Here is a 57,671-nt window from a genome sequence, read left to right on the forward strand (position 1 = left end):
CTCTCCTTGGCAAGGAGAGGGGTTGGGGTGAGGTTACTGCAACCGAATGATAACCCCTTCGTCGCCACTTAGATTGAGGGTATCGCTGACACTAACGCCCTCTGACTCGGGATAGGTAGCAATCGCTACCGTACCGGTGAAAGGGAAATGCTGAGGCCGAAAGTAGCCCGGTCGGTGGCTCAGGTTGAGCACAATCAGGAAACTATCGTGCCCTTCAGCCTCTCGTTTAAAGGCAACCAGATTCATATCTGAATACACCGGCGTGTATGTACCTACCTGCAGGGCTGGTTCGTTCCGGCGCAGGTCGATCAGCCGCCGGTAGAGAGTCAGCATCGACAGGTCGTTGTCCCGCTGTACCGCTACGTTCTCCCGGCTGTAGTTGGCCGCCAGCCGAAGCCAGGGTTTCACGTCGGTGAAACCGGCGTTGGGGCTGCCGTCCCACTGCATGGGCGTCCGGGCAGGGTCACGGCTCAGGTTCTTGTCGGGCATGTTCAGCCCCTGCGGGTCCTGCACTTCCTCGAACGGTATTGGTACGTCGCGCATACAGATTTCGTCGCCGTAGTAGATCGTGGGGGTGCCCCGCAGGGTGAGCAGCAGCATGGCCGCTACCCGCGCCTGCTGCATACCGACGCGGCTCGTGATACGCGGCTGGTCGTGGTTGCCGAGCACCCAGTTTGGCCAGCCGTTCGGCGGTAAGGCGCCCTCGTACTGATCAATGGCCGACGCAATCTGCCGGGCATCCCACGGCAACGACAGCAACTGAAAATTAAACGGCAGATGCGCCCCCTTCCCGTCGATACCGTAGTACGTTACCAGCTTCTGGATGGGCAGGTAAATTTCGCCGATCATCATGCGCTCGTCGTATGAATCGAGTACGCTTCGCATCTGCCGGACAATTGTATGAACCTCGGGCTGGTCAGTCGAATACACTGGCAGTAGCTGTTCGTACGTAGCCATGTGCGCCTGGTAGTCGGGGTTGACCGGGTTATCGCGGAACTGCTCATCCTTGATCATGTGCCACATGACATCCACCCGGAAACCATCGACGCCCTTGTCGAGCCAGAACCGCATAACGTCGAGCATGGCCTGCTGCACCTCGGGGTTCCGCCAGTTCAGATCCGGCTGCTCTTTCAGGAATGCGTGGTAGTAGTACTGCTGCGTGGTTTCGTCCCACTCCCAGGCCGGTCCCCCAAATACGCTCAGCCAGTTGTTCGGCACGGAGCCATCCGGCAGCGGATCGCACCAGATGTACCAGTCACGTTTCGGGTTATCACGCGACGAACGGGATTCCAGAAACCAGGGGTGCTGATCGGACGTATGATTCGGCACCAGGTCCAGAATGAGTTTCATGCCCCGGCCGTGTACCGCCTGAAGCAACTCGTCGAAGTCCGTTTCAGACCCGAACAGCGGATGGACACCCCGGTAATCGGAAATGTCGTAGCCATAGTCTGCCATCGGCGACGGGTAAATCGGCGACAGCCAGACGGCATCGATTCCCAGCCACTGGAGGTAATCGAGCCGCTGGATAATACCGCGCAGGTCGCCCACACCGTCGCTGTTACTGTCCTGAAAGGATCGGGGATAAATCTGATAAACTACGCCTGTCTGCCACCAAAGGTATGTTTTCTGGCTTTCCTGCATGTTTTGGTGAAGTTTTAGGTGGTTCTGTATTTTTCAGAATAACCCAAAACCACTGCCGACAGCTACCCCGGAACGGTATATTTTATCAGCCGGGCGGTTATCAACCGTTCCGGCCATCACTTCGTGTGGAAAATGGAGACATTTTGCATCCTGATTATTAGTAGTATAACCGCACATCAGCCTTAAAACCCTTTTGTTAAAAAGTTGTAACAGAAGTTGGTTTTACAGCTACGTATCGTTAACTATACGAATAGTTTCCACTTAAATACTATCCTCATGTTTTTCCCGAACCACTCTACTCGAAGATGGCTGCTGGTTGCCGCTTTGCTGAGCGGCAGCGTTGCCGTATCCCCAGCGCAGGATAAGGCTACGGGTTCCCTTCCCAACGGCGTCACGAAGGTCACGTCGGTCGAAGGCATTACGGAGTATCAGCTCAAAAACGGTCTCCGGGTGCTGCTTTTCCCCGACCCATCGAAGCCGACCATCACCGTGAATGTTACGTATCTGGTTGGGTCGCGGCACGAAGGCCTCGGCGAAACCGGCATGGCGCACCTGCTGGAGCACATGGTTTTCAAAGGTTCGACCAAGCACAAGAATATCCCGCAGGAACTGACCGAACATGGCTGCCGCCCGAACGGTACGACCTGGTACGACCGGACCAACTATTTCGAAACGTTTTCGGCTACCGACGAGAACCTGAAATGGGCACTCGACCTGGAATCGGATCGGATGATCAATAGCTTCATCGACAAGAAAGACCTGGAAACTGAATTCACGGTCGTGCGCAACGAGTTTGAAATGGGCGAGAACTCGCCACAGTACGTGCTGATGGAGCGGATTCTGTCAACGGCTTATCTGTGGCACAACTACGGCAAATCGACCATCGGCTCAAAGGAGGACATTGAGCGCGTTCCCATCGATAACCTGAAGGCATTCTACAAGAAATATTACCAGCCCGACAACGCGATTCTGCTGGTGGCCGGTAAAATCGATGAACCGAAAACCCTGGCCTTGATCAACGAGTACTTTGGGCCTATTCCAAAGCCGGAGCGTGTGCTGCAAAAGCCCTACACAGTCGAGCCGACGCAGGACGGCGAACGTAACGTGACGCTGAAGCGTGTGGGCGATACCCAGGCCGTCGGGGTTGCCTACCATACGCCATCCGGCTCGCACCCCGACTATGCCGTGATGGACGTCGTTATCGACATCCTGACCAATGAGCCATCCGGCCGTCTTTACAAAGCGCTGGTTGAAGGCAAAAAAGCCGCTTTCCAATACGGCTGGGCCCCTTCGGTACACGATCCGGGCTTTGCTTATTTCTACGCCGAAGTGCGTAAAGAACAGTCGCTGGACTCGGCCCGGACGGTGATGATGAACACCCTGGATGAGATCACCCGCAAAGCGCCGACGAAAGAAGAAGTTGAACGGTCTAAAACGAAGCTGCTGGCCGATATCGATCTGCTCTTCAAAAACACCGACCGCGTCGGCCTGCAACTGAGCGAGTGGATGGGTGCCGGCGACTGGCGTCTGGTGTATCTTTATCGCGACAACATTCGCAAAGTTACCCCCGCCGACGTACAGCGCGTAGCTTCGGCTTACCTGAAGCCCTCGAACCGTACCGTGGGCGTGTTCATCCCCGACCAGAAGCCCGACCGCGCCGAAATTCCGGAAGCGCCGAACGTAGCGGAACTGGTAAAAGATTACAAAGGCGAGAAAGCCATTGCGGCCGGCGAAGCCTTCGACGTATCGCCCGCCAACATCGAATCGCGCACCAAACGCGGCCAGGAACCGAAGAGCGTCAAATACGCCCTGCTGCCGAAAAGCACCCGGGGTGGCAGCGTGAACGTACAGATGACGATCCGCTACGGCGACGAGAAAAGCCTGATGAACAAGTCGGTGGTGTCCAGCATGACGGCGTCCATGCTCGAACGCGGCACCAAAACCCGGACCTATCAGCAGATCAAAGATGAACTTGACAAGTTGAAGGCCCGCGCCTACGTAGGTGGTGGCGGTCAGACAGCCGGGGTATTTGTTGAAGCCTCGAAGGAGAACCTGCCCGCCGTGATGAAGATCGTGACCGACTACCTGAAGAACCCGACTTTCCCCGAAGCCGAATTCCAGAAGCTGAAGGAAGAACGGCTGGCGCAGATTGAGTCGCAGAAGCAGGAACCGCAGGCCATTGCGTTCAACGTAAGCCAGCGCCTGCTGAGTCCTTATCCGAAAGGCCATCCGCTCTATACCATGACCTTCGATGAAGAAATCGAAGCCATCAAAGCCCTGAAACTCGACGATGTCAAGCAGTTCTACAAAGACTTCTACGGAGCCGACAACGCGACGGTGGCTGTGGTAGGCGACTTCGATGAGGCTGCCCTCCGCACCATGATCAAGACCGATCTGGGCAAGTGGAAAGCCGCAAAGCCGTATACCCGTATTGCCCGGACGTATCAGGACATCAAGCCGGGTGGCGAGTCGATCCAGACGAACGACAAAGCCAACGCTATGTTTGTAGCTGGTTTCAACCTGCCGATGCGCGACGACGATCCGGATTTTCCGGCGCTGGTGCTGGGTAACTACATGCTGGGGGGCGGTTTCCTGAACTCACGCCTGGCCACTCGCGTCCGGCAGAAAGAAGGTATCAGCTACGGCATTGGCTCCTACATAAACGCTGATCCGCGCGACAAGGTAGCCTCGTTCGGTACGTACGCCATTTACAATCCTGAAAACGCCGAGAAACTGGAAAAGGCCATTAAAGAAGAGTTCGAGAAGATGGCCAAGGACGGTTTCGCCCCCGACGAAATCAAGGCGGCCAAGAGCGGCTGGCTACAGAGCCGGTCGGTAACGCGGTCGCAGGACGGTTCGCTGGCCGGTCGGCTGAACGGCTACCTTGACCTGAACCGCACGCTAGCCTGGGACGCCGACTTCGAGAAAAAGATTGAAGCCCTCACGCCCGATCAGGTAAACGCAGCCGTGAAGAAGTACCTCGACCATAGCAAGATGGTAGCCGTAAAAGCCGGTGACTTTGAGAAAGCAGCCAAGAAGATAGCCGAAAAACAACCAGCCGCTTCAGTCGGCAGCGGGAAAAAGGATTAATCGTTATCTGAACCGCACGAAAGATCACGGGATTTATCTGATTAAGCTCAACAGCTTGAATTTAACCAGATAAATCCCGTTTTAACATATTGTATTAACTATAATTTTCGTTATTTCACTAAAAAATACGTTACGCCGTGAAAAAGCTCTTTCTTTCCGCACTTTTTGGGTTGACCCTGGTATCGGGATGGGCACAGACCCGGGTTGTTTTACTGAACGATACGGCTCGGCTGGGCGTATCGCCTACGGCACTGGCGAAGACTTACCCACCAGCGCTGGCAACGAGAAGCGGTGAGAAAGGCGTTTTTGAGCGACACGGCAAACGATTTATGGATAGCACCCATGCGTCCATGCAGCGATTTTTCAGCTTCATGGAGGCTAACAAAAAACGCCTTCCGGTTAAAGGGGTGCTGCTACAGGTTCAGGAGTTTGTCCGGCCCGACGGCAGCTACGACTGGGTATTTTGCCAGTTCAGGAGCGACACCCTGACGGAAGCCCAAAACACGGCCCTCCTGGCTGTTCTGACCGACTGGTATACGCAACATCCGTTCCCCATTCGAACGACAACCGGCTTTCAGACGAGTCGTTTCACGCAGATTGGCAACGTACCACAACCCCGCAAGCCCCGACGCGGACCGGGCATCATCGCTACCCTGGAGGCTGCGCGTAAAACGGACCGCCCCGACACCGTAAGGATGCTGGCTTTTAACCAGCTTGACCTAACCGACATCCCCGACGTTGTTTACCGCTTCCCGAAGCTGGAAGAGCTGGATCTGTCGAAGAATGGCCTTCGCTACGTACCCGCCGAATTGACCGAGCGCATTCCCACGCTGAAACGACTGAGTTTTCTGTACAACAGCATCCCCGACGACAGTGTCTTCTTCCCAAAGAATAATCACCTGCTCGCGCTAAATCTCCAGGGTAATCGGCTCACCCGTATTCCGCAAGCGGTCGGCAACAACCGGCGGTTGGAAAGCCTGTGGATGGGAAACAACAAACTGCGGGAGGTTAACGCCAAACTGCTTCGTCGCCTGCGCCGGCTCAACGACCTGAACCTCTACAACGCCGGGCTGGCCCAACTACCCAAAAACTTCGGGGGCCTTCGTCGCCTGAAGGTACTGGACCTCTACTACAACAAGCTGACGACGCTGCCCCGCTCCATGCGCCGGATGAAGCGGCTGGAACAGTTGGCCATCGCCCACAATGACTTTACTACCCTACCTGCTACGCTCGGCCGACTGCCAAAACTACAGGTACTATACACGCATCATAACCGCATCAGCCAGTTACCAGCATCACTCCAGAAGCTTAAGACCCTGCGCGTGCTTGACATTAGCTACAACTGGTTTACGGTGCCACCCCCGATCCTCGCATCGTTGCCCTCGCTGGAGGAACTTGACATGAGCAACAACAACCTACAGGAACTCCCCATCACACTAAGCAGCCTTAAGAGCCTCAAAAAAGTGTATCTGCGCGCCAACCCCCTGTCGCAGGGCGATACCAAATCTGGCCCCTACGCCCAGCTCATCAAGCAGTTGGAAGCTAATCAGACGGAGGTGTTTTATTGAAATGGAGGAAGGGGAAGAGAGGGAGGAGAGCAGGAAGGGAGAAAAGGAAAAGCCTTTTTATTTCCTCCCCTTTCCTCCTCTCCTCCCCTTCCTCCTTTATTTCCCTTTCCTCCTTCCCCAAATATTCTTTTGCTTAGAATCTTCATAAATTATTAACGAACTGTGTAAAATACTTGAGTCTCAACGGAGAAAAAGTCAACTTGCTGGTGTTACAGAGGCAAATAAGCGGTACGAGTTATGCAAGCGGTTTCTACTCCGGTCATTACCCCGTCAAATCGAACGACACTTTGGTCAGCGCTGGTGTCGGTTTACATTCTGTGGGGATCAACCTATCTGTTTATCCACTTTATGACGGAGCGAATGCCACCCTTGTACATGGCATCGCTACGGTATATTATTGCCGGTACGCTTCTCTATAGCTACGCCCGCCTGACGGGTACGTCCCGCCCGACCACCCAACACTGGAAATCGGCCGGGCTAGTTGGTATCCTGCTGCTGACGATTGCCAACGGGGCGCTCACCATTGCTCTGCAATATATCCCGACCGGCATGGCCGCCCTGCTGGGAGGTATGTTGCCCGTATTTCTGCTGACGCTCAACTGGGTTTCATTCGGTAGAGTACGACCATCCAATATGGCCCTGGCCGGCCTGGGACTGGGTTTGCTGGGTATCTACTTCCTGATAAAACCCGACCGCCTGCACACGACCGGTGGTGTTGATGCCAACCTCATCGGTGCCGGACTCGTTACGGTCGGTAATTTTTCGTGGGCCATCGGTACGTTGCTGGCCCCGCGCGTGTCGCTGCCGTCGCAGATCATTTCGAGCGGTATTCAGATGCTGGTCGGTGGCTTTGTGCTGCTGGCGATCAGTCTGGCGGTGGAACCCGTCACGCTCTGGAGCATTGTCGATGCCCCCAGCAAGGCCATCGGCTCCATGTTATACCTCGTTGTTTTCGGCAGCATCATCGGTTTCTCATCCTACGCGTGGCTGGCCCGTAATGCCCGCCCGCAACTGCTTTCGACCTACGCTTTTGTAAACCCGGTTGTGGCTATGCTGTTGGGCGTATTCTTCGCGGGCGAAACATTCTCAGCCCAATCCCTTCTTGGTGCTCTGATTGCGCTCGGTGGAGTTGTGTTGATTACATTCGGCAAAAAATAATCAGTAAATAAATGAGTTAGTAAATGCCTGGTATATTCAATCATTCGCTAACTCATTTATTTACTGATTGAATCAATGCGCACTGTAGCTATTTTCATCTTCAACGAGGTTGAAGTTCTCGACTTTGCGGGTCCCTTCGAAGTCTTCGGCGTTGCTGGTCAGTATGCCGGCCAGCGACCGTTCCATGTCTTTACGGTCGCCGAACGTGGTCCTGTCTACGCCCGTAATGGCTTAGCGATTCAGCCCACGTACCTGCTGAACGACCACCCTCCCGCCGACATCATCATTGTGCCAGGTGGTGGTGGCCATCTTTCCGACGGAACACCCTACGGCTCCCGGCGCGAAATGGCCAATCCGGCCGTATTGAACTGGGTACGTCGCTCAGCCGAAACGGCCGAGTTGGTCCTATCAGTCTGCACAGGCGCGTTGATTCTGGCGAAAGCGGGTTTGCTGGAAGGTCTTTCGGCAACTACCCACTACAGAGCGCTTGAAAGCCTGCAACAGCTAGCTCCCAACACGACCATCTTACCCGACGAACGCTACGTTGACAACGGCAAAGTGTTGACTTCCGCTGGAGTTTCGGCTGGTATTGATTTGTCGCTATATGTTGTTGGAAGATTACTCGGTGAAGAGGTCGCTGCCGGCACGGCCAAGTATATGCAGTATGATTACTGGCCAACGTCCGGGCTAAGCTCCCGCTTGGCCGTATGAGATTTGGTACGTAATCAGGCCAGGCAGAAACTTAGCCCGGACGTTGGCGATACCGTTTGTACAACTCAGATTGACAACAAACCGAAAAGTTGTCAACTTACCAATCAGTACGGCAAACTCGCTACTCCCTATGCGCTTCTTCCTGCTTCTGGCGGTATGCCTGGCCTTACCCGTCGGCAGCCAGGCTACACCACGCCCACGCAAGCCTATTAACACACTGGCCGAACTGCGCGACTCAATCCAGAAGGTTATGAAGCGGGAACACATTCCCGGCCTTATGCTGGTGCTGGCTACTAAAGACTCTGTGCTGATTGCCGAAGGACTCGGCCTGGCGGACATTGATCGTAAAACACCCGTTACGGATCAGCATCTGTTTCGAATGGGGTCGATCACCAAGATGTTCACCACCATGGGCATTCTGAAGCTGGTCAGTCAGGGTAAATTGAAGCTTGACGATCCTGTCAGTAAAATCGCACCGGAAGTGCCGATCCAGAACGACTGGGCTAGCACAAACCCCGTTCGCGTGGTCAATTTACTGGAGCATACCGCCGGATTTGACGACATGCCGTTCAACAAAGTGTATAACCACGAGGCCACAGATCCGCAGGGCCTGGCGGCTGTGAAGGTTTTTGAACCAGCTTTACGGTGCCGTTGGCGGCCGGGTGAGCGGTTTTCGTATAGCAATCCGGGTTATGTCGTGGCTGGTTACCTCATCGAGAAACTAAGCGGTCAGCCGTGGCATCAGTTTGTAACGGAGCAGGTCATGCGCCCGGCCGGTATGACGCAGAGCAATCTGAATTTACGTCCCGACCAGACCGGTCGTTACGTGCAAGGCTACAAATGGGCCGACGGTTCGTTCAAGAAGGTGCCGTTTTTGCCTATTTATGGTGGGTCCGACGGCTCGTTGAATGCCAGTGCCACTGATATGGCACGATGGATACAGTTTTTTCTTAACGACTGGCAAACCCAGACGGGGCAGTGGCTACCGGATTCTGTGTTGACGGAGATGGAAACACCCCACAGCACATTAGCAGCCAACGCGGGGCTAAAGGCTGGTTACGGACTGGCTAACTACACCGGCAACCTGAATGGTAAGTACCCGTATCATGGTCACAATGGCGGTATTGATGGCTTTATCTCGGTATTTGGCTACAACCGCGAGCTGGGCGTTGGCTATGCCTTGTCAAACAATGGAAGCAACCCATTAGCCTCCATCAATAAAATGGTGGCGGATTTTCTGACCCGCCAGGCACCTTCGCCCACGTTGACTGCGCAGCCCCTCGACAAGCAAGCCGTTGAACCCTATTTAGGGCAGTATCGCGCCGGAAGTCCACGTAATGAAATCTTAGGTTTTCTTGAACGACAGCTTACCGGGGTATCGCTTCGCATGGACGGTGACTCACTGGTGCTCAGCCGGGCGTTCGGTAATGAAACCCGCTTGATTCAAACCGGCCCGCTCACCTTCCGCAAAGCGAATGATAACCTGCCCAGTATCGTCCTGACGGTCGACGCGGCCGGGAATCGGGTCATAAGCGACCAGGGCAACTACTTCAGGCACAGCTCATGGCTGGAAGCGTGGGGACTGCGCCTACTGCTCCTGATCAGTTTCGTCTTCGTTGGCTTTTCGATTCTTGCCGGAATAGTCTGGTTCATTTTTACCCTCCAGCGTAGTTACGCAGCGCCCGATGCCTGGCTAAGGTTGCTACCGGGCCTTGGCGCGTTATCCCTGATAGCCGCCGTTTTCGCCCTGGGCAATCTAGTGGGCAACTTAACCGCCGGTCCGGATGAAACATTGCCGGCTACCATCATATTTGCGGGTACGCTGGTTTTCGCCGGCTGTTGCGTCGCGGCTGTTTACTTACTGGTTCGCCGGTGGAAGTTTCTGCAAAACGGCTGGCTGAAGGCCTATCTGCTTGTGACCATTCTATCAAGTTGCTACGTTGCCGGACTTCTGTTTGCTAACGGCTGGATAGGCATTCGCTTCTGAGGCTTCCAGTTAAGAGACTGGCGGGGGGCTAATGCTCGTCCAGCCGCCGTCGACAACCAGGCTTTGCCCCGTGATGTGCCGCGAAGCTGGCGCCACCAGAAACAAAGCGGCATTGGCAATATCCTCGACCGTAGCCGGGCGGCCCATGGGCGTAATACGCGACCAGATCGGAATGTACGTCGGATCGTCCAGCGTCCGTTCTGTGAGCGTTGCCCCCGGTGCAATGGCATTGACCGTAATCTGAAGGGGCGAAAAATCAATCACCAGTTGTTTGGCCAGCATTTCCAGACCGGCTTTCGTCATGCTGTAGGCAGGCAGGCCGGGGTGCGCCTGATGCCCTACCACCGACGACATGAACAGGACACTGCCACCCTGCTCCGGCGTCACGTCCGACTGCTTTCGTATCTGGCTGGCAGCCGCCTGAGCCAGAAAAAAGCTTCCGCGCAGGTTCAGGTCCACGATCTTCTGAAAGGCTTCCGGCGTTGTGGTGAAAATATCGCCGAATACGGTAATGCCTGCATTAGCAATGGCAATGGTTAGCTTCCCGAATCGCTCCACGGCCGCGTTAACCATCTGCTGAATAAACGTTACGTCGGAAGCATCGCCGGGATACGCTTCGCAACGAGCCGTACCCTGGCTTTCCTGATTGATGGTTTCGGTGGCTTTTCGGGCCAGTGCTTCGTCGTAATCGTTCAGCAGGACGTGTGCCCCCTGCTGAACCAAAGCGCGGGCGATGGCAAATCCGATGCCCTGGCCCGCGCCCGTAATAACGGCAACCTGGTGTTGAAAACTTCCATCAGCGGGCGAATTAATTCGCCCGCTAGCAGAACGGTTAGTTGGCATATAAAGCAATTTTTTTCATCTCATCATCGAGCGCATGAACGGCGTGGTGCTGCTCCTGATTGAAAATATAACTGATGTGCTCAAACAGAGGATAACGAACGTCTTTATGCAGGACCGGCTCCCGGTACTTGGTTGTCCATACCAGGTGGACATAAAAGGCAATGTAATTGTTCATGGTTACGGTGGATGTGTAAATCGTTCGTTCTTCCAGTGGGCGAATTAATTCGCCCACTAATGGAAATCAGTGCGAATCGCGTTTCACCACCGAGCCCGATCCACCCCGCAGGAAATCGAAGTCAGCGCCTTCATGCGCCTGCGTGACGTGCCGGATGTACAGACCAACGTAGCCACGATCGTAGCCCAGTTCAGGCACCTTGAATTGAACCAGCCGACCAGCCAGTTCTTCGTCCGATACGTGCAGATGCAGCAGCCGCTGTTCAACATCGAGCGTAATGAGGTCACCATCCTGAACGAGCGCCAGGTTGCCGCCCACGGCCGCTTCGGGTGATACGTGCAACACGACTGTACCAAAGCCGGTACCGCTCATGCGTCCATCAGAGATACGTACCATGTCGTGAACACCCTGGGCCAGCACCTTGGCCGGAAGTTGCATATTGCCCACTTCGGGCATTCCCGGATAGCCTTTGGGACCTACGTTTTTCAGCACCAGCACGCAACTGGGGTCAACGTCCAGATTTGGGTCGTCGATACGTGCTTTGTAGTCGTCGATGTTTTCAAAAACCACGGCCCGGCCAGTATGTTTCATCAATTCCGGTGTAGCGGCCGACGGCTTCAGCACCGCCCCGTTGGGACACAGATTCCCTTTTAGTACGGCAATCCCTGATTCGGGTTTGAACGGCTTATCAACCGATGCAATAACGGCCGGATCGAAGCATTGAGCCCCGGTGCAGTTATCGCCGAGCGAGCGGCCGTTAACCGTCATTACGTTGTTATGCAGAAAGCCCCGCAGTTCGCGGATGATGGCCGGTAAGCCCCCGGCATAAAATAGATCCTCAACAAAATGCTCTCCCGACGGCTGGAGGTTCGCCAGCAGCGGAATCTTCGCCGACAGCCGGTCGAAGTCATCCAACGATAAGTCTACCCCGACCCGGCCGGCAATAGCCATCAGGTGGATGATGAAATTCGTTGAACCACCCAGCGCGGCATTGACCATAATGGCATTTTCAAAAGCCTGTCGCGTCAGGATATCCGACGGCTTCAGGTCCTCTTTCACCAGTTCGACGGCCCGCATACCAGCCATATGCGCCAGCACCTTCCGGCGTGAGTCGGCGGCCGGAATAGTAGCGTTGTCGGGCAGGGCCAGTCCCAGCGATTCGGCCATAGCAGCCATTGTGGAAGCGGTTCCCATCACGGCGCAATGCCCCTGGCTACGGGCCATACTGGCTTCGGCGGCTACGAATTCGGCCTGGGTCATCTTGCCGGTTTTGTAATCTTCGGCAAACCGCCAGAGATCGCTCGTTCCGATCTTGCGGCCCTGAAACCGGCCGGCCAGCATCGGACCACCGGATACCACCAGCGTGGGCAAGTTCACACTGCACGCGCCCATCACCAGCGAGGGTGTAGTCTTGTCACAGCCACAAAGCAGTACAACCGCATCCAGCGAGTTACCCCGGATCGATTCTTCGACGTCCATACTGGCCAGGTTTCGGAACAGCATGGCAGTGGGTTTGATCTGACACTCGCCCAGCGACATCACCGGAAATTCCAGCGGAAAGCCCCCGGCCTCCCAGACGCCCCGCTTAACGGCCTCGGCCAGATCGCGGAAGTGGGCATTGCAGGGCGTTAGTTCTGACCATGTATTGCAGATGCCGATGACCGGCTTGCCTTCAAATTCGTGATGCGGAAATCCCTGGTTTTTCATCCAGGCGCGATAGATAAAGCCGTCTTTACCGGTGCGGCCAAACCATTCTTGTGAGCGGAGGGGCATTGTTCAGCGAAAAAGTATATGATAAAAAGCAGCAGCTCCGTGAGTTTTACTACATAACTACCGTTCAAAAAATATGGAAAGTTAGCTGATGACCGTACGAAAAATTTATTTATTTTTCATACGAAAACACTCCTAAGCCCAACCACGCCATGAAAACACTTCGTTGCCGCGATGCCGGCTTTGACTGCGACGCCGAGATCCACGCAGCCAGCGAGGAAGAAGTTCTTCAGCAGGCTGCCGTTCATGCACAGACCGTACACGACACGCAGGTAACTCCCGAAATGGCCGGACAAATTCGTACGCTGATTCGGGACGAATAGCCTCGCAGGTATCTGTAGTTGCTTTATGCTGCTCTGATAACCAGTAACGCTTTACCTAACCTTAGTCCATACATCTATCCATACCAGAAACGGAAGCGTATTCATTTGTTAACGCTACTTACTAAATCTACATAATAGTCTACTAAAACAAGTACATCAAAAAACGCAGTGTAAACAGGCGCTTCCGATTACACTGCGTTTTTGTTTCTATAGAAGAAAAGCCTGCACTATATTGATAATCAGGCACGATTCACACGTACTTCATCGTTAAGACACCAGTATCAAGTGTGAAGCTGTTTTGATTAAACGAGTTGGATTCTCCTTGCTGATGGCCGTAGTACGCCCAGCCGCTATGGCCGCAACCAAGTTTGTTGCGACGCCGATCATTCCCAAAGACAATACCAAAGCCGTTTTTGCCGACTATTCCGCGTCATCGGTGCTGCGGCATTCGGTCACTGATGCCGACCTCCCACTGCTGGATGTCAACTTCTGTGGCGAGACGATGCCCTTCGATCAGGCCGACGTGGTTACCCGCTGGAAGCACGTCTTCACGAACTTCCGGCCACACAGCAGCCAGCTAGGCGGGCTTCGGCAAAAATCAGAATCTTTTTTCCCCACGATTGATCCAATCCTGGAAAAGTATGACATACCGTCGGATTTCCGATACGTTCCCCTCGCCGAAAGCGGCCTGAATGCGAAAGCCGTATCACGGAAGGGCGCGGGTGGCTACTGGCAGTTAATGCCCGCCACGGCCCGCGAACTTGGCCTAAAGGTCAGCAGCCGGGTTGATGAGCGGTTCAATACCCGCAAAGCCACCGAAGCGGCCTGTAAATACCTGCGCCGGCTCTACGATCAGTTTGGGTCATGGTCGCTGGTAGCCGCAGCCTACAACGCGGGACCGGGTTTTATCAAAGCCCAGCTACGACGCCAGGCCGACTGTAGCTATTACCAGATGCGGTTACCACGCGAGACCCGTTTTTACCTCTACCGCGTCCTGCTGTATAAGGAATTACTATCGCGCCCTGATGATTATTCATCTTTTTTGTCGCCCGAGGGATTGACGACGTATCACTTCCGGCCCGACGCCTTTTATCGGCAGGCTGCGTGAGCTTACTCATTCTGTACGATAAAACTCAACACGCAAAAGAGGGCTTGATGAAGGCCCTCTTTTGCATTGGAATTGGCTACAGCGTCTGCCCTATCTTACGGTTGCTTTACCCTGTCGCCAGGGGTGCCAACGTGAACCGGTGTCGTTTTTCGGACCTGGTACCCGACACGTACTACCTAAATTTTACGGCGATTCTTCGCCTTCTTTCAGTTCACTTTATAACAAATTCAAACCCGACCCGCGCTATTCGCGTTATGCAGGTTACGCTGGCCAATAAATTGACTAATGACCAGGTTACTACCTTTGTGAATGGAGTCCACTACAACGAAACCAGATGAAGCAGCGACCGAGAAACCGGTTGTTACGCGACGGCTCGACCGTGTTTTTCTGGAACTCTACAACGTGGCGGCTTTTGTGAGTCGCTTTTTTAAGGAAGTTCTCATGCCTCCCTACGAAGGCAAAGAGATTATTCGCCAATTTTTTGAGGTCGGCTATAAATCTCTGGGACTCATTTCGCTGACGGGTTTCATCACCGGCATCGTCTTCACCAACCAGTCGCGGCCATCGCTGGCCGAATTCGGCGCTACGTCGTGGCTGCCGTCGCTGATTGCTATTGCGATTGTTCGGGCGCTGGCCCCGCTCGTGACGGCCCTGATTGCGTCGGGCAAGGTTGGCTCCAACATTGGTGCCGAGCTCGGTTCGATGAAGGTGACCGAACAGATCGACGCCATGGAAGTGTCGGCGACAAACCCGTACAAGTTCCTTGTCGTAAGTCGCGTACTGGCTACTACGTTCGCGATTCCGACGCTGACGATGTACACCATCTTCGTGGCAATGGTGGGGGCTTTCATCAACGTCAACGCGAATGAAGCGACCAGCTTTCCGGCCTTTATTGAGCAGTTTTTTGGGGCTATCACCTACCTCGACGTGTTCTCATCGGTAATCAAATCGTTCGTATTTGGGTTTACGATCGGAATGGTCGGCTGCTACAAGGGCTACCATTCATCGAAGGGTACGGAGGGTGTCGGGAAAGCGGCCAACTCCTCCGTCGTTACGTCCATGTTTCTGGTTTTTATTGAAGAACTGCTGGCCCTGCAGATCGTAGCGGCTCTGCGGGCAGTATAAGCGTATGAAAAAACCCGAGGGACATATTGATCATAACAACGTCGTCATTTCAATCCGGGGGCTCCGCAAGTCGTTCGGCGATCTGCACGTACTCCGGGGCGTCGATCTCGATGTATATCAAGGCGAAAACCTGGTGGTACTCGGGCGATCGGGAACGGGCAAGTCTGTGCTGATCAAGCTCATCGTTGGCCTGCTCCGACCCGATGCCGGTACCATCAACGTACTCGGACAGGACGTAGATACCCTCACGGTCAAGGAGTTGGATCAACTACGACTGAAAGTTGGGTTTTCGTTTCAGAGCAGTGCTCTGTACGACAGCATGACCATCCGCGAGAACCTGGAATTTCCGCTGGTTCGGAATGTACGGAACCTGAGTCGGCAGGAGATTAACCGGGCCGTTGAAGAATCCCTGGAAGACGTCGGTCTCAGCCAGACCATCAACCAGATGCCTTCCGAACTATCAGGGGGACAGCGCAAGCGGATCGGTATTGCCCGGACGCTCATCCTGAAGCCGGATATTATGCTGTACGACGAACCGACGGCCGGGCTGGACCCCATTACGTCCAACGACATCAACAACCTGATCAACGAGGTGCAGGAACGACACCGGGCTACGTCCATCATCATTACTCACGACCTGACCTGCGCAAAGGAAACCGGCGACCGCCTGGCGATGCTGCTGGACGGTCGGTTTGAACGCCAGGGTACGTTCGACGAGGTATTTGCTACCAACGACGAGCGGGTCCAACAATTTTACCACTATAATTTTATCGAATAACGACAGTTATTAATCATTTACCACCATGAGTGCGGGAGATAACAGACGCTCAGTCGTCGTTGGCATATTTATCATACTGGGTCTGGTTATTCTGGTTGCCGGGATACTGGTACTGGGGGGCCAGCAAAAGCGGTTTACCAGCAGCATCCGGATCAATGCGGTGTTCAAGAACGTCGGCGGTTTGCGGGCTGGCAACAACGTCTGGTTTTCCGGCGTCAAAATCGGCACCGTCAAGCGAGTTCACTTCCTGGGCAACGCACAGGTTGAAGTAGAGATGAACGTCGAAAAAAGCTCGCAGGAATACATTCGCAAAAATGCCAGCGCCACCATCAGCTCCGACGGTCTGATCGGGAATCGTATTGTGGAGATTTTCGGCGGCACAACGCAGGCCGAACCCATTGAAGAAGGCGACCGGCTGCAAACCCGCGAAGCGCTTAGTTCGGAAGAACTGCTGGAAACGCTGCAGGAAAACAACCAGAACCTGCTACGGGTCACTAACGACGTAAAAGACCTGCTCGGCAATATTAAACGGGGTAAAGGTACGGTTGGGGCCGTATTAACAGATTCGGTGCTGGCCAACAACTTCCGGAGAACCATGAACAACCTGCAGCAGGCTTCGGAGAATACCGTTCAGTTGTCGGGGGCGGTGACTCAATTTGCCGGCAAACTCAACAAGCAGGGTGGCCTGGCTAACGAACTGGTTACAGATACTGTCGTGTTCAGCCGCATTCGCTCATCGATTGGGCAACTCGAGCAGGTGGCTACCAAAGCGCAGGAAACCGTCAGTACGCTGAGTCAGGCGTCTGGCAAGCTGAATCAGGCATCGAGCAAACTTACCTCCAACAACAACGCGCTCGGCACGCTGCTCAACGATGAGGAAACTTCGCGCAACCTGAAAACTACGCTTCGCAACCTGAACCGGGGCAGCCAGTTGCTCAACGAGGATCTGGAAGCCGCCCAGCATAACTTCCTGCTACGTGGTTTCTTCAAAAAGCGGGAAAAAGAGCGGGCGAAACAACAGAAAGAACAGGAGCAATCGGGCGTAGCACCGAAAGACTCGGCGCAGTAAATTTGCAGCATGCCAACTAATTCCGCGCCTGACCTGGCCACCATCACCCGCCACCAGCGGGCCATGTTCGGGTCCCGGCTGCTGATTGCCGCCGTTCATCACCTGTCGGTTTTTGAACACCTCAGCGCCGGGCCGCTTTCCCCCGAAAACCTCCGCAACCAACTTGGTCTGGCCGAACGGCCCGCCATGGTGCTGTTTCCGGCCCTCTGTGCGATGGGGATGATCCACTACGATGCGTACGGTCGGCTGGCGCTGACAGCCCTCGGTCAGTATCTGACACCGGACAACCGTCCGACGCTGGCCGGCTATCTGGGTCTTGAGGGTACCGATCCCGGCGTACTGGATATGGCTGAACGGCTGCGTAATGACGGTCCCCGGCAAACCCCGAAAGGTCTTGCCTTCGTTAAGGAAGGCGATGCGCACTCGCCGATGGATGATCCCCAGCAGGCCCGCTTTCTGACGCTGGGGTTGGCAGGTCGCGCCCAGCATCTGTCGCCCGTGGTTGCCGACCAGATGACGAAGCGCCAAGGGCATTTGCTCGACGTAGCGGGCGGCAGCGGCTTTTTCACCTTCGAATGGTTACTGGCGAACCCGACCTCGACCGCTACGTTGTTTGACCGGCCGCAGGTGCTGGCCGTTGCCAACGAACTGCTCGATACGTTCAGCCAGAGCGGCCGCCCGGGTGCCGATACAGTCCGGAGCCGCATTACGTTCCAACCCGGCGACATGCTGACCGACGCCCTCCCCGAAGCCGACGTATTGCTGGCGGCAAGTCTGTTTCATGACTGGCCTACGGACACCTGCCGAATGCTGGCCCGTCGCTTTGCCGATGCACTCCGGCCGGGGGGTGAACTGTGGGTGCACGATGCCTTTCTGGACGATACCCTCGACGGACCGCTCGCCGTTACGGACTATTCGGCGCAGTTGTTCTGGGTCACGAAAGGGCGCTGCTACAGCCGCCGGGAATACCGCAGTTGGTTCGCGGAAGCCGGGCTGGAACCGACTGATGCGAACATTCCTACACAAATGGACTACGGCCTGATCTGGGCCCGAAAGCCGGTACGGTAGATCAGGCAATTCGCAGCCCGTTTTTGGCGGGGCGTTCGGGTTGCAGCAGCGTTATCTCTTTGTTGTCGCCGACGGCCCCTAGCACCAGACATTCAGATTGAAAGTTAGCAATCTGTTTCGGTGGAAAGTTAACGACCGCAATCACCTGTTGTCCAAGCAATTGCTCTTTGCTGTATAGCCGCGTGATCTGCGCCGAGCTACGTTTAATGCCTATTTCGCCAAAATCGATCGTAAGCTGATAGGCCGGATTGCGGGCTTTGGGAAAATCGTTGACGTCAATGATGGTCCCGACGCGCATATCTACTTTTTCAAATTCGTCCCAGGTGAGCATGGTTGGTAATTGATTTAAGGCAAGAACTCACTCAGCGCCTTAACATATAGTTCCGGCGTCTGAATATGCGGAATGTGCCCAACACCCGGCAGTTCGACCAGTTTACTCTGTTGGATGCGCCTGGCCGTTTGTTTACCCAGTTCTGGATACTGCCCGTATTTCGCCTGCTGATCTTTGGGCAACAACGCCTTTCCGACAACGGTCCGGTCTTCCTGGCCAATAATCAGCAGCGTCGGTACGCGGATGCGGTCGAACTCATACACAACGGGCTGTTCATAAATCATCTGGTACGTCAGCGCGTTTGCCCAGGCTATCTCCTCAAAGTTAGGCTTATCCAGATCGCTGGCCTGCGCTTTCACCAAGGCTTCGTATTCCGGTTTCCAGACGGGGTAGTACGTCTGCTGGTACTGCTTATACGACTCGTACGTCGCTTTGACCTCTTTTTTGTACTGCGCATCAATCGATTGATAGGGCACGAAGGTCTTGTAATCTTCCAGACCAATCGGGTTTTCCAGCACCAACCGACTGACCCGATCCGGAAACATGAGCGTGAACCGCGTACCCAGCATCCCGCCCATCGAGTGCGCTAGCACCACCACGCGGTCAATCTTAAGTTTATCCAGCAACTGACGGGTGTTGTCGGCCAGGAGATGGAAGCTGTAGTGAATATTCGGGTGTGAGGACTTTCCCCAACCGACCTGATCAGGCACTACCACGCGGTAGCCCCTGTCGCTCAGCCACCGGACGACGTTGGCCCAGTAAAACCCGTTGAAATTTTTGCCGTGCAGCAGCAACGCCGTCTGGCCATTGGGTCGGGCGGGCTTCACGTCCATGTACGCCATCTGAACCGGCTGCGACTCAATCGTGAGCGACAGATACTGCACCGGATACGGATAGGTGACCTCGCCCGGGGTCTGCGCCCCAACGTATCCAGAACCAATTACTCCAACGACCAGCAACAACAGTAGACGCATATTTTCGTACCGACTGGATTGGTCGGCCTCCGGGTAACAACCCCAAAAAGCAACTGATTGTTGAGCTATCGGCCGTGGTACCGACTACTGTTTCACTGCGGCCAGCACTCGTTTGAAAAGTTCGTTGGGATTACCATCGTGCCACCGCCAGACAACCACGATGTCGTGTTCGGGGTCGATCCAGATAATATTGGAACCGGCACCAATAGCGGCAAAACTCGTAGCTGGCGCATCGGGCCAGGCCTTTCTCTCGGTATTGAGCCACCAGAGGTACCCGTAATCAGGGCCGACCGAACCACGCGTAACGGCCTGCTTCAGCCAGCCGTCAGACACAATCTGTTTGTTTCCCCAGCGACCGTTGCGCAGAATCAGGTACCCGAACCGGGCTTCGTCGCGGGAATTGATCCACAAGCCACCGCCCCAGCGCGTTCCGCCACTCACCGAGGGCATCCGCTTGCCGTCAATATCGGCATAAGCGTTCGGGTAGGGAATGTACTGCCACGTAGCTGAGGCTCCGATAGGGTTCATAATTTCGTCGCGGAATACGTCAGGCAGCGGTTTTTTCCACAGGCGCAGCAGCGACAGGGCCAGCCGGTTGATCCGTACGTCGTTGTATTCGTAGTACGTACCAGGCTCTTTCAGTTCACGCGGAGGCCGTTCGCCCCGGCCAAACGCTTCCTTACCGATAAAATCCCATTTCTTGCCCCACATCTCGCCCTCCCATTCGCTGGTTTGCCGGGCGTGGTGTTCCCAGGTAATTTTGCGGTTGTGCGGAGAATCATAGCCCCCATCAGTAATGTAGTTCACGACCGGGTCACGTACATCTTTGATCATACCGCGATCAACGGTAATGCCCAGAATGGTTGATAGAACGCTTTTGGCAACGCTATACGTCGGATCAGCCCGCTGGGTTTCGCCCCACTCGGCCACGATATAGCCGTGCCGCAAAACGATGCCGTTGGTAGCGGCCCGGTCGTTGGGAATCGGCCCCAGCAGCTTTCCGAAGATTTCCTCCTGCGTCGAAAAATCGCGGGGCATCTGCTTTGTCTCCGTTGCGTTAGCAAATGCCACAGCCTGTTCCAGCAGAGCGGCATCCATGCCCACCTCATTGGGAGTTTTGCGCTGCCAGGCATCGCCTTTAGCCGGGAAGTAGGCCGTTGACGCGGTAGCCTGGGTAGTTGATTGCTGAGGGGGGCGCTGGCAGGAAAGAACAACCAGCAGAGGAGCAACGAGAAGAAGCTGACGTAGGCGCATAGGGGTCAAAACAAAGCCGTGCAGCAAAGGTAATCAGGAAGACTATTGCTGCACGGCCATATTCCCTAAGGGCTACAGGTTATTTATACCATAACGCGTTCCAGAATCTGCTCGGCAGCTACCCGACCCGTTTCAGCCCCGCCGTTCATATACCCCTGGTAGTCTCCGCTACAATGTTCACCGGCAAAGAATAGCTGCTCCAGCGGCTCACCCTCAGCCCCACCGATGCTCGTCCACTGCCCAACCCGGTAGCAGGCGTAGCTGGCTTTGACGAATGGGTACGTTGGCCAGTGCATTCGCTGTACGATTCCGTTGTACTGCGCGGCCGAGCCGGGGAAAATCTGATTCAGTTTAGGCAGGTAGCGCGATGCCTGGTAGTCGAGGCTGCCGTTACCCAGGTTCACGCCCGTCAGCCCGCCGGTATACACCGTAAAGCCACCCCGCGTACCGGACTGAAGCTGCGTATTGTCCCATCCGCTCTGCAACCCGTTATCACTGAACACGTAGCCCGTATAACCCAGTGTCCGCCACGGACGGCTCTGGAAGCCCAGCAGCAGTTTGGCGTTGGTGCCATAGCCGAGCTGTTGAATGGCCTGCCGCTTCACCGCCGGCATCTTTACGTTGATATCCATCTGCCGCAGCACACTGAACGGCACCGTGATGAGCACCAGATCCGCTCGTACAGGGCTACCCCCGTCAAATACGAGTTCGATCTGCGAACCGCGCTGGTTGATAGCCCGCAGCACCCGGCCCGTTTGAATATGACTCTGGTATAATTCGGTCAGACGGTTGGTCACCTGCTGGTTTCCGCCAGCAATTTTATACCGCTCGTCGCTCTCCCCGAAGATATCGAACTTGCCACCCGACGTATCGGTCGAGATCAGCGTCAGGAAATTCAGCGACGACTGGTCATTGCAGGAGCGGCCGAATTCGGTTTCGTAGGCAACTTCGAGCAGTTCTTTCAACCAGCCGGTTGCGCCAATGGACGAGAGGTAAGCCGAAATCGACGTCCGGTCGAGCCGAACAGCCGTTGGGTCGGTTGAACCGTAGCTGATATCATCGGGCAGGCTGTCGATATCCTGCTGAATCTGCGGAGCAATCGCCTGAAAGGCAGCTACAACCTCGGCCAACGTGTAGTGACGGCCGTTGAAGAAATAGGCGTCCTTGATCAGGGCCAGTTCGGAAGGCGCCTGCGTATCAAGCAGCGTCAGCCCAAACTCCGTGACCAGATTCAGCATGTCCTCGTGGGTACTGTCGATGAATTCGCCCCCCAGTTCAGTCGTCAACCCGGGCCCCATAAGACCGTTGACACTGAACATACGGCCACCGGTACGGGTTGCGCCTTCGTAGATTGTGAAGTTATCGAAACCGCTTTTCGACAGCGTATGGGCTGCATTTAGTCCTGCAATACCGGCCCCAATAATTGCCAGTCGGGGCTGGTTCAGCAGGCGGGCACCACGGCCCCGCGTTCCCGGTTGTCCGGGCTGAATATCGGTTTCGGGGCTACAGGCGTTGATCAGGCCGAGGCCACCCGTCAGCATGGCCAGTTGGCCGGACGTACGCAGAAAGTCCCGACGGCTGCGTAGATTAGCTTCCCGACGCCGGTTGACGAGGTGCTCGTGCCATTGATCGATGAGTTCGTCGGCAGGAGCCGAGTGAGGCTGATTGGCAGTGACGGCCAGCCGAAACGCCTGCCGCACAAATTGAAGCAACGGAGTTTTACTTGAACGCATGAGTAGACTGGTGGTTAAGGGTAACCAAATCTAAACAGACGTTCAGAACTACATGATATTGTTTTCGTAAACGGCAGGAAGATGTTGCTACCGGCGCGGCTCCTGCTATTTTTGCTCAACAGCCCCCTCTGAAAACGTCGTCGCGCACTAAACAGACAAACAGACGGTTATTAAGGACAACTACTAATCAGCGGGTCTGGAGCCTGCACCCACAAACTACGACGTACCAATGAACGAGCGATTTAAATTATGGATCAAGCGGGTTGGCTGGCTGGGTTTCCTGTTCTTCCTGATCAAAGGTCTGCTCTGGCTGATTATTCCGTACCTGATTGCGAAGGGCGTTCTATCAAAATAAAACGGGTTTCGGTTCCAGGTTTCGTGTATAACGTTTTGACTTGACGCATGAAACCTGGAACCGTAGACCGACTAGTGGTGATGCCCCCCCGGACCATGTACGTGTCCGTGGGCGATTTCTTCAGGCGTGGCGTTACGCACCTCCACCACTTCCACATCAAAATGAAGGCTCTGATCGGCCAGCGGATGGTTACCGTCTACCGTTACGGTGTCGGGACCTACTTGTGTGACCGTAATGACCTGGCCATGATTCGCTTCGAACTGCATACCAACCTCAACCTGCTGGTTACCGAACGCATTGCGGGGCACCTCGCCGATCAGTTGCGGGTCGCGCCGTCCGTAGCCTTTCTCCGGGTCCACATCCAGATGAAGTTTATCGCCTTCTGATTTTCCTTCCAGTCCTTCTTCCATGCCCGGAATCAGGTTTCCCTCGCCGTGCAGGTAGTAGAGCGGTGTACGGCCCTCGCTCGAATCCAGCACGTTACCGTTGCTATCCCGAAGGGTATAGTGAATACCGGCTACCTTGTGTTTTGTGATTTGCATGATCTATTCAGCTTACCTAATGTTTTTCAAAAGAAAGAAATAAAACCGTCGGGCAACGGAATTTCCTAAAAAAGTGATCGAATGAGAACTGTCTTTTGAACAACCCAACGACGAATCAGGCATCGCCTGCAAACCCGTTCGTTCGCTCATATCCCGGCCCTCCATAAAACATTACCCACAGACCCACCGTTCAATCAACAAGTTGGGGTCAATCCTCACTGCTCATCGGCCTACCGGGCCTTGAGCATTACCATTCTTTCACCAAACGATCCGCGTTATGCGAAACAGATCAAATCTTTCATGGGCGCTCGCCCTGGCCATGTTCGTAGGCATTAACGCCGGCGCCCTGGCCCAGTCTCAAAACACCATGAGCCGTTCAGACTCTACTGGTACCACCAGCATGGGGAGTATGTCGGAGAGCGGCATGAAACCGGGCGGTTCAACCGGCAAGGACCTGGCTATCAGTGCGGCTAAATCGGCTGATCACACCATCCTGTTCCGGGCACTGCGGGTGTCGGGCCTGACCGACCAGGCAGCCGGCAAAGGACCTTACACAGTCTTTGCGCCCACGAACGATGCCTTTGGCAAACTACCCAGCGGTACGTTGGATGAACTGATGAAGCCCGCAGCTAAAAAGAAGCTGGTCAATCTGCTGGCCGGCCACGTCGTGAAAGGTAAGTACAGCGCCGAGGATTTACAGGACGGTCAGAAGTTAAAGACCGTAACGGGCAAAACTCTGACGGTCAGCAAACAGGGTGAAACAGTCACCATTTCCGATGCAGCCGGCAATACGGCCACGGTTAACCAGGCCGACATTGAGGCTACCAACGGCGTAATCCATTCCATCGATACCGTTCTGGCACCGGCTAACTAGCTCTGACGTTATGTTGCCCTCACCCCCGGCCCCTCGCAGGGAGAGGCCGGGGGTGAGAGCAACAAAAACGAAACGCCCTGCTTATTGCAGACATTTGTTATCGATGTAGTTCCGGCCGAACGTATCGAGGTTCTTGACGTACCGCTGCGCCAGATCCGCCGGGTTCCTGGCCAGCGTGATCGCAAGCGTAACGATTTGACAAAATGAACAGGTGAATAAGAAGGGCCTCACTACCCCTTCTCCCGCTTCAACAGCATTCCGATTGAGTCAATCCGGATGGTCAGTGCAATTGACCGCAGGTTCAGTTTGTGAGCTGGATGCAGGATTATTCTACTAAGCATAGCAGCAAACAATACTAGTACAGGACAGTTAAGGCTTATACGGCATAAGTCGATAAACCCAATTTGTAAACCACAAACGTTATGGAAAATCAGGATCCCGACAAGGAAGATCAAATCCGCGCCAAGCAGGCTATTTCGCCCGCTGGTCTCGGCGACCGGGCCGATAATATAGACCAGCTACCGGACGACATGGTTCCTATGGGTGGAGCACCATCCGACGAGCTGGAAGACGAGTATATGGACGGCGATGACCTGGGCGCGAACGTCCGCGAAATGCACCCTAATCGTAACCGCGACGGCAAGCCCGACCTCGACAAGCCTGCCTACGGCGGTTCATAAGTTAGTTCGTGATGTTATGTGAGGGACTTGGCCAGGGCTGAGTCCCTCTTTTTTTGCTCAGGGGATTTCGATTACCAGTTTGCCTTTTACATGCCCGCCCTCGAAGCTGTCCTTGCGGATACCCCAGTCGCTGGGGTTAATACCGGCGGCATGAACGCGAATCAGCACCTGATGCGGCATAGGCTGGTGAATGGGCACATCCTCAATACGCAAAACACTACTCAGACCATAGGCGTTAAAGACCGCTGCTTTCATACAGAGAGGCTATAACTTATCGGAAGGATTACGTGTTATTATGAATAACGTTAGATCATAGAATGTTTCTGGCGTTTTAAAAATACAACACTCAACGACTTATGAATAATAGACGAATCTGGATTGGCGTCGCTGTTGTAGCGGGGTTGGTACTCTTGTTTTTTGTCGGCCGCGAATTTCTCGACAATCAGGCGGAACGAAAGCGCCAGGAAGAAGCCGCAGCTAAAGTACAGGAAGCCCAGCTTGCCCTGGGTCAGTTACGGACGTTTGCCGATGGCATTGGCATCGATACGGCGCGGTTCGTGGCAGCACCCACCGCTACCTTCGATGAAGTTGAAGACAAAACAAAACGGCTCCTGATGGAGATCCGGTATGGCAAGAAGCCATCGCGCATTACGTTCGCGGGCTTGTCCGAAAAGGTAGACTCATCGTGGACAGAATCGCAGCCGTACCAGCCCGATCAGGTGGTTCAACTGGCCAAAGGCTCTTCTTCGTTCGGGCCATACGCCAAACTGATTGCTCACTACCAGCGACTACGCGGGCAGTCGGGCAGTAATCCCGCTGTTGCCGACTCGCTGCGGCTCCTACGGCAAACACTCAACTTTTATCGCTACCTGAACCGCTTCAACATGGATCGGTTCGTACTGGTCAATATCCCGGCCGCCGAGCTGAACGTCTATGACCGCGCCGGAAAAAGCCTGATGGCGATGCACGCGATTGTAGGGAAGCCCGACAAAAAAACGCCCTGCATGACGACCTACATCAAGGACATTGTAGCCTACCCGTACTGGAACGTTCCGAAGAACATCGCCATTAACGAAATGCTGCCTCGCATTCGCAAGAATCTGGATTACCTGTATTCCCAGAATTTACAGGTGCTCGATGAGCGGGGTAAAGAAGTGGACCCGGAAGAGGTAGACTGGGAGTCGCTGTCGGAAACCAACTTTCCGTACCGCATCCGGCAGGCATCCGGCTGCGAGAACGCCCTGGGGCTGATCAAGTTCGATCTGGAGAACCCGCTGGCCATTTATCTACACGACACCAATGGTCGCGATCTGTTTACGCTGACAAAAGACCGGTGGCGGAGTCACGGTTGTGTGCGGGTACAGAAGCCGGTCGAGCTGGCCAACTTCGTGCTGGGTGAAGCCAAGTTCGACAAAGGGTTTATGGATCGCTGCCTGATTGATCAGAAGCCACAGACACTAAAGATACCGAAGCCGTTTCCGGTGTTCATTGCTTACAACACCGCCGATGTTGATGCTACCGGCCAGCTTCGGTTCTACAAGGACATCTACGCGTTGGACAGGTAAGTCGAGCGCTTCAGGTACTCGGCGTTGGGTGAGTACACAAATAGGCAGGAGCCGTCTTTCACTGCCTGAATGATTGACTTACTCAGCGCGTATGGAACCGCCGGGCAGCCCTGGCTGCGGCCCAGTCGGCCTGTCCGGCGGATAAAATCCTCGCAGACGTAATCGGCCCCGTGCAACACAATGTTGCGGTCATAGGCCTTGTCGTTGAAGCCTTTCTCCAGCCCCTTCAATTGCAGCGACAGGCCATGCTTCCCGTTGTAGGTTTTCAATGTCTGGTAGAAGCCCAGGCTCGACTGAAACGACGACGTAATGTTGGAAAACCGGCTGGCTACCAGATCGCCGGAGTTACGTCCGTGCGACACGTACGTTTGGAAAAGCAATTTACGGTTCAGCAGATCGATAACGTACAACCGCTTTTTGTTAGACGGCTGGCTCAGGTCCACAATCGAGACAATAGGCTTGGCCGACGCCATTTTTTGCCAGCCACGCAGAGCATAATCAAAAATTTCTTTCCGTAAACCAGAGCTTCCCAGGTTTAATTCGTCATATACCTGAAGATACGTTGCAGCCTTATTTACGTTAACAATACGATCAGAAACGGCGGGGGTGTGTGAGGAGTTGCCAACACGGGCGAAGCTGAATAGGGCACAAAGCAATAGCACGGCTTTTTTCATAAGCTCGGGGTTGGGTTTTCAATATTTTTTTTTGGGAGTTACTAATCTAACGCTATAGATTGAATTATAATTCTGTTATCAGGAATATTTTACATTAAAATTTCGCTATGTCACCGTACGAAACGTCTGTTCAGCAGGAGTTGAGCCGCTGGCAGCACCAGATGCAAAAGCCCCCTTCGACGGCAAACCGGTTGTCAAAATCCTTGCAAACCCGGCTTAACCGGCTCATTCCGGATAAGATACATCAACTGATTACCAACGCCATTAAGCAGATGACCCGCGGGGTTCTGTTTGGTGCAGGCTATCTGACCAAACCACCCGTCGAAGGGCTGACACTCCCCCAGCGCGAGGCCACCGTGGTGGAGCGGATTAATTTTTACAAGAAAGTAGGGGCGGCCGAAGGGGGCGCTACCGGCGCGGGGGGCCTCTGGTGGGGGCTGGCGGATTTTCCGCTGCTGCTGAGTCTGAAGATGAAGATGCTGTTTGAAATCGCGGCTCTCTACGGTTATTCCGTCAGCGATTACCGCGAACGGTTGTTCATTCTCTACATCTTCCAACTGGCTTTTTCCAGCCAGGAACGGCGACAGGAAGTGTACCGGCACATGGCCGACTGGGCCAAACACAGTCGCCAACTCCCCGAAGACATCAACCAGTTCGACTGGCTGACGTTCCAGCAGGAATACCGCGACTACATTGACCTGGCTAAAATGGCGCAGTTGATTCCCGGTATCGGTGCGGCCGTAGGGTTGGTGGTCAACTACCGGCTCGTTAATCAACTGGGCATAACGGCCATGAACGCGTATCGGATGCGCTGGCTGGCCGACAGAGCGTCGAGACTGGTGGAATAACGACTTACTTCACCGTCAGCAGCGAGTTGACATTGCCGGATTCGTCCGTCTGCGTTGTAGGGTTGGCCGGATCGGTGATCCATTTGCCGTCAACGACGAATTTGTAGGTATACGAGCCGGGTTTAGCATCCAGGTAACATTCCCAGACATCCCCTTTCCTGGTCAGGAAGGTATGCAGATCATCCCAGTCGTTGAAGCTGCCGGCCACCGTTACCAGTTTCGCCTTTGGGTAGCCCGCCAGCACCAGTCTGGTCCCTCCCTGACTAGCCGGGGTTGCGGTCAGTTGGGCAACGATCTTGCTGATACGGTCGTTGTCGGGCTTCTGTTCCAACGCTTTGCGAAAATACGTAATGGCTTCGGAGGGGTTGCCGTTATACAGGTTCGCGTAGGCGTAATTGGTCAGGGCATTGGCCGAAGTTGGATAAGCCTCCAGATTATATCGAAACACGTCCAGAGCGTCGGCTGGGCGTCCCATGTACATCAGTTGATCGCCGACCCAGCCTAGTTTGTCCTCGTTCAGTGTCGATTTTCCGTTGCCATCGAGATACGGCTTTATAGCCGCCGATACGCCTTTGTCCAGCACATAGCGCGCAAACAGACTGTGTTTATCGTCGTAGGCGTTGTAACCGAGGAATGCTACGGCCGGGTGTTCGCCCCCCACAAACCGATTGACCATCGCCCCGATCAGTCCCAGGCCGTTATAGCCGTTGGCGAAATACACGACTGCGCTTTTATCCTTCCGGCTGGCTGTGACGTACCCCTTGAACGTACCATTGTCGCCCCAGTGCCAGAAATAATCGCCCGTTAGGGTTTGCTCCAGCCCAAACCCCAGCCCCCAATACAAACCAGTAGACAACGTATCCTTCCCGCCAAATTGCTTCGGCAGGCGGCTTTGCGGAGTCAGCATCTGGTCGATGGTTGTTGCTTTGAGCCCTTTCCCGTTCAGAATAGCCAGGATGAATTTGGCGTAGTCATCGGCGGTGGTTTGCAGCGAGTAGGCGGTGTTGGCCCTGGTAGGTTTACCTTTAGCTTCCGGCTGACCGAAATTGTTGTGCGGATGGGCAAAGTTGGCGTCAAACGCAGGTTGCCAGACGTAGCTGCTGTTGGTCATCTGTAACGGCCTGAAGACCCGCTCCATCATCAGGTCGTTCAAGGCTTTCCCCGTAATCGATTCAACTACTTTCTGCAAATACACAAAACCCTCACCCGAGTAGCCGAACCGTTCGCCCGGATTAAAGGCAATGGTTAATTCCTTCGACTGCCGGTTCCGACGCCAGTTCGGAAAGCCGCTCCTGTGGCTCAGCACCATCCGGGCCGTAATGCGTTTATACCGTTCGTCGGTTGCTACGTCCGGGTAAGGTAGGTATTCATAAAGCGGCTTATCCAGCGCAATCCGCCCGGCTTCGACCAGTTGCAGGACCGCGTAGGCAAATACCGGCTTGCTCAGGGAGGCCGCATCAAAGATGGTCGTCGAGGTTACCCGCTGCGTCGAATCAGCTTTGGTGAGCCCATACCCCTTGCTATAGGCCAGTTTCCCATCCCGAATGATGGCGATCGACAGTCCCGGTACGTTGGCACTATCCATGATGCGGGTAATCACCGGATCAATCTGACGGGGAGTCAGTTGGGCCTGAACCGGCAGAGACAATACGCTTAGGAAAAGAAAGACAGGGTGGAGCTTCATGGAGCGGCAGATGTTCGTGACAACGTAAAGATGCACGGGAAATTGAATCCGTTGCACCACCCTGAGTAGAAAAGCCGACGGTACAGTCGCTTTTGATAGCGGCTTCCGTCGGCTTTTTGCAGGTACTTGCAGTTACTGCGCCATCGTCGGCGCTGGATTGTCGACGGTGGCGGTTGGGCCGCTCAGAACACGGGCAAGGCGATCCTCCGCTTCTTTCGACAGGGAAGTGCGCAGGATTTTACCCCGTACGTCTTTTAGTTCGTCCAGCACCTTGTCTTCTACCGCATTACGCAGCAGAATGAACAAGGCCGACGTATTAGGCTGGAGCTGATTGCCCAGGTCTTTGATGAAATCATCGTCGATGCCGTAGTCATTGAGCGAACCGGCGATGGCTCCCAGGGCCGCGCTGGTTCCACCCGCCAGCAGCATACCCAGCGGACCGGCGAAGATCAGGCCGATGAGCGATCCCCACAGGCCACCGTACAGCGCCCCGCCGGCCGTCAGATCGACCGACTGTTTGATCTTCACTTTGCCTTCTTCGTCGCGGGTCACGACGACGGCATCTTCCAGATCAAGCAGATAATCGCGCTGGAGCTGCCCCAGGCGGTTCAGGACCTCAGCGGCTTCGTTTTTCTGGTCGAAAGCGACCGCGATTAGTGTGTTCATACGCGTTTCGGTTTATGGTTCAACCCTAAACAACCCGACAATCCGCGGCAGGGTTTATTAAGAAATTGGTAAGCTTATTGCGCAGTCCCGCTACGGTCAGAACGTCCACGCAGCCTGCACAAGTCCGTTCAGTTCGATCGACGGATTGTGCGTAGCGGCCTGCCCAAATTTGCCCAGGTTGTAGTTCACCATCAGTTGCCCCAGCAGGCTGATCCGGTTCGTCAGCCGATAGGACCACCCACCCGCAACGCTCACCCGAAACGCTACGCCCCCGTTGTAAGTCAGGTTCAGGCGCTGACGGGGCTGCTCATCACGACGCACCAGCACCCGCGCCGGCAGCAGATAGTCTAAATGCAATCCGCCCGACCAGTACGGCGATAATCGGTTCTTCGATTGGCGGTAGTTCAACTGGATCGGTATGCGCAGCGAACGGTTCCGGATGTTCGTCAGAATCCGCTCGTCGGCCGACTCCCGGGCCTGCCGGTACGTCAGCGTGCTAAGCCAGACACCCGACGACACCGACCAGCCGGGCGCGTAGACGTACTCGACCGTTGGCCCGAGCAGATACCCAGCCGAATGGCTCCGTCCCGTCACCAAAATTGGCTCCACCACCTGCCCATCGCTGTCGGGATACAGAAATTGCGGTTTGTAAGCGGTGTAGGCATACGTCGGCGCGGCCGCGACGGACAAAACGATTTTTTTCTGCCCAAAGGCCACCTCCGCGCTGAGCAGCACTCCCCAAAGCAACAGGCCCAAGAATCGTTGCATACCTAATGTTCAGGCTGATAAACCAGCTAAAAAGCCGGGGCACTCACGCACCCCGGCCAAGATAAGCATTCAACCGTAATCTGGTAAATCGGTTTACCTTACCGATTGCTGGCCGACCGCGCCGGATCTAACGTAATGTTGTAATTAATCGGGTCGTACTTTTTGATGGCCCCCGTAACGGCATCTACGATGAAGCCCGCCGGGAAAAAGATATTGAGGATACTAACCGTGTTGAATGTACTCTCCGGACTAAATGCTTTGGTTTCGTAGCCTTCTTTCCGGAGCAGGATGCTGGGTGTATCCAGGCTCTTTTTCAGGCTGATGGTAGCCGGTGTCGTACCGTAATCGATGCCGTTCACTTCAATTCTGGCTCCGGCAGGCACCGACTCCACGCGGACGGACTGGCGGTTTCCCGAAAAGATGGTAGCACAACTGGTCAGGCTGATCGACACTATGGATAGAGCCAATCCAATAGAAAAGCGTTTCATGGGGAGTAGGTAAGTTTACGTGTTCAAAAAGATGCTTACCAATATCTGTAACTATAACCAATTTACCAATCAGTAGACATCAATAATCATTATTTCTTAACGTGGCTGCTGAATTGACAAACATCGTGCAAATTCGCTGGTCAAAACCCGCTGTAGTCTGGCTTTATGCTCTTCCTTGCTCTCAGTATCCTGCTCTCGGTTCTGTTGCTGCTGAATTTCCGGCTGTTTCCCCGCTACAACGTCAATACGTTCCAGGCCATTGTGTTCAACTATCCGGTCTGCTTCCTGACCGGCTTTCTGCTGCTGCCCAGCGGCCAGTCGTTCGCCATCGATTTCGGGCAAACCTGGACGTGGCTGTCGCTGGGCCTGGGCGTCGGATTCATCATTACGTTCCTGCTGTCGGGCGCATCGACGCAGCGGACGGGCATCACCACGACCTCACTGGCCAATAACCTGTCGCTGGTGATTCCGGTCTGCTTCAGCCTGTTCGTGTTTCAGACCGGCGGCAAAACGTTCGATGCCCTCAACTACACGGGCCTGATCCTGGCCGTAGTGGCCGTCGGGCTCAGTACGTTCAAGAAAGAGCGAACCAGCAGCAACCAGCGACTGGGCGCTAACGTACTGCTGCCAGTATCCGTATTCCTGCTCTACGGCAGTACTAATACGCTGATCAACTACATCAATCTGCGCTATATTCCTTCGGCCGACAAGACCGTGGTCGTCACGCTTACGATGGTGCTGGGCGCTATCGTAGCCGGGCTGCTGATGCTGGCCATCCGGCTCATTCAGGGCAAAGAAACGATTCAGGCCCGTAGCTTCATCGCGGCCTTTACGCTCGGCGTACCGAACTTCCTGAGTTTTTACACGTTGCTGCTGGCGCTGTCGCAATTTGGCGGCAACGGTGCGTTCGTTTATCCCCTCTACAACATCGGCGTGATTCTGGTCGCGGCCCTGACAGCGGCCCTGTTTTTTCAGGAGCAGCTGACCACCGCCAACAAGATCGGGCTTGCGCTGGCCGTACTGGCCATCGGCCTGATTTCGTGGCAGGAACTGTCGGCTCTGGCCGGCTACCGGTAAGCAAACCAATTTAATAGCAACCCCATCAACTCCAGCCTTGTAGTGTCTCCGATCCTTTCGCTCGTAAAGTGGCGAACTGGCAAAACTTTCGTGGCATTTTTTGGATTAATTCCCTAATTTGACCTACCATTAACCGCTTCACTGTCAGTGCCCATGCGTTTACGTCTATTCCTGCCGCTTGCCGTCGTTTTCACTACCCTTACTACCTATGGTGCACCCGTGCCACGCATGGGTCATTCGGGCCGACTCAAGCCCGTTCCGGCCGAAACCGAAATCCGGGCGACGCTCGACTCAACCTCGTCGGGCTGGAACAAAGGCGACCTGGCGCAGTACCTCAGCGCTTACGTACCCACCGCCACCGAGATGGGACCAGATGGGCCACGCGGAGGTGTTGAACGCATTGAACAAACCATGCGGAACGGTTTCTGGAAAACGGGGCGTCCCCTTCAGCAACTGCGCTACGAACACGTTGAGGTGCGGATGCTGGGCAAGGAAGCCGCCCTGGTAACGGGCCAGTTTGTGCTGACCGGCGGGGGCCGCCCCGACCGTACCGGCTGGTTCACGACCGTCTGGACGCATACGAAACAAGGCTGGCGGATGATCCACGACCATTCATAAGTCAATCACGCTATGACCACTATGTTATGAGACCATTGCTTACGTTCCTGCTGGTTTGCCTGTTCGTGCGCACCCAGGCCAACTCCATCCTGATTCCGATGGACGATCAGCAATCTAATCACCTGAAAGCCTACGGCATTGCGTATTCCGTGCTGAAAGACGAGGGTGAGGTAGACTGGCTGCTCAACTACCGGGGCGGCAGTTTTATGATGAAATACTCCACGAAAGTCGAAAACGAGTGCCGCATCCGGGGCGTTTCGCTGGAGGTCATCTCCGACGCCCGGGCCAATGCCATCCAGCAGGAAATTGCGACGCCGAACCTCAACATGAGTTCGGTCAAGCTGGTCAAGGCCGCCAAAATTGTGGTGTATTCGCCGATTAAGGTGGGTCCGGCCGAGTTTGAAAACACCGATGCCGTTTTGCTGGTGCTGAAATACGCCGAGATTCCTTTCGAGGTGGTGTACGACGAAGAGATTCTGAAAGGTGAACTGGCGAAATACGACTGGCTTCACCTGCACCACGAGGACTTCACGGGGCAGTTTGGCCGGTTCACGGGCATGATGTCGGCCGAGGACATCAAGGCGCAGGAGGATATAGCCAAGAAATACGGCTACGCGAAGGTGTCGCAGATGAAACTGGCCGTTGCCAAAACGATCAAGGCGTTCTGCGCCAGTGGCAGCTACCTCTTCGCCATGTGTTCGGGGGCCGAAAGTTTCGACGTAGCGCTGGCGGCCGAGGGGGTCGACATCGTAGACAGCCGCTTCGACGGCGACGGGGTGGACCCCAACGCGCAATCGAAGCTGGATTTCAGCAAAACGGTGGCCTTCCACAATTTCAATCTCGAACTGGAAAACGGCTACCGGGGCATGTCCTTCTCCGACATCAACATCTCAGCCGGGCGCTCGTACTACGATCAGCCGCTGGGTCATTTCCAGTTGTTCGACTTCTCGGCCAAGTTCGACATGATTCCGGCCATGCTGGTTCAAAACCACGAGCAGATCATCCGGGAGTTTCACGGACAGACCACGGCGTTCCGCAAGAGTACCGTGAAGCCCAACGTACTGGTGATGGGCGAAAGTCAGTCGTCGCACCGCTACATCTACGGCGAAATTGGCAATGGGCAGTGGACGTTCTACGGCGGGCACGATCCCGAAGGTATCCGGGGTTTTCATCGCACCCCCACCGACCTGAACCTCCACCCCCACTCGCCCGGCTACCGGCTGATTCTTAATAACGTCCTGTTCCCATCGGCACGTAAGAAGAAACGGAAGACTTAATCAATGTCAGTGTCGCTGGTCAGTCTGCCTTGGACACCTCACCATTGGCATGATCGGTGGCGAAGTCGCCCTTCATCCAGCGGGGTTTTACTCTTGGGCGTAAGTCAACCAAATACTGGCCTGTCTTCGTATCGAGGATAAGCAAATCTCCTTTTTCGCTCGTAACGGCCTGGTAGCGACGTACCTCATCGGCGGCATCGTTCCGGCGGTCGTCGGCGTTGTTGAAATTGGACAGGGACATAATGGCGAATACGCCCAGCGCCCCAATGCAGATGGACTTTAGATCCAGGGTAATGGTGATATTTTTCATAAGGTTGTGATTAGTAAGTTGACCGGAGAATGGTCGTATGAAAAGTACAAAATTGCACGTAGAGACGCAATATGTTGCGTCTCTACTTAACAACGTAACATCATTAACATCTGCTTCAAAAACTGCGACCACATCGAGGTGGTTGATTCTGGCTTTTTGCTAAATCTCACACTCACCGTCCGTCGATTCATTGTGTTAGCGTTTAAATCGCTCCTGCATGTGCCATTGAAATCCCTCCTTACTGGGATAATGTACCTCACCAAATGGCAAACGTAGTGGCTGGCCGTGGAACTGCTTGAGGTTATATGGACTCGCTACATTGTCGGCCAAGGAGGGGGAGACAACCACGCGCATCCGTTCATCGATACCGATCATACCCCGGTCAAAGGCGGTGTGAAGCGTCGGGCAAAGCGCAATCCCGTTTGTAACCTTATCGTCGCCGGAAATACTGATGGGTATAATATGACAGGCTTCTACCAACGATGCCCCATCAACAGCAATGACTTTCATTCCGGAGATTGCACAGGTGAAATCGTAAACCTTCGGCACCAGCTTCTTGAATAAACCGCCCCGAACGTAGCGGGTTTCTTCATCATCAACGGGTGGTAAAACTGTGCTGTAGATTCCTTCTTTCTCATTCAGCAGGTACGACTCCAACTCCTGGACGTAGCTCCGACCCACATTTTTTACCTGAAGGTATGCTTGTTTTGTATCACCGAAATAGGTGTTTAATAGCGTTTGCTTTAATTGAAATCGGGCTTCGTTATTAATCAGTAGGGCGAAAAGGTCGTCAGCGAAGTAGGCGTACTCTACACTATCGCTCAACGTCTGGACGCTGCGGATATACGTAGCTATTGGAACGCCTGATCTTCCTTTTAAAAACCAGAAGCCTTCACTCTGCAAATAGTAAAATGGTTGAGTGAAGTCGTCTGTGTGGGTCGTTTTAACCAACAACGCAAAATTCTCCTTAAACGTAGCAACCAGTTCGGGCGAGATATAGACTTGATTTTCCCTGATTACCTGTTGGTCAATCAGATCAATTATTGTCAGCAGAAAAACTGGTTTGTGAGGAGCCTTTCCATACTTTGTTCCTCCTTGTTTCAGTTTGCCGAACCGTCTCGTGTATTCGGCTAACGGATGCCTGGCAGAAGCAGCTTGCATAAGGATTCTGTCTTAACCGTAAAGATAATTCGCCTTTCGCTGCATCGACGGCTTTTTCGTTTTTCTTACTTTTATCAATTCACAACCCACGAATTGATACAACCGCTATGCAGAAACACCTACTCACCCTGGCACTGTTGCTGCCATTAGCCGGCTATGCGCAGTCGGCAAAGAAATCAGCCACCCCTGCTCCGGACAAAGACAAACAGGCGGTCATCACCAGCCTGAACAACCGCTTTGCCGAATACGCGGGTATTTCCAAGCAAATCTGGGATTTTGCCGAACTGGGCTATCAGGAAGAAAAAAGCTCGCTGCTCCTGCAGAAACAATTGACGAAAGAAGGCTTCGACGTGAAAGCGGGCGTAGCCGGCATCCCGACGGCCTTCGTCGCTACCTACGGCTCCGGCAAGCCCGTGATCGGTATCCTGGCCGAATACGACGCCCTGCCTGGTCTGGCTACCGAAGCTAAACCTGAGTTTACGCCCATTCAGGGACAGAAGGGCGGACACGGCTGCGGCCACAACCTGTTCGGCACGGCCTCGGTAGCCGCCGGGGTGGAAGTGAAGAATTGGCTCAAGGCCGGTCATACGGGCACGATCAAAGTGTACGGCTGCCCGGCCGAAGAAGGCGGCTCAGGGAAGGTATATATGGTCCGCGAAGGTCTGTTCAACGACGTGGACGTGGTGCTGCACTGGCATCCGGGCTCGCAGAATGCCGCCGACGCCGGTACGTCGCTGGCCAACAAGAACGCCAAGTTCCGGTTTCGGGGCATTGCGGCCCACGCGGCTGCTTCACCCGAACGCGGCCGGTCGGCCCTCGACGGCGTGGAAGCCATGAACTTTATGGTCAACATCATGCGCGAACACATTCCGTCGGATACCCGCATCCACTACGTCATTACCAAAGGCGGAGAAGCCCCGAACGTAGTGCCGGCCTTCGCGGAGGTGTACTATTACGCCCGTCACAAAGACCGCGATATTCTGCAAAGTGTCTGGAAGCGTATCGAGAACGCAGCCGAAGGAGCCGCCAAAGGCACTGGTACCAAAGTGGAATGGGAAGTACTGGGGGGCGTGTACAACCTGCTGCCCAATGTAACACTGGCCGAGGTCATGCACAAGAACCTCCAAACGGTAGGCGGCATCACCTACACCCCCGAAGAAACGGCGTTTGCGCAGAAGATCAGCGAAACCTTCGGCGAAGGGCAGAAAGTCCCCATTACCAATGCCGCCCTTGTTAAAGATTTCCGCGATGCTTCCGAAAGTGCAACCAGTGGCGGCTCCACGGATGTCGGCGACGTAAGCTGGGCGGTGCCGACGGTGGGACTTCAGACCGCTACGTGGGTACCGGGTTCATCGGCGCATAGCTGGCAGTCGACGGCCGCCAGCGGCATGACCATTGGCCAAAAAGGGATGCTGGTGGCTGCTAAAACCCTGGCCCTGACAGCGCTGGATCTGTACAAAACCCCCACCCTCATCGAAAAAGCCCGCGCCGAATGGCAGCAGAAACGCGGGGCCAACTTTAACTACGAAGCCCTGCTCGGCGACCGAAAACCCGCCCTGGATTATAGAAAGTAAAGAGCGAAAGAGCGAAAGAGCGAAAGAGCGAATCAATGAAGGCGCGAATAGATAAGTACTGCGCAGTAGCGACAAACTCCCTACCTTTGCAACCATACTACAGTAACTGAATGATGGAATGATTGACCGAATCGCCGGTGCGATACTTGAATTAGGATTCTACTAGCCATTCGCTCTTTCACTCATTCGCTCTTTCACTCATTAAAATATGCTCCGAACACACACCTGCGGGGAACTCCGCCTGTCCAACGTTGATCAACAAGTTACCCTCGCCGGCTGGGTTCAGACCATCCGCGATAAAGGGGGCGTCCTCTGGATCGACCTGCGCGACCGGTATGGACTCACCCAGCTTATTCTGGAAGAAGGCGTCACCGCGCCCGAGCTTTTCGACGTAGCCCGGTCGCTGGGCCGCGAGTACGTCGTCAACGCTACGGGCACCGTCGTCGAACGAAAATCCAAAAACCCCAATATTCCGACCGGCAACATCGAAATACGTGTGTCGGCGCTCAGCGTGCTGAACCCAGCCAAACTGCCGCCCTTCCTGATCGAAGACGATACTGACGGGGGCGACGACCTGCGGATGAAATACCGCTACCTCGACCTGCGCCGGAACGCCGTACGCCGGAACCTGGAACTGCGCCACAAGATGGCCCAGCAGACCCGAATTTACATGGACGGCCAGGGCTTTATCGAAGTCGAAACACCGGTACTGATCAAATCAACGCCGGAAGGCGCACGGGACTTCGTCGTACCCAGTCGTATGAACCCCGGTGAGTTCTACGCCCTACCTCAGTCCCCCCAGACGTTCAAGCAGTTGCTGATGGTGTCGGGGTTTGACCGGTATTACCAGATTGTCAAATGCTTCCGCGATGAGGACCTCCGCGCCGATCGCCAGCCTGAGTTTACGCAGATCGACTGCGAAATGTCGTTCATCGAGCAGGAAGACATTTTGCAGATGTTCGAAGGGCTGGTACGTCACCTGTTCAAAACCGTGAAAGGTATCGATCTGCCCGAGGTGCTGCGCATGACCTACGCTGAAGCCATGAGCCTGTATGGTTCTGATAAACCTGATACGCGGTTCGGCATGAAGTTCGTCGAACTGAAAGGTACGTTCGACACGGTTGATCTGACGTCGGGTAAAAACTTTGGCGTGTTCGATTCCGCTGAACTGGTTGTGGGTATCAACGTACCGGGGGGAGCCAGCTACACCCGCAAGCAGATCGATGAGCTAACCGACTGGGTCAAACGCCCGCAGGTGGGAGCCAAAGGCCTGATTTATGTGCGCTACAATGAGGATGGCACGCTGAAATCGTCGGTCGATAAGTTCTATTCGGAAGACGATCTGAAGCAGTGGGTAGCCCGCTTCAATGGCGAGGGCGAAACCTGCCAGCCCGGCGATTTGATCCTGGTCATTTCCGGCGAAGCGGCCAAAGCCCGGAAGCAGTTGAACGAACTGCGGCTCGAAATGGGCAGCCGCCTGGGCCTGCGCAATCCCGACGAATTTAAAGTCCTGTGGGTGCTTGATTTCCCCCTGCTCGAATACGGCGAGGAGGAACAGCGCTGGTTCGCCATGCACCACCCGTTCACGTCGCCGAAGCCCGAGGACATTCCGCTGCTGGATACCGATCCGGGCGCGGTACGGGCCAACGCCTACGACATGGTCATCAACGGCACGGAAGTTGGGGGGGGCTCCATCCGGATTTTCCAGCGCGACCTGCAAGCCCGGATGTTCGATCTGCTGGGCTTCTCGCCGGAAGAAGCGAAAGCTCAGTTCGGCTTCCTGATGGATGCGTTCGAGTTCGGCGCACCACCCCACGGCGGCATTGCGTTCGGTTTCGACCGGCTGTGCTCCATCTTCGGCGGGGCCGACTCGATCCGCGATTTCATCGCGTTCCCGAAAAACAACTCCGGCCGCGACGTCATGATCGATTCACCGTCGGTTATCAGCCAGGCGCAACTGGATGAACTGAAGATAAAGACGGTAGCCGAAACAAAGTAGCCGGTTATGCCGACTAAATCGGGCAATTAATCAGCCCTCAGCACGAAATTTGCTCTGTAAAAAAGCAGTCCCGGACGGGGGCTGCTTTTTTGTTTTCATAAGTCTTTAGTGTTTATCAATACAATTTATATACATATTTTAATACATTATACCATTTGATCTTACTTCATTCATGAAACTACGTTTACCGGTTGTGGGGTGGCTTGTGTGCTGGCTTCTTCCGCTCCCTTTATTCGCTCAACTGATCATTACCAATCCAGTGCAACGGATGGTGTTTCAACGTAACCAGGCAAACCAGGCGACTATAATTGTCACGGGCACGGCACCGCCAGCCGCAACCCTCATTGAAGCCCGGCTGGTACCGCTGGTGGTTGGTCAGGGGCAGCCGACCAATTGGGTGGCGCTCCCACGACTGGCTTCTTCCACGGCCTTCCAGGGACCACTAACCGCATCGGGCGGCTGGTACCGACTCGACGTCCGGGCCAAAAACGGGGCTACAGTCCTTGAGCAGAAGCAGGTTTTTCGGGTCGGTATCGGCGAGGTTTTTGTGGTGGCGGGACAATCCAACGCGCTGGGTGGCTTTGAACCGGGGCTGGGAGCCGGCGACGACCGCGTTTCGTGCGTCGATTTTCGGCAGGAGCGAGCGCTGGATGAGCAGATGTTTCCGCTGTTGTTCAGTAAGATCAGCAGCGGTACCAACATTGGCCCGTCTAATCCGCCCTACATCTGGGGACCGCTGGGCGATAAACTGGTCGCCCGGCTGAACGTACCGGTGCTGTTCCTGGGGGCGGCACAGGGTGGCACCAGCAGCACGCAGTGGCGACAATCGGCCGAGGGTATCAATGATCCCGACAATAATCAACCGATTCCGTACCGCTGCCTTGGCGTTGCGTTGCTCCACTACGTAGCCCGAACCGGTATGCGGGCCGTACTCTGGCACCAGGGCGAAAGCGACAATCTGAACGGCATCAGCACGCAGCAATACGTCGACAACATCCAGTACGTCATTACGAAAAGCCGGCAGCAGACCGGCTTCACCCGATTACCCTGGCTTGTGTCGCGGGTGAGCTATATCAACAACTCAACGAGTTCGTCCATTATTTCGGCTCAGAACCGGCTGATTGCAGAGGTGCCCGATGTCTTTGCGGGCCCATCGACCGACGACATGCTCAACGAAAACCGCCGGGCCGATGGCGTTCACTTCAGTAGCATCGGTATGGTGCGGCTGACCGACCGCTGGAACGAAAACCTGACCGACGCGTTCTTCGCCCAGTCGCAGCCCTTCACGCCGTCTGACCCAACCTCCCTGCTGACCACGGGCTATACGCTGCCTGTCAAGCGCCGACCGGGTGAAACCATTCAAATTCCTTCCCTGCGCAACAACCCCACCGAAGCCGACAATACGTACAAGGCCCAGGTGATCCGGTCGTCGGACGGCGCTGTGGTAAGCGAGTCGGCCCCTGGACAACAGAACCCGTTGCCCGTAACGCTACCGGCCAATCTGGCATCGGGTACTTACCAGATACGGACGCTGGGCACCAAACCGGCCTGGATTGGTCACGCGGGCGAACCGTTTACCGTGACACCGGACGCGCCCCCGACGCCAACCCAATCGACAATTGGCCGCGTCACCTATGCCGGTACGCCCGACCCATCGATCACCCGGATCGGCTACCGGTACGAAGCGGGCAGCCACGGGTATTATATTATGGTTGAAGCTACCAGCCAGGTCGATGTTCGGATGGAGCGTATTGACGGCGGTCCGTTTGATGACTCAGGCTGGCACCAATCTCCACCCCGATCGCAAGCACCCAATTATGCGGAGTTTGCCGATTACAACTACGTGCGCTTCTATCCACCCGTAGCATTTGCCGTGGGTGGTGTTGAGCCGGGGCGATACCGCCTGTCGGTTCGGCGTACGGGCGATACGGGCAACGGCTACCAGATCGAAACGTACCTGCTCGATAGTCGGCAGACAGTGTACATTGGTCAGGAAGCCATCGCCCCCGTCCCCCCCATCATCAGCCTGACGGGCCTGTCGCCGGCCACGCCCTGCCCCGGTCAGTCGTTCGCCGTTTCCTTCGATGTCAGCGAAGGGTCGATGAGTGCCGGTAATACGTTCTCCGTGCTGCTATCCGACGCGACGGGTTCATTTGCGAATGCCACCACCATCGGCACCGGCTCCGGCAGTCCTATTACGGCTACGCTGCCGGGTGGCTTATCGGCTGGTGCCACGTACCGTATCAAAGTGGTGGGCAGCAATCCGGCTGTTGAAAGTCCGCCCAGCGAACCGCTTACGTTCTGCTCCGTAACGGGTGGCACGGCCGATCTGTCGCTGACCATGCAACTTACTAACCGAACGCCGAGAATCGATCAACCCGTTACGTATACGATTCGGGTAGCCAATGATGGGCCGCAGGCTGCAACAGGGGTTGTAGCCCGGAGTATTCTGCCCGTCGGGCTGAGCTTCATTGATGCATCAACCCCTACCATCAGCGCAGCCGACGGCATCGTGACGGTAAACGCCGGAACCATTGGCAACGGCACCGCCGTGACCTACTCTTTTCGGGCAAAAGCGGTGCAGTCGGGTACGTTCGCGACGGCGGCTCAGCTCACCGCCAGCAACGCTACCGACCCCGACAGCCAGCCGAATTCCGGCACCGGCGATGGCCAGGATGATGCCGCAATGGTCTACTTCCGCACAGCCGACGCCAACGGCCCGCTGGTCGCATCAGCGAACCCCAATCAGACACCCCTTCCACCGGTTCAGGGGAACCAGCCAGCGCCCGATCCGGCAAAAGCGGATCTGAGCCTCGGTGCGTTCGTGAGCAACCAGGCTCCCCGTCCAAACGATGCTATCACCATTACGTTGCAGGTTAGCAACCGGGGCGGCCTGACCGCGTCGTCGGCTACGGTGCAGACGCTGCTGCCTTCGGGCTGGCAGCTAACCAACACCGCTGGTCTTTCGGTCAATGGGCAAACGGTGACGGGTACGCTGACGAACATCCCGCCCAACGGCTCGGCCTCCCTGTCCTTGTCGGTTCGGGTGACGGGATCGGGTACCATCAGGTCCCAGCTCCAGAGCGCTGCGCCCGCCGATCCAGATTCAACACCCGGCAACGGCTACACCACCGGCGAAGACGACGAAGCGGCCGTTAGCGTTCGGGTACCGTAACGGCACTGGTGATCAGTGAGCTACTTCCGGTGGTATATCGTAGGCAGCCCTATACGTTCGACGCTTACGAAATTTTGGAACAATTTTAGGGTTTTGGTGCAATTTTAGTAGAGCCAAACCTGTTGGATTATTGCAACGACGAGTTGCTCAACGTGTGACACTATGGAATCAACGACCTTATTACCTACCGAACAACAGCGCTATCAGAAGCACCTGAACTTACCCGAGATTGGTCCGGAGGGCCAGCTTCGGCTGAAGAATGCGCGCGTACTGGTTGTCGGGGCCGGTGGCCTCGGCTGCCCCGTTCTGCTTTACCTGACAGCCGCAGGCGTTGGGACCATTGGCGTCGTTGATCCCGATGTCGTCGATATGAGCAATCTGCAGCGGCAGGTTCTGTACACCACCGACGAAGTGGGCAAGCCTAAAGCCAAGATTGCCGTCAGCCACCTGATGCGGCTGAACCCTGAGCTGCATTTCAACACCTATACACTGGCGCTGGACATCAGCAACGCCCGCAGCATCATTGAAGAATACGACATCGTGGTCGATTGCACCGACAATTTTAAGGTCCGGTATCTCGTCAACGATGTCTGCGTTACGTTAGGCAAACCGTTCGTTTACGGAGCCATCCACCGGTTCGAAGGTCAGGTAGCCGTACTGAATGCACCGATTCCCGCTCCTTCGTCTGACGGTACGTCTGACGCTGTTAAAGCGTTTGGGGATGGGTATTCAAAACCTGCGTCAGACGAGCATAAAGTCCGCCGGGGGCCAACGTACCGCTGCCTGTTTCCGGAGTATCCGAACGAGATCGAAATTCCAAACTGCAACGACACGGGTGTGCTGGGCGTGCTGCCGGGCGTGATCGGTACGTTGCAGGCCAATGAAGTCATTAAGCTCATCACGGGCATTGGCCAGCCGCTGAACGAGCACCTGCTGATGATGGACCTGCTCTCGATGCAGCAGCAGAAAATCAAGGTAAAACGCCGGGCCGACGCCGACGAACTGGCCCGCCAGGGTCTCGCATCGGGCTACCGACCCGCAACTGCCACCTCAACCGGACCGCAGAAGATGTCGGCGCGGGAACTGGCCGACCGGCTGGCCCGGGGCGAATCCATCTTCCTGCTCGACGTTCGCGAACGGCCGGAATACGACCTCTGCCACCTGGAGCAGGCGGTACTGATTCCGATTGATATGATTCCCAACAACCGCAAGCGCATCCCGACAGACCGCCCGGTGGTGGTGTACTGCCACCACGGTATCCGCAGCGCCAACGTTGCTAATTACCTCTACGCGCAGGAGGGCCTGACGAATCTCTACAACCTCGAAGGTGGCATCGACGCCTGGGCGCGGGAAATCGAGCCTGAAATGGCCGTGTATTGACCTTTTAAGCGAAAGCAGTTACACAAACCGGTTTACAACGTAGTGGCATCGTGGGTGGAGATTTTATATTTGTAAAAACCACCCACGATGACGCCACCCGAAGCCCTCAAACGGATTGCTGCTTGCCAAAAGCGCCACGAACCAACACTAGATTTAAGTGGATTAAAGCTGGTAGAAATTCCTCCTGAGATAAGTGAATTAGTTTGGCTGACTACATTATCCCTTCGCAATAACCAGATCCGTGAGATCAAAGGTCTTGCCTCGCTCAACCAGTTAACAGAATTATCCCTTCGCAATAACCGGATCAGTGAGATCAAAGGCCTGGAGTCGCTTACTCAGTTAACTAAACTGTCCCTTTCCGACAACCGGATCAGTGAGATCAAAGGCCTGGAGTCGCTCAACCAGTTAACAGAATTATACCTTTTAGACAACCAGATCAGTGAGATCAAAGGCCTTGAGCCGCTTACTCAGTTAACTACATTATACCTTTCCGACAACCAGATCAGTGAGATCAAAGGCCTTGAGCCGCTTACTCAGTTAACTACATTAAACCTTTCCGACAACCAGATCAGTGAGATCAAAGGCCTGGAGCCGCTTACTCAGTTAACTACATTAAACCTTTCCTACAACCAGATCCGTGAGATCAAAGGCCTGGAGTCGCTTACTCAGTTAACTACATTATACCTTTCCTACAACCAGATCAGTGAGATCAAAGGCCTGGAGCCGCTTACGCAGTTAACTACATTATACCTTTCCTACAACCAGATCAGTGAGATCAAAGGCCTGGAGTCGCTTACGCAGTTAACTACATTATACCTTTCCGACAACCAGATCCGTGAGATCAAAGGCCTGGAGTCGCTTACTCAGTTAACTACATTATACCTTTCCGACAACCAGATCCGTGAGATCAAAGGCTTGACTATTGCCCAGTTGGAGCGAATGAAAAAACTGGATTTAACAAATAATCCAATAAAAGGTGTTCAATTAAGTGACTTCGCCGATGTTAAGGGCATCATTGGTTATCTGAAAAGTCAGCAGGAAGACCCGGTGCGGTTAGTCAGCAATCTGCGTCTGAAAGTTAATATCCTGGGGGCCGGCCGAATTGGCAAAACGCAGTTGTTTCGCTTCTTTAAAAAAGAGCCGTTTACCGACAATGAGCCAGAAACACACGGTACTAACGCATATGATTACGTCCTGCCACATACGGATTACCGAGCTAAACTGTGGGATTTTGGTGGGCAATCCTATCACCACGGCTTCCATTACCTGTTTTTGCGCAAGTCTGATTTTTATGTAGTGCTGTGGCGTAATAACAGGCAGCGCGACCCGGACTATGGCTACTGGTTAGGGACGGTACGCGCCTTCGCGCCCGATCCTGCACAAGCCCCTTTGCTATTAGTGCAAAATTGCTGGACAAGCTGGAGTGAAGATTATCAACAAGCGCAAAATGACAGCAATCTGCCGGATGTAGTCGCTTACCCCGACAGTGAACGCTTACGATTATATCAGCTTGGCTTAACTGATGTATTCGCCATCGACGTCCGTCAACTTTCCGGCTCCGGTTTGCGGGAGCGATATTTTTTAGACGTCCTGCACAGTCGGATGCAGCATCATGCGGATTCGTTCGATCGTATTTCTTTGAAGTGGGTACGTGTAGCAGAACGATTGGACGAATCTCCCCTCGAAGATTTTTACCTGAAGAAGGGTGCATTTAAAAAACGCTACGCCGACGATTTCGATGAAACAGCGTTTGCCGGTTTGCTCAATTACCTGGAGTTCTCGGGCAACATTCTGTATTTCAGGGAAAGGCCGCTACTCGACCAGTACGTATTCGCCAACCCGCCCCAACTTTCAGACTGGCTTTTCAGCACAATCCTCGATGCGGAGTTTAAAGACAAAAACGAAGGCAGGATTAGTCGACAGCTTTTAGCCAAGAAACACGGTAAGGAGAAATCGGACCTGTTTTTTGCCCTGATGGACGAGTTTGGGCTAATTTTCAAACAACCCCACCCCGACAGCCCAACAGCCACCACTTCCGACGTTTACATCATTCCGCAGTTTCTGCCAGAATACAAGCACAGCTTCAAGCAGGTGCTGCTTGAACTACTACCATTTACGTTCAGCCTGAAGTTTCCTGACTTCATTCACGAAGGCACCATCTTTCGGTTTATTGCGGCTTATGGACGGTATGCCAAAGACAACACTGCTTACTGGAAATATGGCCTGCTGTTTAGCTATGAAACCAATCGCCATCGTACAAACAAAACACCGGAGCAAAAACACGAAGACACGCTGCAGGTACTGGTGTACTACCTGTACGAAAACCGGCAATTGATGGTGCATATTGAAGACCGTAAGGGGCGTAGCGAAGCAGCCCGCGAGATCTTTGACTATTTTGTCTTTGATCGTCATTCATTACCATCAACCGAAACACCGGTAGAAAAACCTGGGGCAGGCCGAAAAAAGAAGGAGAACCTGACCGAACGAGAAGACATAGCGCTGCGAACTAGTAACCCGTCGCGCGACCTGAAAGATCTCAAAAGCGCAGCCTATCTCTCTACAAACCGGCCTTATTTCATGGATGTTGCGGAGACAATGCAAAACGTGAAAGATCAGAATTATTTTGGCACTTGTGTAACTACCAGAAAACGCATCAAACTAGATTTCATGGCCATCAACCTCCTTTCTAACGACGATAAACGGAAACTCAGGATTTTCTTTTCATACTCACATAAAGATGAAGCTTACCGCAAGGAGTTTGACGTACACATGGCGATGCTGAAGCGATCGGGCCGAATCGAAGCCTGGCATGACCGCGAGATCAGGGCCGGTGAAGAGTGGGACGACCGTATTAAGGAGCAGCTTGAAATGGCCGACATTGCCCTCCTGATGATTAGTGCCGATTTCCTGAACTCAAACTACATCTGGGAACAGGAGTTAGGCATTCTGCGCCGACGGCTGGAGGCTAAAGACGGCGTCGTTGTGATTCCGATCTTCACCCGCCCTTGTGATACGCGAGACTTTGATATGATGCGTTTTCAGGGTGCACAGCGCGACCAACAAAGCAAGCTGCCCTGGATTTCATCCAGCCCTGACCGCGATCAGATATACATGGACATCGTCGGCGAAATCAGAAAAACAATTGATTCGATTAGGTAAGAAGGAGAGGGTCAGTTAACCGCAGGAACCAAGCCTGCCGACCGGCTGTTTTGGAAGTGCCGTTGGGATCGGTCAGCGATTACGCTATCTTTGCCGCGCCCAAGAGCATTTTACGTGGTTTGTGCTCGCACAGGCCGCTGTTCACTGACACTCATGTTCGTCAACGTACTGAAATCGAAATTGCACCGCGTCAAAGTCACGCAGGCTGAGTTGAATTATGTCGGTAGCATCACCATTGATGAGGACCTGATGGATGCCGCCGGACTGATGGAAAATGAACAGGTCCACGTCGTCAACAACAACAACGGCGAACGGCTCATCACCTACGTCATCAAAGGCGAACGCGGCTCGGGCATTATCTGCCTGAACGGGGCCGCTGCCCGCCGGGCTCAGGTAGGCGATATTGTGATCATTATCGCCTACGCCATGATGACGCCCGACGAAGCCCGTACGTTCAAGCCTACGGTTGTGTTTCCGGACGATAACAACCGGTTGGTGAAGGAATAAAAAGAGGGAAGAAAGGGAGGAGGAAGGAAAGGGTATGGATTGAATTCCTCTCCTACTTTCCTCCCCTTTCTCTTTTCTCCCCTCCTCCCTTTCCTCCTTTTTCCCCAACTTTGCGTTATGAACCTCAAAAACGTTCTTAAATACCTGATTTCGCTGGCCATCGCGGGTGGCCTGCTCTGGTTCACATTCCAGCAAAGCCACATCGATGCCGCCGACCTCTGGCGAAAAATCAGTGCCGCCGACTACCGGTGGGTATTGGTGTCGGCCATCCTGACGATCGTCGCCCACTGGAGCCGGGCCGAACGCTGGCGGGTGCTGCTGGAGCCGGTTGTTTCGCACCGTCCTTCATCCCTCGATGCTACGGCAAGCGTCCTGACGGGTTATCTGGCTAACCTGGCCCTGCCCCGGGCGGGTGAAGTAGCCCGCTGCGGCACACTCTACCGCTTGTCGGGCGTACCGGTCAACGTTAGTTTCGGAACGGTGGTGGCCGAGCGGCTGTTCGACGTCCTGATGCTGCTGGTGCTGCTCGGCGTTACGTTCCTGCTGGAGTTTAACCGGCTCAGCCAGTTCTTCATTGAGTTTTTTGGCGGTAAACTCCCCCAGGGGTCCAGCGGAACCGGTATCCTGCTGCTGGCCGGAGCCGTATTGCTGGGGCTGGCCGTGCTTGGCTGGTTCCTGTACAACCGCTACCGCGAAGCACTGGGTCGCCACCCGTTGTATCAGAAAGTGAGCGGTTTTTTGACTGGCCTGCTGGAAGGGCTGCTGAGCGTTCGGAAGCTACGTCGGCCGGGGCTTTTTCTGTTCCACACGGCCCTGATCTGGACCATGTATTACTTCATGTCCTACACGCTGTTCTTCTCGCTGCCCAGTACAGCCAACCTCGGCCCGCTGGCGGGGCTCACCATCCTCGTGGTCGGATCGCTCGGTATGGCCGCCCCAACGCCGGGGGGTATCGGCTCGTTCCACCTGCTGGTCGGACAGGTAGCCCTGCTCTACGGCCTGACCAGCCAGGACGGGCAAGTGCTGGCGACGTTTATTCATGGCGTTTCCACAATCATGATCATCATTCTCGGCATCCTGAGCCTGCTGGTCGTCCTGCTACGTCGGAATCACACGGGCGCTGACGTACCGACCAATACCCCCGCCCCCATCAACGCTGAACGGTAACCATAGCATGACCGAGTCAAAGATTGTAACCCGTACCGAAGCCATCCGGCAGGCCGAAGCCTGGCATGCTGACGGGCAGCAGCTTGTGTTTACCAACGGCTGCTTCGACATTGTTCACCTGGGCCACATTGATTACCTCGAAAAAGCCCGCCAGCTCGGCGACCGGCTGATCCTGGGCCTGAATACCGACGCGTCGGTCAGCGCCATCAAAGGGCCGCAACGGCCGGTCGTCAACGAATACGCCCGCGCCCGATTGATGGCCGCTCTGGAATTTGTTGATCTGGTCACCCTGTTTGATGAGCCAACCCCCCTCGAACTGATTCAGGCCGTTCAGCCGGATATTCTGGTAAAAGGCGACGATTATACCGTTGCCAACATCGTCGGCTCGGATTTTGTCTTGGGACGCGGGGGGCGCGTCGAAACTATCGCGCTGGTGCCCGGCTATTCGACCACCCGCCTGATCGAGCGCATTAAAACCAGTTTCTGAGCGAACGGTCCACACCCCTGACGGTCAATATATTTTCTATTACAAAAGCCTGCTAGTCAGCCTACCCCGGCATTTTATTGCCGCAGCGATACGTTTATAAGTATCAGTAAATCCTGGAATTTTATAACTTTAAAGAGATTAGCACATTTTCACGTGTTAATTTCGTTATAACTACGACTTCCCCAATAGAGTTAGTTATCTATAAAGTCCCGGATACCTATATGAAACTGACGCTTCAACGTACTGCCTGGGCTGGGAGCCTGTTGTTTCTTCTGATATGGCCCAATCCGGGTCAATCCGCCGATGACCGTTCAGCCGACCTGATTCTGGGGCGCTGGCTCTTTCCGGCCAAGCAGTCGAGCATCGAGGTCTATCGGTCCGGGGATCGATACTTCGGGCGTATCGCCGACGTAAGTGGTAATGGGCGTCAACAGTTTGGCATCGTTAAAAATCAGTTGTTGATCAGCAACCTGTCGTTCAACGGTACGGGCTGGTCGGGTGGCAAGCTGGTTCATCCCAAAACGGGCGACCATTTTGATGTGGAGCTGAAATTACGGGACTCCAAGACCTTAGTAGCCAGGGTATACAAAGGGTGCCGCTGGCTGCACAAAGAATACACGCTGACCCGTCAGTCGTCGTAGCTCTCCGCAGCCGCCAGCCGGTTTTCCTGTCACCGACTTAGAATCGCCACCCAGCAGAACAGGTCCAGCAGCATCCGTTTTTGCAGCGACGCAATGGCTTTGTAAATCACTTTGTAGGCCGACGTAGTTTCAATGCCCATGATACCCGCGATTTCCTCGTAACTAAGGTTATCAAAAAACTTCAGGAACAGGGCTTCCTTCTGGCGGGCGGGAAGTTGATTCAGTTCCTGAAGCAGCGCTTCCGACCGCTCTTTCGAAATCTGAGAATCCAGCCAGGTTGGTTCGTAATGAAACTCAACCATAAACCCTACATCCGGCTCAGTTGTGTCTGCGAATCGGTGCTGTGCGTTCAGCTTCCGGACAATATCCCGCCGAAGCGCCCGCATCAGGTAAAATTTAATGGAATCCGTATGACTTAGTCGCTCGCGGGTTTCGAGGATGTTCAGGAAGAGGTCCTGCAAACAATCTTCAGTCAGTTGTCGGTCCTGAGCAATCTTGTAGCCGTAGTTATACAGGACCCGAGCGTATTTTTCGTACATGAACGAATAGGCGGCCTTACTGCCCCGCAGAAAGTCGTCCCAGATTTGGGCGTCGGTTGCCTGATCGTACATACGAATCTCTTCCACTCCTATTGACTCAGTATCTTGAATCGGATAAAGCTAGCGATTTTTTACTACTCGATCTTATTTTAATCCAGTATAAAAGAAAAAAAACAGTCGACCATCTGCTTCACAGCCAATACGTAGGCCATGAAGCAGCCGGTTGCTGCTTACGTCACAGATTGCCGGATGATCTACCTGAGTTTCTCGTTGTTCAGGTGTCGTGTAGCGTCCCGGATATTCTTTTTCTCCAGGTTTTTGGCAAAAGCCTCGGTCAGGTCCACGCCGGTCTGATTAGCCAAACAGATGAGCACCCAGAGCACGTCGGCCATCTCGTCGCCCAGATCGCGGTTTTTATCCGATTCCTTCTCCGACTGTTCACCGTACCGCCGGGCCATGATCCGGGCCAGTTCGCCAACCTCTTCGGTCAAAATGGCCATGTTGGTCAGTTCGCCAAAATAGCGAACCCCCACCGTTTTTATCCATTGATCAACGGTATCCTGTGCTTCTTTGAGGGTCATAGCGTGTAGGTTGTGGTTTTCGGTTAGCTAAATCTGGATGATCTACTGAAAACCATAAACTGAAAACTGTCAGTTCTTCTCCGGCACGAACGTCAGGGAACTGAACTGGCTCTCGTCGAACATTTCCTGGGCGATGTCCTGCATGGTAGATGCCGATACGCCCCGGATGTCGTTAAAAATATCCGTCAGGGCTTCCACCCGATCGATGTCAAGAATACTCTTGGCCATCATCAGCATGAAGCTGTTGTTGCTTTCTTCGGCCATGGCCAACTGTCCCATCAGTTGCTCTTTAGTCTGATGAAGCTGGAGGGTTGTCAGCGGTTTCTCACGCAGGAGCTTCAGCTCTTTCATGATGAGGGCGTGGCTACGTTCGACCTTCCTGGGGTCCGTACCGAAATAGATACCCAGATACCCCGTATCCAGGAACGGCGTATAGCTGGCATCGATCGAATAGACCAGGCCGTATTTCTCGCGCAGATTCATGTTCAGCCGCGAGTTCATACCTGGCCCACCCAGCAGGTTGACGAGCATAAAAAACGGCAGCCGACGCGGATCGGTCAGGCTGTAGGCCGGACGCCCCAGGGCGCACTGAGCCTGCGTAATCGGCCGCTCCACCCGGGTGTGCTGAGCCGCATAGCCGGAGGGACCCCGACGCTGGCGCTGGGTTGTCTGCATCGGTACGTCACGCAGGTATTTCTCCACCGTTTTCACCACTTTTTTGAACGGCTCATTACTCACCGATGCAAACACGATGTGGCTGGTATCGTAGTTTTCGGCAATGAACCGCTGCAAATCCTCCCGACGGAACGACTGAACGGTTTCGGGCGTACCGAGAATATTGCCCCCCAGCGGGTGATCGGGAAAGATCAACTGGTCGAAATCATCCTGAATCGCATCTTCGGGCGAGTCATAATACATCGCCATTTCTTCCAGAATGACACCCCGCTCCCGCTCGATCTGCTTCTCCGGAAAGACTGAATGGAAGGCAATATCGGCCAGCAGTTCGGTCGCTTTTTCAAAATGAGCACCCAGCACCGACGCGTGGAAGCAAACTTTTTCTTTGGTTGTGTATGCATTAAGTTCACCACCTACCGTTTCTAAGCGAGTGATGATGTGGTACGATTTACGTTTCTCCGTACCTTTGAATGCCATATGTTCCCAAAAATGGGCTAATCCCTGTTGATGTGGCTGTTCATCCCGGCTACCAATGTCGAGCATGATGCCACAGTGGGCAATCTGGGTATGCGGTATTTGTTTATGGGCAATCCGTATCCCGTTTGGCAATGTATGTAATTCGTAATCTTCCATTCGTAGATTTACGCACGACAGCGTACTAATGATAACCGTAACCAATCCACCCCGGTTCCTGATCATTCAAACTGCCTTCATTGGCGATGTGATTCTGGCTACGGCGGTGCTTGAACAACTACACCAGACCCGGCCGGACGCCCGGCTCGATGTATTGGTACGCAAAGGTAATGAGGGGTTGCTGCAGGGCCATCCGTTTCTTAATGAGGTATTGGTCTGGGATAAGAAAAAAAAATATAAGAGTCTCTGGCAGGTGCTACAGCGCATCCGGACCGAGCCCTACGATGCCATCGTCAACCTGCAGCGTTTCGGAACAACGGGCCTGCTGACGGCTTTATCCAACGCCAGAATGACGATTGGTTTCGATAAGAACCCGTTTTCCCGTTTTTTCACCTACGCGCTTCCGCACCACATTCTGCCGGATGTACACGAGGTCGACCGCAACCGGAGTTTACTTGATCCGTTGTTGCCTCAGGGAGCAGCCTCTAGCCGGGTACGTCCCAAGCTCTACCCATCAGCTCAGGACTACGACAGTATCCGTGGGTACCAGTCGACTTCGTACGTTTGCATAGCCCCCACATCAGTCTGGTATACTAAACAATACCCCGCTGAAGGCTGGGCCGAACTGATTGACGAACTACCGACCGACACCACGGTTTATTTGATGGGCGCTCCCTCCGACGCAGCGGCCTGTGATGCAATCATCGCCCAGTCGGGACGAAAAAAAGGAGTGGAAAACCTGGCTGGAAAGCTGAAACTGCTACAGTCGGCGGCACTGATGCAAGGGGCCGTGATGAACTACGTGAACGACTCGGCTCCGCTGCATCTCTGCTCGGCCATGAACGCGCCCACTACGGCCGTATTCTGCTCGACGGTACCGGAGTTTGGCTTCGGGCCGCTGGCTGATCAGTCGCGCACGGTCGGTACCCCCGAACCCCTCGATTGCCGCCCCTGTACGTTGCATGGCCGGTCGGGATGCCCGCTCGGTCATTATCGCTGCGCTTACAGCATCCAGCCAAAGCAGTTGCTATAAAACCGATATCAAGGCCTAATCTACCGACTGCACGCCGGACGATTGTTATGAGCGAATTTGGCCAGACCTCGTAACCAAAGAGTGTGACGTTACAAATCCTTCATTACCCCATCTCATATTAACAGCCTGAACGCAATCGTATTTTCCGTACGTTATACCGAAAAGATTTGAATTCTATGTCAGTTGCTCCATTTCCGACCGACGAAACGCCACTGGATGTATTGATTGTGGGGGCTGGCCTGTCGGGCATCGGTACGGCCTGCTGGCTTCAGACCGAATGCCCCGGCAAACAATACGCCATTCTGGAGGCCCGCGATACGATCGGCGGTACGTGGGACCTGTTTCGCTACCCAGGCATCCGATCCGATTCCGATATGCATACACTGGGGTATTCCTTCAAACCCTGGAGCAACGCCCAGGCCATTGCCGACGGGGCGTCCATCCGGCACTACATCCAGGAAACCGCCCGCGAGTATGGCGTTACGCAGCACATTCACTTCGGTTATAAAGTGGTAGAGGCTACATGGTCCAGCGAGCAGGCCTGCTGGACCGTTGAGGCTGAGCAGCGGGTCACGGGCCATCGCCAGATCGTGCGAGCCCGATTCCTTTTTATGTGCAGCGGGTATTACAGTTATGATGAAGCCTACCGGCCTGAATTCACCGGCGAAAAAGACTTTCGGGGGCCGATCGTTCTACCGCAGTTCTGGCCCAAAGACCTTGACTACACGGGCAAACGGGTGGTGGTAGTCGGGAGTGGGGCCACCGCTGTGACACTGGTGCCGGCTATGGCCGAGAAAGCGGCTCACGTGACCATGCTCCAGCGTTCGCCCACCTACATCGTTGCGCTGCCGGGCCAGGATGCCATTGCCAAAGGGCTTCGGCGGTTCCTGCCCGAACGCGTAGCCTACGGTATTACGCGGTGGAAAAACCTGTCGCTTAGTATGCTCACGTACCGGATAGCCCGTGGCTTGCCGTCGCTCACCAAACAGCGAATTGTGAAGATGGCAGCCCAGCAACTCGGTCCTGAACACGCGGTTGATCCCCATTTTAGTCCCCGCTACAATCCCTGGGATCAACGGCTCTGCGTTGTCCCGGACGGCGACCTGTTTCAGGCCATTCGACAGGGCAAAGCCTCGGTAGTGACTGACGAAATTGACCAATTCACGCCTGCCGGCCTGAAGCTTACATCAGGTCAGGAATTACCGGCCGACATTGTGGTACTGGCTACAGGCTTAAAGATCAAACTATTGGGGGGCATGCAACTAACCGTCGATGGTCGGGTGTGCCAGGCTAACCAGTTGATGGTCTACAAGGGCATGATGCTCAGCGATGTTCCTAACTTTGCCCTTGCCTTTGGGTATACCAACGCGTCGTGGACGCTAAAAACCGACCTGACGGCAGGGTATGTCTGTCGATTGCTACGCTACATGGATCAGCACGGTCATGCCATTGCCGTACCGCGCCGGGAGGCTGATGTGCAGCCACAGCCGTTTCTGAATTTCACCTCCGGTTATATACAGCGTGCCGGACAAGTGCTTCCTCAACAGGGTTCGCGTCGACCGTGGCAGGTGTATCAGAACTATTTGCTGGATATGCTGACTATCCGGTTTGGCCGCATCAACGATGGTGTGATGCATTTTGGTCCTAAAGGAAGCCTTCCCTGAACGTGCCTCAATCAACGTCCGGACCCGGCAAATTGCCGAAATTCACGGGTGCCAGGCTGCCAGGCTGCCGTCTGGATGATCCCGTGCTGCTGAAACCAGTCGAAAGCATCTTTAATGGCTGTGCGGACCGGGGTTTGCGGTAGGTGCAGCTCATGGATGGCCTTGTCGGCGCTGAAATAATGACCATCGTTAGCAACAGCGGTCATTGCTGAATTTAACTGAGCCAACTGCCCCGTCAGTTGGTATTTCCAGTCGCTGATGTGGCCAACCAGTTGCGCAACGGATCGGGGAACAATCCAGCGGGGTGGCCGTACGTGCATCACCTCAGCCATCAGCGCAAACGCTTCCTGGTAGCTGAGGTTTTCGTTCCCCAGAATGTACGACTCCCCTATCCGGCCTTCTGTCAGGGCGTTAACAGTAGCCGTAGCCGCGTCGTCGACATGGATGTAGTTTTTACCGCCCGGTGGAATAGCCGCCAATTGACCGCGATACAACGCCAGCAATAGTGCATTGGACGTAATCTTATGATCTATTGGCCCCAGCATGAAGGTCGGGTGTACCAGCACGGCCGGAACACGGTGCTCGGCGGCAGCCTGGGTTACCATCCGGGTAGCAACCAGTTTGCTGTCCATGTAATCGAGTCCATAGCGGGCACCGTTGTAGGGACTCGTTTCGTCGCCGGGCTGCTCTTTGGAACCGAACCCGAATACGTTGGCTGTACCGACAAATACCAGCCGTTCTACCTGTGCTTCCGTGGCCGCGGCCAAAACAGCGGCCGTCCCGCCCACGTTTACGTTAACGACTGTTCGCGACCGGGCCGGATTCACCTGTGCGGCCGCTCCGGCATGAATAACGTAGTCGCAGCCGTACGTAGCCCCCCGTACATTGTGCGCATCGCACAGATCGCCTTCCCAGATATCCAACGGCAGGCCATTCAACACGCGTTTGCTACCGCCCGGCCGCACGAACGCCCGTACCGCGTAACCACGTTGCAGCAGTTTTCGGCAAAGATGACCTCCCAGGAATCCGTTCGCACCCGTCAGTAGTACTGTTTTCATTCGCGGTGATTTAGCATCCGGCTGTACGTTCTGGCAATACGCACCGGCGCGATTTTCATAAAAAACATCGTAAACGCGGTCAAATTGGCAATCTGAACCCGCAACCAACTATTGACCTCATACTTGCGGGCCGACACGATCACGTCTTTAGGTATAATGCAGAACCGCGCCGTTTGTCTGATCCGGATGATGATCTCAAAATCTTCCATAACCACGTAGTGCTCGTCAAATCCGCCCAACCGCCCGAACAAGTCACGCGTGATAAACAAAGTCTGATCGCCCCCGCGACTCATCAACCCCTGGAAACGGGTTCCATAGCTGTTGAGCCGTAGTAAAGGATGAGACGAAGCAAAGCGAAAGCGGTAACACCCTGCCTCGTATCCTTCTGTAATAGCCTCCCGAATATCACTGACGAAATCGGGGTTGACCTTCACATCAGCATGCACAAAATACAACACGTCGCCCGTAGCAAACCCGGCTCCATAATTCATCTGCTGAGGCCGGCCTGGCTGCGGAGCAATCAGAACGCGAGCACCCGCCTGACGGGCTATCGTAACCGTTTGATCTGTACTGCCGCCGTCCACTACGAGTAAATCCACTACATCGGATCGCCCAATCGCCTGCAACTCACGAAGTAACGGGCCGATATGATCAGCTTCGTTAAACGTAGGTATGATTATACTCAGCGTCATTCTGCCGTCTTTCCACTGATGACTACAAAATAGCTCTGCCGACATCCAACTGCCGAGCAAAGTTACCGTAAAATATATTATAGTAACAAGAAAACACTAAAAGGCTTCGCCAACGGTTAGGTAAAGGCCATTCGACTGGCGGCCAAAGCCATAATCAGCGCGGATATTCAATCGATCGCGGTTAATCCGGATGCGCAGCCCCGCTCCATAGGCCCCTTTTGGATCAGCCAAACGTACCAGTTGCCTGTTATTGCCCAGCACACCAACCGACCCAAAGGCAACAACGCCCACCCGTCGCCAGACAGATACCCTTCCTTCGGCCTGAAGCAGCGCTACGTTCCAGTCGCGAAACCGGCCTTCGTAGTACCCACGCATCCGTTTGGTTCCTCCCAGCAGCGATAAGGCATTGAAGGG

54 protein-coding genes (1 of these 54 running past the window's edge) are annotated in these 57,671 nt (G+C 54.6%); 31 read left to right on the forward strand and 23 right to left on the reverse strand.

Features of this window, described 5'->3' with window-relative positions; translation table 11 throughout:
- Positions 1-33: 33 nt before the first annotated feature.
- Positions 34-1,641, reverse strand: a complete 1,608-nt coding sequence (locus tag BN8_RS19100; protein WP_009283568.1) for an alpha-amylase family glycosyl hydrolase — start codon at positions 1,639-1,641, stop codon at positions 34-36.
- 276 nt (positions 1,642-1,917) lie between these two features.
- Between BN8_RS19100 and BN8_RS19105 the strand changes: the two genes are divergently transcribed.
- The 5 genes from BN8_RS19105 (at position 1,918) to BN8_RS19125 (ending at position 10,155) form a co-directional block, all read left to right on the forward strand.
- A complete protein-coding gene (locus BN8_RS19105; RefSeq protein ID WP_009283569.1) occupies positions 1,918-4,731 on the forward strand; it encodes a M16 family metallopeptidase in 2,814 nt (937 codons plus the stop codon).
- Positions 4,732-4,868: 137 nt separating this feature from the next.
- Entirely contained in the window at positions 4,869-6,299 is a 1,431-nt protein-coding gene (locus BN8_RS19110) for a leucine-rich repeat domain-containing protein (protein WP_009283570.1), read from the forward strand.
- A gap of 237 nt (positions 6,300-6,536) precedes the next feature.
- Positions 6,537-7,457 (forward strand): EamA family transporter, encoded by a 921-nt coding sequence (locus BN8_RS19115; protein ID WP_009283571.1) that lies wholly within the window; start codon positions 6,537-6,539, stop codon positions 7,455-7,457.
- A 75-nt stretch (positions 7,458-7,532) separates the two neighbouring features.
- Positions 7,533-8,168 carry a DJ-1/PfpI family protein gene (locus tag BN8_RS19120; protein ID WP_009283572.1) on the forward strand — a complete coding sequence of 212 codons (636 nt, stop codon included), beginning with the start codon at positions 7,533-7,535 and terminating at the stop codon, positions 8,166-8,168.
- 130 nt (positions 8,169-8,298) lie between these two features.
- A complete protein-coding gene (locus tag BN8_RS19125; protein ID WP_009283573.1) occupies positions 8,299-10,155 on the forward strand; it encodes a serine hydrolase domain-containing protein in 1,857 nt (618 codons plus the stop codon).
- A gap of 9 nt (positions 10,156-10,164) precedes the next feature.
- Here the strand turns inward: BN8_RS19125 and BN8_RS19130 are convergent, their stop codons facing one another.
- The 3 genes from BN8_RS19130 to BN8_RS19140 all read right to left on the reverse strand — a co-directional run bounded on the left by BN8_RS19130 (position 10,165) and on the right by BN8_RS19140 (position 12,946).
- Positions 10,165-10,998, reverse strand: a complete 834-nt coding sequence (locus tag BN8_RS19130) for an SDR family NAD(P)-dependent oxidoreductase (protein ID WP_009283574.1) — start codon at positions 10,996-10,998, stop codon at positions 10,165-10,167.
- On the reverse strand, positions 10,988-11,173 hold the full coding sequence (locus BN8_RS19135; protein WP_009283575.1) for a transposase: 186 nt from the start codon (positions 11,171-11,173) through the stop codon (positions 10,988-10,990). Before BN8_RS19135 ends, BN8_RS19130 begins: the two co-directional genes overlap by 11 nt.
- Before the next feature lie 66 nt (positions 11,174-11,239).
- Entirely contained in the window at positions 11,240-12,946 is a 1,707-nt protein-coding gene (locus BN8_RS19140) for an IlvD/Edd family dehydratase (RefSeq protein WP_009283576.1), read from the reverse strand.
- Positions 12,947-13,095: 149 nt separating this feature from the next.
- Here BN8_RS19140 and BN8_RS32215 point away from each other — a divergent pair, with 149 nt between their 5' ends.
- The 6 genes from BN8_RS32215 (at position 13,096) to BN8_RS19170 (ending at position 18,414) form a co-directional block, all read left to right on the forward strand.
- Positions 13,096-13,266 carry a DUF1059 domain-containing protein gene (locus BN8_RS32215; RefSeq protein ID WP_009283578.1) on the forward strand — a complete coding sequence of 57 codons (171 nt, stop codon included), beginning with the start codon at positions 13,096-13,098 and terminating at the stop codon, positions 13,264-13,266.
- A gap of 328 nt (positions 13,267-13,594) precedes the next feature.
- Entirely contained in the window at positions 13,595-14,374 is a 780-nt protein-coding gene (locus tag BN8_RS19145; protein ID WP_009283579.1) for a lytic transglycosylase domain-containing protein, read from the forward strand.
- A gap of 309 nt (positions 14,375-14,683) precedes the next feature.
- On the forward strand, positions 14,684-15,499 hold the full coding sequence (locus tag BN8_RS19155; protein WP_009283580.1) for an MlaE family ABC transporter permease: 816 nt from the start codon (positions 14,684-14,686) through the stop codon (positions 15,497-15,499).
- Between the two features lie 4 nt (positions 15,500-15,503).
- A complete protein-coding gene (locus BN8_RS19160) occupies positions 15,504-16,277 on the forward strand; it encodes an ABC transporter ATP-binding protein (RefSeq protein WP_009283581.1) in 774 nt (257 codons plus the stop codon).
- A gap of 25 nt (positions 16,278-16,302) precedes the next feature.
- Complete coding sequence (locus BN8_RS19165; protein ID WP_009283582.1) at positions 16,303-17,346, forward strand: MlaD family protein; 1,044 nt, start codon at positions 16,303-16,305, stop codon at positions 17,344-17,346.
- A 9-nt stretch (positions 17,347-17,355) separates the two neighbouring features.
- On the forward strand, positions 17,356-18,414 hold the full coding sequence (locus tag BN8_RS19170; RefSeq protein ID WP_009283583.1) for a methyltransferase: 1,059 nt from the start codon (positions 17,356-17,358) through the stop codon (positions 18,412-18,414).
- A 1-nt stretch (position 18,415) separates the two neighbouring features.
- On the opposite strand, the gene BN8_RS19175 is transcribed toward BN8_RS19170, so the two are convergent.
- The 4 genes from BN8_RS19175 to BN8_RS19190 form a co-directional block, all read right to left on the reverse strand.
- Entirely contained in the window at positions 18,416-18,745 is a 330-nt protein-coding gene (locus tag BN8_RS19175) for a tRNA-binding protein (protein WP_009283584.1), read from the reverse strand.
- A 14-nt stretch (positions 18,746-18,759) separates the two neighbouring features.
- Complete coding sequence (locus BN8_RS19180; protein WP_009283585.1) at positions 18,760-19,719, reverse strand: alpha/beta fold hydrolase; 960 nt, start codon at positions 19,717-19,719, stop codon at positions 18,760-18,762.
- A gap of 84 nt (positions 19,720-19,803) precedes the next feature.
- Positions 19,804-20,973, reverse strand: a complete 1,170-nt coding sequence (locus tag BN8_RS19185) for a serine hydrolase domain-containing protein (RefSeq protein ID WP_009283586.1) — start codon at positions 20,971-20,973, stop codon at positions 19,804-19,806.
- An 83-nt stretch (positions 20,974-21,056) separates the two neighbouring features.
- On the reverse strand, positions 21,057-22,706 hold the full coding sequence (locus BN8_RS19190) for a flavin monoamine oxidase family protein (protein WP_009283587.1): 1,650 nt from the start codon (positions 22,704-22,706) through the stop codon (positions 21,057-21,059).
- A 229-nt stretch (positions 22,707-22,935) separates the two neighbouring features.
- Here BN8_RS19190 and BN8_RS33770 point away from each other — a divergent pair, with 229 nt between their 5' ends.
- Positions 22,936-23,061 (forward strand): hypothetical protein, encoded by a 126-nt coding sequence (locus BN8_RS33770; protein ID WP_009283588.1) that lies wholly within the window; start codon positions 22,936-22,938, stop codon positions 23,059-23,061.
- A 71-nt stretch (positions 23,062-23,132) separates the two neighbouring features.
- On the opposite strand, the gene BN8_RS19195 is transcribed toward BN8_RS33770, so the two are convergent.
- Complete coding sequence (locus tag BN8_RS19195; RefSeq protein ID WP_009283589.1) at positions 23,133-23,603, reverse strand: FKBP-type peptidyl-prolyl cis-trans isomerase; 471 nt, start codon at positions 23,601-23,603, stop codon at positions 23,133-23,135.
- Between the two features lie 277 nt (positions 23,604-23,880).
- Here BN8_RS19195 and BN8_RS19200 point away from each other — a divergent pair, with 277 nt between their 5' ends.
- From BN8_RS19200 to BN8_RS19205, 3 genes are all read left to right on the forward strand, one after another.
- Positions 23,881-24,477 carry a fasciclin domain-containing protein gene (locus BN8_RS19200; protein WP_009283590.1) on the forward strand — a complete coding sequence of 199 codons (597 nt, stop codon included), beginning with the start codon at positions 23,881-23,883 and terminating at the stop codon, positions 24,475-24,477.
- Positions 24,478-24,561: 84 nt separating this feature from the next.
- A complete protein-coding gene (locus tag BN8_RS33775) occupies positions 24,562-24,684 on the forward strand; it encodes a hypothetical protein (RefSeq protein WP_262493850.1) in 123 nt (40 codons plus the stop codon).
- 215 nt (positions 24,685-24,899) lie between these two features.
- Positions 24,900-25,157, forward strand: a complete 258-nt coding sequence (locus BN8_RS19205) for a hypothetical protein (RefSeq protein ID WP_009283592.1) — start codon at positions 24,900-24,902, stop codon at positions 25,155-25,157.
- Between the two features lie 57 nt (positions 25,158-25,214).
- Here the strand turns inward: BN8_RS19205 and BN8_RS19210 are convergent, their stop codons facing one another.
- Positions 25,215-25,412: an alcohol dehydrogenase catalytic domain-containing protein gene (locus BN8_RS19210; RefSeq protein WP_009283593.1), complete on the reverse strand. Its 198-nt coding sequence runs from the start codon at positions 25,410-25,412 to the stop codon at positions 25,215-25,217.
- 101 nt (positions 25,413-25,513) lie between these two features.
- On the opposite strand from BN8_RS19210, the gene BN8_RS19215 reads away from it, so the two are divergent.
- Complete coding sequence (locus BN8_RS19215; protein ID WP_009283594.1) at positions 25,514-26,722, forward strand: L,D-transpeptidase family protein; 1,209 nt, start codon at positions 25,514-25,516, stop codon at positions 26,720-26,722.
- Here BN8_RS19215 and BN8_RS19220 read toward each other — a convergent pair.
- Complete coding sequence (locus BN8_RS19220; RefSeq protein ID WP_009283595.1) at positions 26,704-27,396, reverse strand: murein L,D-transpeptidase catalytic domain family protein; 693 nt, start codon at positions 27,394-27,396, stop codon at positions 26,704-26,706. The two genes, BN8_RS19215 and BN8_RS19220, sit on opposite strands and share 19 nt — an antisense overlap.
- A 107-nt stretch (positions 27,397-27,503) precedes the next feature.
- Here BN8_RS19220 and BN8_RS19225 point away from each other — a divergent pair, with 107 nt between their 5' ends.
- Positions 27,504-28,244 (forward strand): EcsC family protein, encoded by a 741-nt coding sequence (locus BN8_RS19225; RefSeq protein WP_009283596.1) that lies wholly within the window; start codon positions 27,504-27,506, stop codon positions 28,242-28,244.
- 4 nt (positions 28,245-28,248) lie between these two features.
- Here BN8_RS19225 and BN8_RS32175 read toward each other — a convergent pair whose 3' ends face one another.
- From BN8_RS32175 to BN8_RS31950, 4 genes are all read right to left on the reverse strand, one after another.
- Entirely contained in the window at positions 28,249-29,928 is a 1,680-nt protein-coding gene (locus BN8_RS32175) for a serine hydrolase (protein ID WP_009283597.1), read from the reverse strand.
- A 132-nt stretch (positions 29,929-30,060) separates the two neighbouring features.
- Positions 30,061-30,594 carry a DUF1269 domain-containing protein gene (locus tag BN8_RS19235; RefSeq protein WP_009283598.1) on the reverse strand — a complete coding sequence of 178 codons (534 nt, stop codon included), beginning with the start codon at positions 30,592-30,594 and terminating at the stop codon, positions 30,061-30,063.
- A gap of 96 nt (positions 30,595-30,690) precedes the next feature.
- Positions 30,691-31,362, reverse strand: a complete 672-nt coding sequence (locus BN8_RS19240) for an outer membrane beta-barrel protein (RefSeq protein WP_009283599.1) — start codon at positions 31,360-31,362, stop codon at positions 30,691-30,693.
- A gap of 98 nt (positions 31,363-31,460) precedes the next feature.
- Entirely contained in the window at positions 31,461-31,850 is a 390-nt protein-coding gene (locus tag BN8_RS31950; RefSeq protein ID WP_009283600.1) for a PEGA domain-containing protein, read from the reverse strand.
- Positions 31,851-32,015: 165 nt separating this feature from the next.
- Here BN8_RS31950 and BN8_RS19250 point away from each other — a divergent pair, with 165 nt between their 5' ends.
- The 3 genes from BN8_RS19250 to BN8_RS19260 all read left to right on the forward strand — a co-directional run bounded on the left by BN8_RS19250 (position 32,016) and on the right by BN8_RS19260 (position 34,822).
- Positions 32,016-32,927 carry a DMT family transporter gene (locus tag BN8_RS19250; protein ID WP_009283601.1) on the forward strand — a complete coding sequence of 304 codons (912 nt, stop codon included), beginning with the start codon at positions 32,016-32,018 and terminating at the stop codon, positions 32,925-32,927.
- Between the two features lie 153 nt (positions 32,928-33,080).
- Positions 33,081-33,545 carry a YybH family protein gene (locus BN8_RS19255; protein ID WP_009283602.1) on the forward strand — a complete coding sequence of 155 codons (465 nt, stop codon included), beginning with the start codon at positions 33,081-33,083 and terminating at the stop codon, positions 33,543-33,545.
- Positions 33,546-33,571: 26 nt separating this feature from the next.
- Positions 33,572-34,822: a hypothetical protein gene (locus BN8_RS19260; RefSeq protein ID WP_009283603.1), complete on the forward strand. Its 1,251-nt coding sequence runs from the start codon at positions 33,572-33,574 to the stop codon at positions 34,820-34,822.
- A 19-nt stretch (positions 34,823-34,841) separates the two neighbouring features.
- Here BN8_RS19260 and BN8_RS19265 read toward each other — a convergent pair whose 3' ends face one another.
- Both BN8_RS19265 and BN8_RS19270 read right to left on the reverse strand, forming a co-directional pair.
- Positions 34,842-35,132, reverse strand: a complete 291-nt coding sequence (locus BN8_RS19265; RefSeq protein ID WP_009283604.1) for a hypothetical protein — start codon at positions 35,130-35,132, stop codon at positions 34,842-34,844.
- Between the two features lie 195 nt (positions 35,133-35,327).
- On the reverse strand, positions 35,328-36,293 hold the full coding sequence (locus BN8_RS19270) for an HNH endonuclease (protein ID WP_009283605.1): 966 nt from the start codon (positions 36,291-36,293) through the stop codon (positions 35,328-35,330).
- Between the two features lie 107 nt (positions 36,294-36,400).
- Here BN8_RS19270 and BN8_RS19275 point away from each other — a divergent pair, with 107 nt between their 5' ends.
- The 9 genes from BN8_RS19275 to BN8_RS19315 all read left to right on the forward strand — a co-directional run bounded on the left by BN8_RS19275 (position 36,401) and on the right by BN8_RS19315 (position 50,382).
- The gene (locus tag BN8_RS19275; protein ID WP_009283606.1) at positions 36,401-37,867 is read left to right on the forward strand and encodes an amidohydrolase; all 1,467 of its coding nucleotides are present in this window, start codon (positions 36,401-36,403) and stop codon (positions 37,865-37,867) included.
- Positions 37,868-38,075: 208 nt separating this feature from the next.
- Positions 38,076-39,866, forward strand: a complete 1,791-nt coding sequence (gene aspS / locus BN8_RS19280) for an aspartate--tRNA ligase (protein ID WP_009283607.1) — start codon at positions 38,076-38,078, stop codon at positions 39,864-39,866.
- A gap of 172 nt (positions 39,867-40,038) precedes the next feature.
- Positions 40,039-43,041 carry a sialate O-acetylesterase gene (locus BN8_RS19285; RefSeq protein ID WP_009283608.1) on the forward strand — a complete coding sequence of 1,001 codons (3,003 nt, stop codon included), beginning with the start codon at positions 40,039-40,041 and terminating at the stop codon, positions 43,039-43,041.
- A gap of 162 nt (positions 43,042-43,203) precedes the next feature.
- Positions 43,204-44,421: a ThiF family adenylyltransferase gene (locus BN8_RS19290; protein ID WP_009283609.1), complete on the forward strand. Its 1,218-nt coding sequence runs from the start codon at positions 43,204-43,206 to the stop codon at positions 44,419-44,421.
- 87 nt (positions 44,422-44,508) lie between these two features.
- A complete protein-coding gene (locus BN8_RS31955; protein WP_009283610.1) occupies positions 44,509-47,580 on the forward strand; it encodes a leucine-rich repeat protein in 3,072 nt (1,023 codons plus the stop codon).
- Between the two features lie 153 nt (positions 47,581-47,733).
- Positions 47,734-48,087: an aspartate 1-decarboxylase gene (gene panD / locus BN8_RS19300; protein WP_009283611.1), complete on the forward strand. Its 354-nt coding sequence runs from the start codon at positions 47,734-47,736 to the stop codon at positions 48,085-48,087.
- 117 nt (positions 48,088-48,204) lie between these two features.
- Positions 48,205-49,254, forward strand: a complete 1,050-nt coding sequence (locus BN8_RS19305; protein WP_009283612.1) for a lysylphosphatidylglycerol synthase transmembrane domain-containing protein — start codon at positions 48,205-48,207, stop codon at positions 49,252-49,254.
- Positions 49,255-49,261: 7 nt separating this feature from the next.
- Positions 49,262-49,741: a D-glycero-beta-D-manno-heptose 1-phosphate adenylyltransferase gene (gene rfaE2 / locus BN8_RS19310; protein WP_009283613.1), complete on the forward strand. Its 480-nt coding sequence runs from the start codon at positions 49,262-49,264 to the stop codon at positions 49,739-49,741.
- A 221-nt stretch (positions 49,742-49,962) separates the two neighbouring features.
- Complete coding sequence (locus BN8_RS19315) at positions 49,963-50,382, forward strand: DUF2147 domain-containing protein (protein ID WP_009283614.1); 420 nt, start codon at positions 49,963-49,965, stop codon at positions 50,380-50,382.
- A gap of 29 nt (positions 50,383-50,411) precedes the next feature.
- Here BN8_RS19315 and BN8_RS19320 read toward each other — a convergent pair whose 3' ends face one another.
- The 3 genes from BN8_RS19320 to BN8_RS19330 form a co-directional block, all read right to left on the reverse strand.
- Positions 50,412-51,008, reverse strand: coding sequence for an RNA polymerase sigma factor (locus BN8_RS19320; protein ID WP_229368180.1), 597 nt, complete (start codon positions 51,006-51,008; stop codon positions 50,412-50,414).
- Positions 51,009-51,175: 167 nt separating this feature from the next.
- Positions 51,176-51,502: a nucleotide pyrophosphohydrolase gene (locus BN8_RS19325; protein ID WP_009283616.1), complete on the reverse strand. Its 327-nt coding sequence runs from the start codon at positions 51,500-51,502 to the stop codon at positions 51,176-51,178.
- Positions 51,503-51,571: 69 nt separating this feature from the next.
- The gene (locus tag BN8_RS19330; RefSeq protein WP_040006351.1) at positions 51,572-52,810 is read right to left on the reverse strand and encodes a M16 family metallopeptidase; all 1,239 of its coding nucleotides are present in this window, start codon (positions 52,808-52,810) and stop codon (positions 51,572-51,574) included.
- Positions 52,811-52,838: 28 nt separating this feature from the next.
- On the opposite strand from BN8_RS19330, the gene BN8_RS19335 reads away from it, so the two are divergent.
- Together BN8_RS19335 and BN8_RS19340 are read left to right on the forward strand one after the other, a co-directional pair.
- Positions 52,839-53,843 (forward strand): glycosyltransferase family 9 protein, encoded by a 1,005-nt coding sequence (locus BN8_RS19335; RefSeq protein WP_009283618.1) that lies wholly within the window; start codon positions 52,839-52,841, stop codon positions 53,841-53,843.
- 176 nt (positions 53,844-54,019) lie between these two features.
- Positions 54,020-55,507 (forward strand): flavin-containing monooxygenase, encoded by a 1,488-nt coding sequence (locus tag BN8_RS19340; RefSeq protein ID WP_009283619.1) that lies wholly within the window; start codon positions 54,020-54,022, stop codon positions 55,505-55,507.
- An 11-nt stretch (positions 55,508-55,518) separates the two neighbouring features.
- On the opposite strand, the gene BN8_RS19345 is transcribed toward BN8_RS19340, so the two are convergent.
- From BN8_RS19345 to BN8_RS19355, 3 genes are all read right to left on the reverse strand, one after another.
- Positions 55,519-56,565: an NAD-dependent epimerase/dehydratase family protein gene (locus tag BN8_RS19345; RefSeq protein ID WP_009283620.1), complete on the reverse strand. Its 1,047-nt coding sequence runs from the start codon at positions 56,563-56,565 to the stop codon at positions 55,519-55,521.
- Entirely contained in the window at positions 56,562-57,257 is a 696-nt protein-coding gene (locus BN8_RS19350; protein ID WP_040006352.1) for a TIGR04283 family arsenosugar biosynthesis glycosyltransferase, read from the reverse strand. Before BN8_RS19350 ends, BN8_RS19345 begins: the two co-directional genes overlap by 4 nt.
- A gap of 96 nt (positions 57,258-57,353) precedes the next feature.
- On the reverse strand, positions 57,354-57,671 hold the end of the coding sequence (locus BN8_RS19355) for a BamA/TamA family outer membrane protein (protein ID WP_009283622.1). 786 nt of this gene lie beyond the right edge of the window; only the last 318 of its 1,104 coding nucleotides appear in the window; its start codon lies beyond the right edge, outside the window; the stop codon is at positions 57,354-57,356.

Origin of the sequence: Fibrisoma limi BUZ 3, assembly GCF_000296815.2 — a bacterium.
Lineage (GTDB): Bacteria > Bacteroidota > Bacteroidia > Cytophagales > Spirosomataceae > Fibrisoma > Fibrisoma limi.

Excerpts from the sequence above, each read along its gene's own strand:
- BN8_RS19100 (WP_009283568.1), bottom strand. The coding sequence starts at position 1,641 with ATGCAGGAAAGCCAGAAAACATACCTTTGGTGGCAGACAGGCGTAGTT.
- BN8_RS19105 (WP_009283569.1), top strand. The coding sequence starts at position 1,918 with ATGTTTTTCCCGAACCACTCTACTCGAAGATGGCTGCTGGTTGCCGCT.
- BN8_RS19115 (WP_009283571.1), top strand. The coding sequence starts at position 6,537 with ATGCAAGCGGTTTCTACTCCGGTCATTACCCCGTCAAATCGAACGACA.
- BN8_RS19120 (WP_009283572.1), top strand. The coding sequence starts at position 7,533 with ATGCGCACTGTAGCTATTTTCATCTTCAACGAGGTTGAAGTTCTCGAC.
- BN8_RS19125 (WP_009283573.1), top strand. The coding sequence starts at position 8,299 with ATGCGCTTCTTCCTGCTTCTGGCGGTATGCCTGGCCTTACCCGTCGGC.
- BN8_RS19130 (WP_009283574.1), bottom strand. The coding sequence starts at position 10,998 with ATGCCAACTAACCGTTCTGCTAGCGGGCGAATTAATTCGCCCGCTGAT.
- BN8_RS19135 (WP_009283575.1), bottom strand. The coding sequence starts at position 11,173 with ATGAACAATTACATTGCCTTTTATGTCCACCTGGTATGGACAACCAAG.
- BN8_RS19140 (WP_009283576.1), bottom strand. The coding sequence starts at position 12,946 with ATGCCCCTCCGCTCACAAGAATGGTTTGGCCGCACCGGTAAAGACGGC.
- BN8_RS32215 (WP_009283578.1), top strand. The coding sequence starts at position 13,096 with ATGAAAACACTTCGTTGCCGCGATGCCGGCTTTGACTGCGACGCCGAG.
- BN8_RS19145 (WP_009283579.1), top strand. The coding sequence starts at position 13,595 with ATGGCCGTAGTACGCCCAGCCGCTATGGCCGCAACCAAGTTTGTTGCG.
- BN8_RS19155 (WP_009283580.1), top strand. The coding sequence starts at position 14,684 with ATGGAGTCCACTACAACGAAACCAGATGAAGCAGCGACCGAGAAACCG.
- BN8_RS19160 (WP_009283581.1), top strand. The coding sequence starts at position 15,504 with ATGAAAAAACCCGAGGGACATATTGATCATAACAACGTCGTCATTTCA.
- BN8_RS19165 (WP_009283582.1), top strand. The coding sequence starts at position 16,303 with ATGAGTGCGGGAGATAACAGACGCTCAGTCGTCGTTGGCATATTTATC.
- BN8_RS19170 (WP_009283583.1), top strand. The coding sequence starts at position 17,356 with ATGCCAACTAATTCCGCGCCTGACCTGGCCACCATCACCCGCCACCAG.
- BN8_RS19175 (WP_009283584.1), bottom strand. The coding sequence starts at position 18,745 with ATGCTCACCTGGGACGAATTTGAAAAAGTAGATATGCGCGTCGGGACC.
- BN8_RS19180 (WP_009283585.1), bottom strand. The coding sequence starts at position 19,719 with ATGCGTCTACTGTTGTTGCTGGTCGTTGGAGTAATTGGTTCTGGATAC.
- BN8_RS19185 (WP_009283586.1), bottom strand. The coding sequence starts at position 20,973 with ATGCGCCTACGTCAGCTTCTTCTCGTTGCTCCTCTGCTGGTTGTTCTT.
- BN8_RS19190 (WP_009283587.1), bottom strand. The coding sequence starts at position 22,706 with ATGCGTTCAAGTAAAACTCCGTTGCTTCAATTTGTGCGGCAGGCGTTT.
- BN8_RS33770 (WP_009283588.1), top strand. The coding sequence starts at position 22,936 with ATGAACGAGCGATTTAAATTATGGATCAAGCGGGTTGGCTGGCTGGGT.
- BN8_RS19195 (WP_009283589.1), bottom strand. The coding sequence starts at position 23,603 with ATGCAAATCACAAAACACAAGGTAGCCGGTATTCACTATACCCTTCGG.
- BN8_RS19200 (WP_009283590.1), top strand. The coding sequence starts at position 23,881 with ATGCGAAACAGATCAAATCTTTCATGGGCGCTCGCCCTGGCCATGTTC.
- BN8_RS19205 (WP_009283592.1), top strand. The coding sequence starts at position 24,900 with ATGGAAAATCAGGATCCCGACAAGGAAGATCAAATCCGCGCCAAGCAG.
- BN8_RS19210 (WP_009283593.1), bottom strand. The coding sequence starts at position 25,412 with ATGAAAGCAGCGGTCTTTAACGCCTATGGTCTGAGTAGTGTTTTGCGT.
- BN8_RS19215 (WP_009283594.1), top strand. The coding sequence starts at position 25,514 with ATGAATAATAGACGAATCTGGATTGGCGTCGCTGTTGTAGCGGGGTTG.
- BN8_RS19220 (WP_009283595.1), bottom strand. The coding sequence starts at position 27,396 with ATGAAAAAAGCCGTGCTATTGCTTTGTGCCCTATTCAGCTTCGCCCGT.
- BN8_RS19225 (WP_009283596.1), top strand. The coding sequence starts at position 27,504 with ATGTCACCGTACGAAACGTCTGTTCAGCAGGAGTTGAGCCGCTGGCAG.
- BN8_RS32175 (WP_009283597.1), bottom strand. The coding sequence starts at position 29,928 with ATGAAGCTCCACCCTGTCTTTCTTTTCCTAAGCGTATTGTCTCTGCCG.
- BN8_RS19235 (WP_009283598.1), bottom strand. The coding sequence starts at position 30,594 with ATGAACACACTAATCGCGGTCGCTTTCGACCAGAAAAACGAAGCCGCT.
- BN8_RS19240 (WP_009283599.1), bottom strand. The coding sequence starts at position 31,362 with ATGCAACGATTCTTGGGCCTGTTGCTTTGGGGAGTGCTGCTCAGCGCG.
- BN8_RS31950 (WP_009283600.1), bottom strand. The coding sequence starts at position 31,850 with ATGAAACGCTTTTCTATTGGATTGGCTCTATCCATAGTGTCGATCAGC.
- BN8_RS19250 (WP_009283601.1), top strand. The coding sequence starts at position 32,016 with ATGCTCTTCCTTGCTCTCAGTATCCTGCTCTCGGTTCTGTTGCTGCTG.
- BN8_RS19255 (WP_009283602.1), top strand. The coding sequence starts at position 33,081 with ATGCGTTTACGTCTATTCCTGCCGCTTGCCGTCGTTTTCACTACCCTT.
- BN8_RS19260 (WP_009283603.1), top strand. The coding sequence starts at position 33,572 with ATGAGACCATTGCTTACGTTCCTGCTGGTTTGCCTGTTCGTGCGCACC.
- BN8_RS19265 (WP_009283604.1), bottom strand. The coding sequence starts at position 35,132 with ATGAAAAATATCACCATTACCCTGGATCTAAAGTCCATCTGCATTGGG.
- BN8_RS19270 (WP_009283605.1), bottom strand. The coding sequence starts at position 36,293 with ATGCAAGCTGCTTCTGCCAGGCATCCGTTAGCCGAATACACGAGACGG.
- BN8_RS19275 (WP_009283606.1), top strand. The coding sequence starts at position 36,401 with ATGCAGAAACACCTACTCACCCTGGCACTGTTGCTGCCATTAGCCGGC.
- aspS (WP_009283607.1), top strand. The coding sequence starts at position 38,076 with ATGCTCCGAACACACACCTGCGGGGAACTCCGCCTGTCCAACGTTGAT.
- BN8_RS19285 (WP_009283608.1), top strand. The coding sequence starts at position 40,039 with ATGAAACTACGTTTACCGGTTGTGGGGTGGCTTGTGTGCTGGCTTCTT.
- BN8_RS19290 (WP_009283609.1), top strand. The coding sequence starts at position 43,204 with ATGGAATCAACGACCTTATTACCTACCGAACAACAGCGCTATCAGAAG.
- BN8_RS31955 (WP_009283610.1), top strand. The coding sequence starts at position 44,509 with ATGACGCCACCCGAAGCCCTCAAACGGATTGCTGCTTGCCAAAAGCGC.
- panD (WP_009283611.1), top strand. The coding sequence starts at position 47,734 with ATGTTCGTCAACGTACTGAAATCGAAATTGCACCGCGTCAAAGTCACG.
- BN8_RS19305 (WP_009283612.1), top strand. The coding sequence starts at position 48,205 with ATGAACCTCAAAAACGTTCTTAAATACCTGATTTCGCTGGCCATCGCG.
- rfaE2 (WP_009283613.1), top strand. The coding sequence starts at position 49,262 with ATGACCGAGTCAAAGATTGTAACCCGTACCGAAGCCATCCGGCAGGCC.
- BN8_RS19315 (WP_009283614.1), top strand. The coding sequence starts at position 49,963 with ATGAAACTGACGCTTCAACGTACTGCCTGGGCTGGGAGCCTGTTGTTT.
- BN8_RS19325 (WP_009283616.1), bottom strand. The coding sequence starts at position 51,502 with ATGACCCTCAAAGAAGCACAGGATACCGTTGATCAATGGATAAAAACG.
- BN8_RS19330 (WP_040006351.1), bottom strand. The coding sequence starts at position 52,810 with ATGGAAGATTACGAATTACATACATTGCCAAACGGGATACGGATTGCC.
- BN8_RS19335 (WP_009283618.1), top strand. The coding sequence starts at position 52,839 with ATGATAACCGTAACCAATCCACCCCGGTTCCTGATCATTCAAACTGCC.
- BN8_RS19340 (WP_009283619.1), top strand. The coding sequence starts at position 54,020 with ATGTCAGTTGCTCCATTTCCGACCGACGAAACGCCACTGGATGTATTG.
- BN8_RS19345 (WP_009283620.1), bottom strand. The coding sequence starts at position 56,565 with ATGAAAACAGTACTACTGACGGGTGCGAACGGATTCCTGGGAGGTCAT.
- BN8_RS19350 (WP_040006352.1), bottom strand. The coding sequence starts at position 57,257 with ATGACGCTGAGTATAATCATACCTACGTTTAACGAAGCTGATCATATC.